This window comes from Thalassobacterium maritimum (assembly GCF_031127805.1).
Taxonomy (GTDB): domain Bacteria; phylum Verrucomicrobiota; class Verrucomicrobiia; order Opitutales; family Coraliomargaritaceae; genus Thalassobacterium; species Thalassobacterium maritimum.
In genome coordinates this window covers 1-44,523 of record NZ_JARXHW010000035.1, presented here as the reverse complement: position 1 = coordinate 44,523, position 44,523 = coordinate 1, and the positions used below count along the sequence as shown (strand labels likewise).

The 44,523-nt window shown below is 53.1% G+C and carries 40 protein-coding genes; 32 read left to right on the top strand and 8 right to left on the bottom strand.

All coding sequences use genetic code 11. From position 1 onward, the window contains the following. Positions 1-224: 224 nt before the first annotated feature. Complete coding sequence (locus QEH52_RS13995; RefSeq protein ID WP_308951262.1) at positions 225-1,241, top strand: transposase; 1,017 nt, start codon at positions 225-227, stop codon at positions 1,239-1,241. A 38-nt stretch (positions 1,242-1,279) separates the two neighbouring features. Here QEH52_RS13995 and QEH52_RS13990 read toward each other — a convergent pair whose 3' ends face one another. From QEH52_RS13990 to QEH52_RS13975, 4 genes are read right to left on the bottom strand one after another with little or no spacing between them, the layout of a single operon-like run. Further along, positions 1,280-2,677 carry a dihydrolipoyl dehydrogenase family protein gene (locus QEH52_RS13990; RefSeq protein WP_308951261.1) on the bottom strand — a complete coding sequence of 466 codons (1,398 nt, stop codon included), beginning with the start codon at positions 2,675-2,677 and terminating at the stop codon, positions 1,280-1,282. Beyond that, positions 2,674-4,131, bottom strand: coding sequence for an O-antigen ligase family protein (locus tag QEH52_RS13985; RefSeq protein WP_308951259.1), 1,458 nt, complete (start codon positions 4,129-4,131; stop codon positions 2,674-2,676). The genes QEH52_RS13990 and QEH52_RS13985 overlap by 4 nt, the downstream gene beginning before the upstream one ends. Positions 4,132-4,157: 26 nt before the next feature. Then, positions 4,158-4,709, bottom strand: a complete 552-nt coding sequence (locus QEH52_RS13980; RefSeq protein WP_308951258.1) for a DJ-1 family glyoxalase III — start codon at positions 4,707-4,709, stop codon at positions 4,158-4,160. Then, positions 4,706-5,524: an alpha/beta hydrolase gene (locus QEH52_RS13975; protein WP_308951257.1), complete on the bottom strand. Its 819-nt coding sequence runs from the start codon at positions 5,522-5,524 to the stop codon at positions 4,706-4,708. The genes QEH52_RS13980 and QEH52_RS13975 overlap by 4 nt, the downstream gene beginning before the upstream one ends. A 54-nt stretch (positions 5,525-5,578) precedes the next feature. Here QEH52_RS13975 and QEH52_RS13970 point away from each other — a divergent pair, with 54 nt between their 5' ends. Then, positions 5,579-6,859, top strand: a complete 1,281-nt coding sequence (locus QEH52_RS13970) for an aminotransferase-like domain-containing protein (protein ID WP_308951256.1) — start codon at positions 5,579-5,581, stop codon at positions 6,857-6,859. 47 nt (positions 6,860-6,906) lie between these two features. Here the strand turns inward: QEH52_RS13970 and pyrG are convergent, their stop codons facing one another. Further along, positions 6,907-8,502, bottom strand: coding sequence for a CTP synthase (gene pyrG / locus QEH52_RS13965; RefSeq protein WP_308951254.1), 1,596 nt, complete (start codon positions 8,500-8,502; stop codon positions 6,907-6,909). A 385-nt stretch (positions 8,503-8,887) separates the two neighbouring features. On the opposite strand from pyrG, the gene QEH52_RS13960 reads away from it, so the two are divergent. The 4 genes from QEH52_RS13960 (at position 8,888) to QEH52_RS13945 (ending at position 14,310) form a co-directional block, all read left to right on the top strand. Continuing rightward, positions 8,888-9,706, top strand: a complete 819-nt coding sequence (locus tag QEH52_RS13960) for a succinate dehydrogenase cytochrome b subunit (RefSeq protein ID WP_308951253.1) — start codon at positions 8,888-8,890, stop codon at positions 9,704-9,706. A gap of 12 nt (positions 9,707-9,718) precedes the next feature. Continuing rightward, complete coding sequence (locus QEH52_RS13955) at positions 9,719-11,662, top strand: fumarate reductase/succinate dehydrogenase flavoprotein subunit (protein WP_308951252.1); 1,944 nt, start codon at positions 9,719-9,721, stop codon at positions 11,660-11,662. Positions 11,663-11,692: 30 nt separating this feature from the next. Continuing rightward, positions 11,693-12,454, top strand: coding sequence for a succinate dehydrogenase/fumarate reductase iron-sulfur subunit (locus QEH52_RS13950; protein ID WP_308951251.1), 762 nt, complete (start codon positions 11,693-11,695; stop codon positions 12,452-12,454). A 239-nt stretch (positions 12,455-12,693) separates the two neighbouring features. Next, complete coding sequence (locus tag QEH52_RS13945) at positions 12,694-14,310, top strand: DUF7507 domain-containing protein (RefSeq protein ID WP_308951250.1); 1,617 nt, start codon at positions 12,694-12,696, stop codon at positions 14,308-14,310. Between the two features lie 293 nt (positions 14,311-14,603). Here QEH52_RS13945 and QEH52_RS13940 read toward each other — a convergent pair whose 3' ends face one another. Next, complete coding sequence (locus QEH52_RS13940) at positions 14,604-18,065, bottom strand: PPi-type phosphoenolpyruvate carboxykinase family protein (protein WP_308951248.1); 3,462 nt, start codon at positions 18,063-18,065, stop codon at positions 14,604-14,606. A gap of 826 nt (positions 18,066-18,891) precedes the next feature. Here QEH52_RS13940 and QEH52_RS13935 point away from each other — a divergent pair. The 8 genes from QEH52_RS13935 (at position 18,892) to QEH52_RS13900 (ending at position 26,003) form a co-directional block, all read left to right on the top strand. Continuing rightward, on the top strand, positions 18,892-19,365 hold the full coding sequence (locus QEH52_RS13935; protein ID WP_308951246.1) for a hypothetical protein: 474 nt from the start codon (positions 18,892-18,894) through the stop codon (positions 19,363-19,365). A 164-nt stretch (positions 19,366-19,529) separates the two neighbouring features. Beyond that, on the top strand, positions 19,530-19,907 hold the full coding sequence (locus QEH52_RS13930) for an RHS repeat domain-containing protein (protein WP_308951245.1): 378 nt from the start codon (positions 19,530-19,532) through the stop codon (positions 19,905-19,907). A gap of 153 nt (positions 19,908-20,060) precedes the next feature. Then, on the top strand, positions 20,061-20,789 hold the full coding sequence (locus QEH52_RS13925; RefSeq protein WP_308951244.1) for a hypothetical protein: 729 nt from the start codon (positions 20,061-20,063) through the stop codon (positions 20,787-20,789). 6 nt (positions 20,790-20,795) lie between these two features. Then, positions 20,796-21,320, top strand: a complete 525-nt coding sequence (locus tag QEH52_RS13920) for a hypothetical protein (protein ID WP_308951242.1) — start codon at positions 20,796-20,798, stop codon at positions 21,318-21,320. A gap of 93 nt (positions 21,321-21,413) precedes the next feature. After that, positions 21,414-22,253: a hypothetical protein gene (locus QEH52_RS13915; RefSeq protein WP_308951240.1), complete on the top strand. Its 840-nt coding sequence runs from the start codon at positions 21,414-21,416 to the stop codon at positions 22,251-22,253. Beyond that, positions 22,253-23,827, top strand: a complete 1,575-nt coding sequence (gene malQ / locus QEH52_RS13910; RefSeq protein WP_308951239.1) for a 4-alpha-glucanotransferase — start codon at positions 22,253-22,255, stop codon at positions 23,825-23,827. The genes QEH52_RS13915 and malQ overlap by 1 nt, the downstream gene beginning before the upstream one ends. A 27-nt stretch (positions 23,828-23,854) precedes the next feature. Next, positions 23,855-25,189, top strand: a complete 1,335-nt coding sequence (locus tag QEH52_RS13905) for an MFS transporter (protein ID WP_308951238.1) — start codon at positions 23,855-23,857, stop codon at positions 25,187-25,189. A gap of 61 nt (positions 25,190-25,250) precedes the next feature. Further along, entirely contained in the window at positions 25,251-26,003 is a 753-nt protein-coding gene (locus QEH52_RS13900; protein ID WP_308951237.1) for a GumC domain-containing protein, read from the top strand. Between the two features lie 26 nt (positions 26,004-26,029). On the opposite strand, the gene ubiE is transcribed toward QEH52_RS13900, so the two are convergent. Beyond that, the gene (gene ubiE / locus QEH52_RS13895) at positions 26,030-26,731 is read right to left on the bottom strand and encodes a bifunctional demethylmenaquinone methyltransferase/2-methoxy-6-polyprenyl-1,4-benzoquinol methylase UbiE (RefSeq protein ID WP_308951236.1); all 702 of its coding nucleotides are present in this window, start codon (positions 26,729-26,731) and stop codon (positions 26,030-26,032) included. 48 nt (positions 26,732-26,779) lie between these two features. Continuing rightward, complete coding sequence (locus QEH52_RS13890; RefSeq protein ID WP_308951235.1) at positions 26,780-28,384, bottom strand: AAA family ATPase; 1,605 nt, start codon at positions 28,382-28,384, stop codon at positions 26,780-26,782. A 96-nt stretch (positions 28,385-28,480) separates the two neighbouring features. Here QEH52_RS13890 and QEH52_RS13885 point away from each other — a divergent pair, with 96 nt between their 5' ends. From QEH52_RS13885 to QEH52_RS13800, 18 genes are all read left to right on the top strand, one after another. After that, positions 28,481-28,789, top strand: a complete 309-nt coding sequence (locus tag QEH52_RS13885; RefSeq protein ID WP_308951233.1) for an HU family DNA-binding protein — start codon at positions 28,481-28,483, stop codon at positions 28,787-28,789. Between the two features lie 105 nt (positions 28,790-28,894). Further along, positions 28,895-30,232 carry a histidine--tRNA ligase gene (gene hisS, locus QEH52_RS13880; RefSeq protein ID WP_308951232.1) on the top strand — a complete coding sequence of 446 codons (1,338 nt, stop codon included), beginning with the start codon at positions 28,895-28,897 and terminating at the stop codon, positions 30,230-30,232. Positions 30,233-30,376: 144 nt separating this feature from the next. Continuing rightward, positions 30,377-32,062 (top strand): fumarate hydratase, encoded by a 1,686-nt coding sequence (locus QEH52_RS13875; protein WP_308951231.1) that lies wholly within the window; start codon positions 30,377-30,379, stop codon positions 32,060-32,062. Positions 32,063-32,134: 72 nt separating this feature from the next. After that, positions 32,135-32,698 (top strand): anthranilate synthase component II, encoded by a 564-nt coding sequence (locus QEH52_RS13870; RefSeq protein ID WP_308951230.1) that lies wholly within the window; start codon positions 32,135-32,137, stop codon positions 32,696-32,698. Between the two features lie 113 nt (positions 32,699-32,811). After that, positions 32,812-33,276 (top strand): transcriptional regulator NrdR, encoded by a 465-nt coding sequence (gene nrdR, locus QEH52_RS13865; RefSeq protein WP_308951229.1) that lies wholly within the window; start codon positions 32,812-32,814, stop codon positions 33,274-33,276. Next, the gene (locus QEH52_RS13860; RefSeq protein ID WP_308951228.1) at positions 33,269-33,748 is read left to right on the top strand and encodes a hypothetical protein; all 480 of its coding nucleotides are present in this window, start codon (positions 33,269-33,271) and stop codon (positions 33,746-33,748) included. Before nrdR ends, QEH52_RS13860 begins: the two co-directional genes overlap by 8 nt. A gap of 86 nt (positions 33,749-33,834) precedes the next feature. Then, positions 33,835-34,311, top strand: a complete 477-nt coding sequence (locus tag QEH52_RS13855) for a hypothetical protein (RefSeq protein WP_308951227.1) — start codon at positions 33,835-33,837, stop codon at positions 34,309-34,311. 4 nt (positions 34,312-34,315) lie between these two features. Next, the gene (locus QEH52_RS13850; protein ID WP_308951226.1) at positions 34,316-34,654 is read left to right on the top strand and encodes a histidine triad nucleotide-binding protein; all 339 of its coding nucleotides are present in this window, start codon (positions 34,316-34,318) and stop codon (positions 34,652-34,654) included. A 293-nt stretch (positions 34,655-34,947) separates the two neighbouring features. Further along, positions 34,948-36,339: an ammonium transporter gene (locus QEH52_RS13845; protein ID WP_308951225.1), complete on the top strand. Its 1,392-nt coding sequence runs from the start codon at positions 34,948-34,950 to the stop codon at positions 36,337-36,339. A 47-nt stretch (positions 36,340-36,386) separates the two neighbouring features. After that, complete coding sequence (locus tag QEH52_RS13840) at positions 36,387-36,725, top strand: P-II family nitrogen regulator (protein WP_308951224.1); 339 nt, start codon at positions 36,387-36,389, stop codon at positions 36,723-36,725. A 118-nt stretch (positions 36,726-36,843) separates the two neighbouring features. Next, positions 36,844-37,821, top strand: a complete 978-nt coding sequence (locus tag QEH52_RS13835; protein ID WP_308951223.1) for a helix-turn-helix domain-containing protein — start codon at positions 36,844-36,846, stop codon at positions 37,819-37,821. A 51-nt stretch (positions 37,822-37,872) separates the two neighbouring features. Continuing rightward, on the top strand, positions 37,873-40,005 hold the full coding sequence (locus QEH52_RS13830) for a TonB-dependent receptor domain-containing protein (RefSeq protein ID WP_308951222.1): 2,133 nt from the start codon (positions 37,873-37,875) through the stop codon (positions 40,003-40,005). A 118-nt stretch (positions 40,006-40,123) separates the two neighbouring features. After that, positions 40,124-40,759: a thioredoxin domain-containing protein gene (locus tag QEH52_RS13825; RefSeq protein WP_308951221.1), complete on the top strand. Its 636-nt coding sequence runs from the start codon at positions 40,124-40,126 to the stop codon at positions 40,757-40,759. A gap of 184 nt (positions 40,760-40,943) precedes the next feature. Continuing rightward, on the top strand, positions 40,944-41,390 hold the full coding sequence (locus QEH52_RS13820; RefSeq protein ID WP_308951220.1) for a MauE/DoxX family redox-associated membrane protein: 447 nt from the start codon (positions 40,944-40,946) through the stop codon (positions 41,388-41,390). A gap of 4 nt (positions 41,391-41,394) precedes the next feature. Further along, positions 41,395-42,006: a PepSY-associated TM helix domain-containing protein gene (locus QEH52_RS13815; protein WP_308951219.1), complete on the top strand. Its 612-nt coding sequence runs from the start codon at positions 41,395-41,397 to the stop codon at positions 42,004-42,006. Between the two features lie 6 nt (positions 42,007-42,012). Beyond that, on the top strand, positions 42,013-42,552 hold the full coding sequence (locus tag QEH52_RS13810) for a DUF2271 domain-containing protein (RefSeq protein ID WP_308951218.1): 540 nt from the start codon (positions 42,013-42,015) through the stop codon (positions 42,550-42,552). Between the two features lie 5 nt (positions 42,553-42,557). Next, complete coding sequence (locus QEH52_RS13805; RefSeq protein ID WP_308951217.1) at positions 42,558-43,376, top strand: DUF4198 domain-containing protein; 819 nt, start codon at positions 42,558-42,560, stop codon at positions 43,374-43,376. Positions 43,377-43,403: 27 nt separating this feature from the next. After that, on the top strand, positions 43,404-44,438 hold the full coding sequence (locus QEH52_RS13800; protein WP_308951216.1) for an FAD:protein FMN transferase: 1,035 nt from the start codon (positions 43,404-43,406) through the stop codon (positions 44,436-44,438). Positions 44,439-44,523: the final 85 nt, after the last annotated feature.

Genomic DNA, 44,523 nt, shown 5'->3' with positions numbered 1-44,523 from the left:
GACGCTCTCAGCTGACACTGAAATTTATACGTTGGCTGCGACATCACCTCAGAGTCGGCAGCCTCATCAGCCAAGCCCTGCAGTCGCTCAGGCAAGTCTACGCTGCATTTTGATCCGGATTACTTGGACACCGTTCCCATATTATTAATTAACCAGGCTATAAGAAAATGGTTGACCAGAGTGTGTGGGAATGTAGGAGTGTAGGTAGAGTCGAGGAGAGTTGTATGAAAATTAGACGCACAAAGGTTCATGGTAGGGATGCGGTTTACCACTGTATGACGCGAGTGGTGAATGGTGAGAGGCTGTTCAAGGATCGGGATAAGGAAATGCTGCGTAAGATGATTTGGCAGATTGCGGATTTCTGTGGGGTGCAAGTTTTGACCTATTGCGTGATGTCGAATCACTTTCACGTGCTGCTGCGCGTCCCGGATCTGCAGAATGTGGATGATGCGGAACTGCTGCGCCGCTATCAGGTGCTCTATCCGAAGCCTACGAAGTATCAGTCGGCCTCCGCGAAGGTGCTGGCTTCTGAGTTTGCTAAAGATTCAGAGGATGCGGACGAGGTTCGTCGCAAATTGCTGGCGAGGATGGGGGATGTCTCTGAGTATATGAAGGCTGTAAAGCAGCGTTTCTCTGTCTGGTTTAATCGAAATCATCAGCGTTATGGCACGCTATGGGCGGATCGCTTTAAGTCAGTCCTGGTCGAGGGCCATGGGAACCCATTGCAAACGATGGCTGCCTATATCGACCTCAATCCTGTGCGTGCGGGTTTGGTGGAGGATCCGAAAGATTATCGTTTCTGTGGCTATGCGGAAGCGGTGGCCCATTCGGCGGGCTCAGGGGCGGCGGCGAGGGAGGGGTTGCTTCGTATCTGGGCGGCGTATGCCGACGGAGGCTTGCGTCATAACGTATCGAAGTCCGTGGCGCTACGGATGCACCGCGAATTGATCTTCGGTAAACGTGCATCGGAGGCGGGCATCTCTGAGATGTCGCGTGAGAAGGCTCTTAAGGTGTTGGAGCAGGGCGACGGCAAACTTTCTAAGGCTGCTGTGCTGCGCTGCCGGGTGCGTTATTTTACGGATGGGGCCATCCTGGGCTCGGAGGAGTTCGTCCGCGGGTTTGTCGGAGCTTGGCAGCGGGAGCGTGGGCGTAAGCGCCCACCGAAAGGGCATGCGTTGCAGGGAGCCGATTGGGGAGATCTCTCAGTGATCCAAGGTTTACGCAGTCAGATCTTTAGTTAGTTTGCCCGTATCCAGGCCTAAAGGACGGTGAGTGACATTTATTCCTGCAACTCGGCCATCTCGTCGGCGATATCTTCCAGCGGATAGCTCCAGATTTCAGAAAGGGTGGGGTGGTACCAGTGCACTTTGAGCAGGTCTTGCACGGTAGCTTTGAGCGTGACGGCGACGGCCATGGCATGGATGAGCTCGCCGCCGTCTTTGCTGACGCATTCGGCGCCCAAGACGACGCCGGTCTTTTTGTCGGCGAGCACTTTGACGTAGCCGTATTTGGCTTCCATCAGGATGGACTTGCCGTGATCGTCGAAGGGATAGTCGGCGCTGATATATTCGATCCCGCGCTCTTTGAGCTGGTTCTCGCTGAGCCCGACGCTGCCGATTTGCGGATCGGTAAAGACCACGGCGCAGAGGTTGTCGTAGTCGACGCGTTCGGCGGGGCGGCCAGTGGCATGTTTCGCGGCAACTTCGCCCTGCATGATGGCGACGTGCACGATTTCGTGCGGGCCGGCCACATCGCCGCAGGCGTAGACGCGCGAGTTACTGGTCTGCTGCATGGCGTTACAATTGATGTGTCCGCTATGCAGGGTGCTGATGCCTGCTTCGGTGAGCCCGAGCCCTTTAGTGGCGGGGCGACGACCGAGTGCATTTAGCAAGTGTGGTGCAGTGACGACGACCGCTTGACCTTGGTGCTCAAATTCGACTGTGAAGCTGCCGTTCTGCTGCTGCACAGAGCTGAGTGCCGTGTCTGTGTAAAGCTGAATGCCTTCATCGCGGAAGGCGCTTTCAATCACGCTGGCTGCTTCGGGTGACATCTCTTTTAGAATGTGAGGACTGCGTTGAATTTGTATGACTTCGCTGCCTATGCGGCGTAGGAATTGAGCCAGTTCACATGCGACGATGCCGCCACCGAGAACGATGACTTTTTCGGGCAGGAAGTCGAGTTCGAGCACTTCGTCGCTGGTCCAGTAGGGCACATCGCTTAGTCCGGGTATTGGCGGTTCGGATACGACGGACCCTGTGGCGATCATGAAGTGGTCCGCTGTGAGCTCTGTGCCGTCGCTGAGGCGGATGGTGCGCGAGTTGATAAACTTCGCGCGACTACGAAAAAGGGTGAAGCGCTCGCTCTCCAGTTGCTCTTGGCGGTATTCTGCGAATTCTTGGATAGTATCCAACTTACGTTGATGCAGTGCTGCCATGTCTGCTGCGGCAGTCGGAATCTTGAGGCCGAATTGCTCCGCTTTATGTGCCAAGTGTAATACTTCTGCGGAGTAGATCAAAGTTTTGGAGGGCATGCAGCCGCGCAGGATGCATAGGCCGCCGAGCGTTTCGGCGTTATCAATAATGGCGACGTGCTCGCAGCTTTCACGGGCGGTGCGCGCTGCGGCGTAGCCTCCGCTGCCGCCTCCGATGACGATGTAATCAAAGTGTGTTTGGCTCATTTTTCTTTCTCGTTGTATGGTTGATTATAGAAGGGGACGCGTCGTTGGCTCTCGGGGGTGACTAGTCGGGGGCGTGCGGCGTCTACTTCGTCGACTTGATTACGGCTTACTTCTGCCCAACGTAGGGAGCTGAAGAATATAACAAAGAAGCTAAACAGGACTGCGGGTGCCATAAAGGGTGAATCGCATAAAGCTAAAAGTAACACTGAACTGCAGCCAATTAGCAGGTGGTTAGTCAGGCGCACATTACGTGCATCGCGAAGATAGCGGACAATGAAAGCAGACAAAAAAAACAGTATTATGATGAAGCCGATTAGACCAAGCTCTGCGAGGAGTTGAAGCCAATCGGAGGCGGCGCGTTCAGATCTTTGCCCGAGTAGCATGTCGTTACTATAGAAGGGGAGTAATCTTTCATAGCTATCGATGCCCCATCCGAAGACTGGGCTGTCTTTGAACATGTCGATCGCGGCCATGCGAAGCGCACTCGCATTGTCGGTCACAGCTTGGTCTTGGAAAATACGAAAGATGCCGCCTGCAAAGCTGAGGCAGGCGGTCAGGCCGCTACAGGTGGCGATGGATCGGTGGTGTGGGTCTTTAGGGTTGGCGATGAATTCCACCGCGACGATGAGTAGCATCGCGGAGAGTGTGAGCAGCAAAACAGCAGCCGGAAGCGGGGCTTTAACTAAGAACCCAGTAGTTCCTAGTAAGGTGCCACCGGTTAGATACCAAGGGCCAGTGGAGTTGATGAAGCCGGGATTGTCTTCGTAGCGCGTTGTGAGCAGTGACATTGCGATACAGGCGCAGCACCAGAGTGAGGCAAAGGCCGCCCAATGTCCGTCATAGGGAAAGAAGGCAAAGAAATCATTCGCACCCGTGCCAGGCGTGAAGAGGGGCTTGGTGAGTCCGAGCCCCTTTTGTATGTAACCGAACACGCCCACTAGCACGGCTCCTATGCATAACCAAGGGAAGAGGCGTTCGAAAAAGGCGCGTGACTTGGGCACGATGTAGAGCGAGGTCGCCATCAGGTAGGTGCCGCAGTATGCGAAGGTAGTTAACCACGCGGTATTATCGACGGCGGAGATCGGGCGCCACAGGCTGATTGGGGCGAGTGTGTGGTATAGATTGTTATCTATCGTGACGCTGTTGAGTGGATTTTGGGTGAGTCCGAGCACAAATTGCAGTGCTAGTATCCAGGCGGGCGCGGAGCATAACCAGAACTTAGGCCAGAGTAAATCGACGAAGAAGGGGTGCGTGTGCTCGTGTGTTTTTAAGACTAAGGGTGTTAGACAGCCGATGATGAGTAAGCTGCCTAAGAGCCAGAGGGAGCGTGGATCACCCAGCCAATTGACAATGCTCGCCATGATTAAGATCACGCCGAAGAGTATTGCTTCGGCAGGCGTGAAGCTGTCGCGTAGTAGTTGGTCGCGAGGGCGAATGGGGGTGGATTCTTGCACAGTCAGAGGGGCGCTTGAGGCGTGAATTAAAAGCTATGTGGCCAGCAGATTGATTCAGCAATCTCTTGGGCGCAATTTTCGTCGCGGAGTGCTCGCACAATGCTCAGGGCAAATTCGGTCGCGGTGCCGGCACCGCGGGAGGTGATGACGGATCCGTCGCGCACGACGCTTTGCTGGCGGGCCTCGGGAAGTTCATTCAGAGTGCTGGGGTGTGCTGTATAGGCGATGTTTGGACTGATCTCTGCATCGAGTAGTAGCAGCGGCGCGGCGCAGATACAAGCGATGAGCTTGCCGCGTTGATGATTACGCTGGAGGCATTCGATGATCTGTGGGTTCTTGCGTAGCTGTAGTATGCCGGGACCTCCGGGGAGAATGACCGCGTCAAATTCGTCTGCGGCGACATCGGCGAGTCGATGCGTGGCCTGCATGGTGATGCCGTTTCGGCCTGTCACGAGTGTTGCATTGCTGGTGGAGGCTTGCACGACTTCGATCTCAGCGCGTGCTAGGAGGTCGATCGGTGCGACGGCTTCCATTTCTTCGAAGCCGGGGTGCAGGAGTATGAGTGCGCGTTTTTTCATAGTAGCTTTCCTTGAATAAATGGGAGGGTGATATTCCAATAGTCGGGGCCAGCGAAGTCAATCAGACCTCCGTGGCCCGCGCCTTCGACGAATAGTTTGTATTTGGGCCCTGTGATCGCGCGCCAGTTTTTGAGGGCGTGTTGAAAGGGGACGATGCGATCTTCGGTGCCGTGGATGATGAGGACGGGGCATTGTATCCGAGGGAGGCGCGCGTAATTGTCGAAGCGATCCCATGGGAGTAGCTTGATTTGAGTCATCACTCGAAATGTCGAGGTAAAAGCGCCGTCCAGTATGAGTCCTGCAACTTGAGTGCGTTCCGCCAACCAGGTGGATGGACCGCTGCCCAGGGAGCGACCATAGAGCGTGATTTGTTCGGGGCGATAGCCTAGGGTTTCGGTGACATATTTATAACTGGCATGAATGGCTGCGTAGCAGCCCGCTTCGCTGGGGCTGCCGAGACTGGTGCCGTAGCCGGGGTAATCGTAGGCAAATACGGAGATCCCTTTTTGCTGCAGGTCTTGTAGCCAAGGGCGAGCCATGCCGATGTCTTCGCCATTGCCATGGCTATAGATTAGAATGCGATCGCTGTTGGAGGCCTTTAAATAGTAGGCTGAGATGCTCATGCCTGCGCTGCTTTGTAGTTTCAGGATGCTCGCGTCGTCTTGATAGCTGCTGGGCGGGGCGGGGAAGATCAGCTTGCGCGAGTGCAGAGCGGCATAGGCATTGATTCCGGCGTAGAGGATACACAGGCTGGCAATCAGGAGGATGGAAACATTGGCAATCATTTGCTTGTGGGGCGTGCGGAGAGGCGGCACGCTTCCTTTTTACAATATCGGATCACTCGAGAGATCAAATGCAATTCCCTTATAATGGCTAATTCAGAGACACCCATATCTTTTTCACGGCAGGGGCGCGAAATCGCGACGCCAGTGATTGTTGATTTAATGGCGCGCGCGTTGGCAAATCCAGACCTGCTTTCCTTGGCAGCTGGCTTTACCGATAATGCTGTGCTGCCGCGCGAGCTGGTGGGGCGCTTTGCGGCTGAGTTGACACAGTCGGGAGTGCCCGAGGAGCCCCTGCAGTATGGGCAGAACCAAGGGCGGCAACGCTTGCGTGAGCTTTCTTGCGCCGCGATCGAGTCGCATCCCTGTGAGCGGGCAGGTGTATTTGATCCGGCGGCGATGTTTGTGACCAATGGCTCACAACAAGCGCTCTACCTAGCGGTGCAAGCGATTTGCGATCCAGGCGATATCGTCTTGGTGGAAGATCCGAGTTATTTCGTGTGCTTGGAAATGTTGAAAGGCCTCGGTTTGCGGCCGGTGGGGATTCCTTGCGATGCGGAGGGGGGTATTTTGCCGGATGGTTTAGAGGCACGCTTGCAGGAGTTGTATGCGGCGGGTGAGCGCTCCAAGGTTAAAGCGATTTATTTAGTCAGTTATTTTTGCAATCCGAGCAGTCGTTCCTTGGCACTGGGAGAGAAGCGGGCCGTGGCAGAGGTCTTGCTTCGGACGGGGTATACTATTCCCGTTATCGAGGATGCAGCCTATCGCGAGCTTTATTTCGATGCGCCGCACCCAGCGCCTTCGATTATTAGTATGCCTGAGTTTGAGCCCTTCCCTAAGCTCTATTTGGGTACCTACACTAAACCCTTCGCTACAGGGCTGAAGATCGGTTATGGCTATTGCACGCATGAGGTCTGGAAGGAGAAGATACTTTGTATTAAGGGGCATCAGGACTTTGGCTCGCCACATTTTGCGCAAGCGATCATTGAGCGCGTGCTCGACGCAGGGCTCTACCCCGAGCACCTTGCTCGCATTCAGGCGCACTATGCGCGCAAGGCGCAAATCCTTGACTCGGCATTGGCTGAGGGCGGCTTGCGTGAGTCTGGATGGGCATGGAAGGCCCCGCAGGGCGGGCTTATTTTCTGGTTGCGGGCTCCCGAGGGCATGGATTTGCGCATGCAGTCAGACTTTTGCCAAGGCTGCATCGAACAGGGCGTGCTTTATGTGCCGGGCGATCTATGTTTCGCAAGTGGGGCGCCTTGGAATTGTGCGCGCCTTTCCAGTGGCGCCTTGCCCGAAGCAAAATTACGCGAAGCGGCAGGGCGTTTTGTCGCGCAGGCAGCTCGTTCGGTTGAGTGCCTTGGATAATTTCCAAGGCCTCTGCCGAGCCTGAGGCGTCCGCTCTTCTGGCAGGACTACTTCTTGTATTTCAGCGCCGAGGCGATGAAATTGGCAAAAAGTGGATGCGCCGCATTGGGTTTAGACTTGAATTCCGGGTGGAATTGCACCGCAACAAACCAAGGATGATCGGGGATTTCTACGATTTCCACCAAGTCGCGCTCTGGATTGATACCGCCAATGCGGAGGCCTGCAGCGACTAACTGGTCGCGATATGCGTTATTAAATTCATAGCGGTGGCGGTGACGCTCATGTATGAGTTTTTTGCCGTAAGCGTGAAAGCTGAAGCTGTCATCTGCGAGTTCGCAAGGGCAAGCGCCGAGACGCATATTGCCGCCCTTAGTCGTGAGGTCCTTTTGGTCCTCCATGATGTCGATCACAGGGAATTCTGTTTTAGGATCAAATTCAGTGCTGTTGGCCGCTTCTAATTTGGCTACGTTACGGGCATATTCGATCACCGCGATCTGCATGCCGAGACAGAGTCCAAAGTAGGGAATGTTGTTTTCGCGGGCATATTGTGCGGCTGCGATTTTACCTTCTGTGCCGCGGTCGCCAAAGCCTCCCGGGATTAGAATGCCGTCGAGTGTCGAGAGATACTTCGCGGGATCGTTCTCGATGACTTCTGCATCCAAGCGCACAATGCGCACGTTGGTGTCGTTAGAGATGCCCGCGTGGAGAATGGACTCATAGACCGATTTATAGGCATCCTGCAACTCGATGTATTTGCCCACGACGCCGATCTCGACCTTGTGGCTGGGCGCCTTGAGGCGGCGTACGACATCGTGCCAGACCTTCATGTCGCTGTCGGGCGCATCGAGCTTTAAGTGCTCGATTACCAGATCGTCTATTTTTTCTGCTTTCAGCGCGAGTGGAAGTTCGTAGATGGAAGTTTCGACATCCATCTCTTCGATCACAGCTTTGGCGGGCACGTTACAGAACATCGAGAGCTTTTGGCGCATCTCATTCGTCATCGGCTCTTCGGTGCGGCAGACGAGGATGTCCGCTTGGATGCCGATTTCGCGCAGTTTGGCGACTGACTGTTGGCTGGGCTTAGTCTTGAGCTCACCCGCAGCTTTGAGGTAGGGGAGTAAGGTGCAGTGAATGAAAAGCACATCGTCACGTCCCACTTCAAGTGCAAATTGGCGCATTGCTTCTAGGAAGGGGAGTCCTTCGATATCGCCGATCGTGCCACCGAGCTCAGTGATGAGCACGTCCACATCATCGCCGCCACCTTGGTAGATGCGCTCTTTGATCACATTTGTGACGTGGGGGATGACTTGCACGGTTGCGCCGAGGTAATCGCCGCGGCGCTCCTTGGCCAGCACGGTCTCATAGACCTTGCCTGAAGTTAGATTGTTTAGGCGTGAGAGCTCTCCTGAGGTGAAGCGTTCGTAGTGCCCGAGGTCGAGATCAGTCTCGGCACCATCGTTGAGCACATAGACCTCGCCGTGTTGGAAGGGACTCATTGTGCCCGGGTCGACGTTGAGATAAGGGTCGAACTTTTGCAGACGCACTTTTAAGCCACGCTGTTCGAGTAGGGCGCCGAGTGCTGCGGAGGTGAGTCCTTTGCCTAGCGAGGAGACGACGCCGCCTGTTACGAAAATATATTTCATGTGTTCGAACTTTGCTGTTTGGGAATGATGTTGAAAAATGTAAATGAAGCACAGGGTGCAGTCGACCAAGTCTTTAATGTTGCATTCAATTCTTTGGCATTCACGCATGGCAAACATTTTCCATGCTTTATCGCAAGAAGTTGTTCGGATAAGTCTAGCTGCTACTGTGTCTCATTTAGGATAAGAATATTTAATTTTAAGGTGGACAGTATAGGGATGTGGGGCTTTAGAAGTGTATGTCCTTGGTTGAGGTGTGCTTTTTCCTTAGCTTAGCTAATTTTGTGCTCTATCTAGTCTAATAGATGGGTTGCAATTTGCTCCGTGTTTGAAAAAGCTGCCAAACTTAGTTGCAACATTACCTTTGTTAATAGCTCCCGACATTATTATGTGCTCATTATGTAGTTTCTTTAAATCCACCATCGGTCGTAAGATCTTGATGGCGTTAACTGGCCTTGTGCTTGTGCTCTTTGTTATGGGGCACATGCTGGGGAATTTACAGATCTTCCTCGGTGCCGAGGTGATCAATGCGTATGCATACAAGTTGCATCACTTGTTGCCTGCGGCTGCGCTCTGGGGGATTCGCATCTTCCTGCTCGCTAGCATCGCGGTCCACATTTGGGCAGCTGTTACCTTGACTTTGGATAATCGGAAGGCACGCCCTGAAGGTTATGACAGTGAAAAGGTTGTGCAGGCGAGCTACTCGTCACGCACCATGCGCATGAGTGGTATCATCCTGCTCGCTTTTATCGTGTTTCACATTGCGCATTTCACTGTCCGCAATGTGCCTAGCATGCAATACAATGAACCGGGCGTGATCGAGCCTTCGGAAGTGCCCCTCGTGAAGCACGGCGAAGTGGTCATGAAAAACGGCCATGCGGTGATGACTTTTAATGTCAACGACATGATGGTGGCCGGCTTTAAGGTCTGGTGGGTCTCTGCTTTCTACATCATTGCAACAGGTCTACTCTGCATGCACCTCACACACGGTGTTAGCAGCATGTTTCAGAGTGTCGGGCTTCGCAATTCACTGTGGCGCAAACGCTTGGATCGCGTCGCATTGGTCTATGGCTGGGTTGTTTTTCTCGGCTTTGCTATTATTCCAATCGCTACCATGGCTGGCCTACTCAAAAAGGATCCGACCGGTGGTTTGCCAGTCGCTTCTGCTTCCGCCGCAGCCGAGATCACTGAAACACTTCACAAATAGGAACGCCGAACAATGAATCTCGATTCCAAAATTCCCGAAGGCCCACTCGCACAGAAGTGGACGAGCCACAAGTTTAACATGAAATTGGTCAACCCGGCCAATCGACGTAAATATAACGTGATTGTGGTGGGTTCCGGCCTCGCTGGTGGCGCTGCTGCCGCAAGCCTCGCAGAGCAAGGTTACAATGTCTCTTGCTTCTGTTATCAGGACAGTCCACGTCGCGCGCACAGTATTGCGGCGCAGGGCGGTATTAATGCCTCTAAGAATTATCAAAACGACGGTGACAGTGTGCATCGCCTCTTCTACGACACCGTGAAGGGCGGCGATTACCGCGCTCGCGAGGCCAACGTGTATCGTCTGGCTGAAGTGTCCTCTGATATTATCGACCAATGTGTCGCCAATGGTGTGCCTTTTGCGCGTGAATATGGTGGCTTGTTGGCGAATCGCTCTTTCGGGGGCGCGCAGGTTTCTCGCACCTTTTATGCGCGTGGCCAAACGGGGCAGCAATTGTTGCTCGGTGCGTATTCGGCGCTCAGTAAGCAGATCGGTCTCGGTAAGGTGAAGATGTATAACCGCCACGAAATGCTGGATGTGGTTAAGGTCGACGGTCATGCCAAGGGGATTATTGTTCGCAATATGGTTACGGGCGAAGTGACTCGCCATGCCGGGGATGCGGTTGTGGTCGCTACTGGTGGTTATGGCAACGTCTTCTTCCTCTCCACCAATGCACAGGGCTGTAATGTCACTGCTGCACACCGTGCCTATCGTCGCGGTGCGGGCATGGCAAATCCTTGCTATACGCAAATTCACCCGACTTGTATTCCTGTTCATGGCGACCAGCAATCGAAGCTGACCCTGATGTCGGAATCGCTTCGTAATGATGGTCGTGTTTGGGCGCCAAAGGATCAAGAGACGGCTAAGAAAATTCGTGAAGGTAAGTTGAACCCGAACGATGTTGCTGAAGATGATCGCGATTATTACTTGGAACGTAAATACCCAAGCTTCGGTAACCTGGCACCACGTGACATCTCTTCGCGTGCTGCTAAAGAGGCCTGTGACGATGGTCGTGGCGTCGCGACTACCGGTCTCGGGGTCTTCCTCGACTTCCGCGATGCGATTAAGCGCGACGGCCAAAAGGCGATCGAAGAGCGCTATGGTAATCTGTTTGAAATGTATCAATGCATCACCGGCGACAATCCATACGAAACGCCGATGATGATCTTCCCCGCGGTGCACTACACCATGGGCGGTCTTTGGGTGGATTACAATTTGCAGTCCACGATCCCTGGCATGTTTGTCGGCGGAGAGGCCAATTTCTCCGACCACGGAGCCAATCGCCTCGGTGCTTCGGCGCTGATGCAAGGCCTCGCGGATGGTTATTTCGTCTTGCCTTACACGGTGGGCAACTACCTCGGTGAACAAGGCGTGGCGGCTGCGGGCAAGGTGACTACAGATCACCCTGCATTTGCCGAAGTCGAAGCCGATGTTCAGTCGCGTATCCAAAAGTTAATGTCAATCGGTGGCACCGAATCGCCACGTTCTTTCCATAAGCGTCTCGGTAACATTATGTGGGAGAAGTGCGGCATGTCCCGCACTAAGGAGAGCCTGACCGAAGCGATTGAAGAAATTCAAGCTTTGCGCAAGGAGTTCTGGTCCAACCTTAAGGTTGTGGGCGATGCGGACAGTCTCAATCCCGAGCTCGAGCGCGCCGGTCGCGTTGCCGACTTTATGGAGTTTGGCGAGATCCTTTGCCGCGACGCGCTCATGCGTGAAGAATCCTGCGGTGGTCACTTCCGCGCGGAGCACCAAACCGATGATGGTGAGGCGATGCGCGACGATGATAAATTCGCCTTCGTGGGTGTTTGGGAATATAAGGGCGACGACGTGCCCCCCGCATTGCACAAGGAACCGCTCGTTTACGAAAACATCAAGCTCGCTACTCGCAGCTACAAGTAATCCAACTCAATACGCACGATGGAAAAAACAATGAATCTCACAATCCGAGTTTGGCGTCAAAAGAACCGCCTAGACGTTGGTAAATTCGCCGAATACAAGCTCGCTGACATTTCTGAGGACTCATCCTTCCTCGAGATGCTCGACATCCTTTCGGAGCAACTTGTCGCTGATGGCCATGAGCCTGTCGCCTTTGACCATGACTGCCGCGAAGGTATTTGCGGTATGTGCTCGATGACGATTAACGGCATCCCACATGGCCCTGAAGGGGGCACGACGGCTTGTCAGCTGCACATGCGCCACTTCCACGATGGTCAGACGATCACAATTGAGCCTTGGCGTGCCAAGCCTTTCCCTGTGATTAAAGACCTCGTGGTCGATCGCACACCATTGGATAAGATTATCCAATCCGGCGGCTTCATTACTGCGCGTGCCGGCAGTGCCGTCGACGCGAATGCGATGCCGATCGCGAAGGGGATCGCCGACTACGCGATGGACGCCGCTGCATGTATTGGTTGTGGTGCCTGTGTGGCCGCATGTCCCAATGCATCTGCGATGCTCTTTACCAGTGCCAAGGTCGCTCACATGAACAGCTTGCCGCAAGGTAAGGCTGAGAAGGATCGCCGCACTTTGGCGATGGTCACGACTATGGACGGCGAAGGTTTCGGTGGTTGTACCAACATCGGAGAGTGCGAAGCTGCGTGTCCGAAGAGCATCCCGCTTGATATGATTGCGCATTTAAATCGCGATTATGCGACCGCTCAATTTAAGAACTTTTTCAAGCCTGTAGCTTAGTTGGTACATAATTGATTATTTATTAGCGTGCTTTCCATTGATGGGAAGCACGCTTTTTTATTATCTAGGAGGTAGCTGTTGCTTGTTCTTGGTTAAAACGGAGCTAATGTCGAAAATTTCATACATTTGACTCGATTTAGTACTAACCTGTGCTAGGGTATTTAGTTCATCTTCTTATTTAGATGTGCGGACGCCATCCGTTCGCTTCGAAAAATAAACTAACTACACAAACAGAACATATGAATATCATGAAAAAGTTCCTTGGAGCTTCTGCACTTGCAGGATTCATTGTCTTGGCCGCATCTCAGCTTTCAGCTCAGAGAATCGTGGACGAAGGCAAGAATTTCACAGTGTCAGACTCCCCTGAAACCACCGTTTTCAATCTGAAGACGCCCTCTGACAATCGTCACATTCACGAGTATAATAACCCTAAGCCAGCCAAGGCAGCCCCTGCACCCGCAGCGGCGCCTGCTTCTATGGATGACTGCGCTCCTGGTACAGTTACAGATTATGTAGATAAGCACCTCGTTCGTCTTGAGAAGTCCGCTCCCGATATGGTGGCGATCAACACTCCTTATAACTACGACTACACAGTTGTTGCTAAGGACAAGGTAAAGAAGGTAGTTGTTGAAGAGCAAATCCCAGCTGGCACAGTATATGTTTCCAGCACACCTGAAGCCGAAGTGAATGGCAGCAGCGTTACATGGACACTCTACAATGTTGAGAGTGGTTCTCGCACTCCTCTGCAGTTGACTGTAAAGCCAACTCAAGTTGCTGACCTTAGCAACTGTGCAACTATCGTTGCTTACCCAGAAGCTTGCACAACTACACAAGTTGGCGCTCCTGAGCTCGCAATTGTTAAGACCACACCAAACGAGCAAGTTCTTCTCGGTGCGGGTGTACCTTGGAACATCACAGTGACCAATGTTGGTAACTTCTGCGCTTACGATGTTGTGCTTACAGACACATTGCCTGCTGGCGTTTCTCATGACAGCGGTAACAGCACGCTCACAACAAACCTTGGCACATTGGCTCCAGGTGAAAGCCGTGACGTCACAGTGAACACAACTGCTACAGCAACTGGTGAGCACTGCAACACAGCGGTGGCTTCTTCCTCGAATGCTGGTTCTGTTGAAGACGACGCATGTGTCGTAGTCGTCGAAGCTGGTATCGACGTTGTTAAGGAAGGCACACCAATGCAATTCGTTGGTAAGAAGGCTTCTTACACAATCACAGCCACCAACACTGGTGACGTGCCTCTTACAGACGTAGTTGTTGTGGACACAGTTCCTGCACAAAACAAACTGCTTTCTGCTCCTGGTGCACAAATCAATGGCAACACAGCTACATGGACCACAAGCCTCGGTGCTGGTGAGTCTAAGAGCTTCGACGTTACAGTTCTCGGTCTACAAGAAGGCACTTACTGCAACCAAGTTAGCGCTGCATCGGCTGAATACGGCCTCAGCGGAAACGACGACGCTTGCACAGAATGGCGCGGCTACCCAGCCTTGCTGATCGAAGTGATCGACACCGAGGATCCGCTCCTCGTTGGTGAGCAAACTACATATGTGATTCAGATCACTAACCAAGGAACCGCACAAGACACTAACGTCGGCCTCGAAGTTCAACTTCCAAGCCAACTGAAGGTTCTCTCTGCTGCTGGTGACACTCAAGGTTCGATCTCTGGCAACAACGTCAGCTTCGCTCCTTACGGTGTATTGAAGGCTAAGCAAATCATCGAGTTCCGTGTTGTCGCTCAAGCAGTCGCCGAAGGTGACGCTCGCTTCCGCGCACAAATGAGCTCGGATCTTCTTAAGACTCCAGTTCCTGAAGAAGAAGCGACTCAAGTATATTAATACTTGATTCTTCCGAATCTTTCAGAGGCGTCCGCGAAAGCGGGCGCCTCTTTTTTTTGATGCCTACCTCGGTCCGTAGCCTCGGTTCTTCGAACCGGGGGAGCGGTCACCCTCCGTAGCCTCGGTTCTTCGAACCGGGGGAGCAGTCACCCTCCGCAGCCTCGGTTCTTCGAACCGGGGGAGCAGTCACCCTCCGCAGCCTCGGTTCTTCGAACCGGGGGAGCGGCTCAAAAAAAAAAGAGCTTGAGGCGGAAGCCCCAAGCTCTGGATTAAAACGATTTTGTTTTCCCGATTTACTTCTCGATCGGCTGGCGGCCCAGTGTGCCGACTAGTGTTTCGAGGTATTTCTTAGAACTGACTTTATCCAGCTCTTCCTTGGCAGCGGTCAGGCGCGACTCGATATTGAGGCGTTTGGCCACTCCGGAATGTGATTCACGCTGCAGGAAGTTTTGCAGATACTGCACATTGTTCTTCCACATCGCGATATCGTGTGATTGCTGGCTTTGTAGGCGCTCGGCATACCAATCGCTGGCAAGCATTGACTCGCGGGTGAAGAGCTCGCGCACCTTAGCAGAATCGAGGCCTTCGCCCTCGTAGTGGCCGTCCTTCATGATGTGGAGTAGGGCCTTCAGCGGTGGGCAGGCATCCTCAATAGAGCCGTCGGCGAAGTAGTTTTCGGCGGCTTGCTTGTGTGCCGCGATGATAGTCTCCATGCCTTCGACAAAGGTATCCATGTCTTGCAGCTCAGGTTTGAGCATTTGCTCGTCCAGCACCGAGGTCGGGTTGTTGAAGACACGACCGAAGAAAATACGCACGAATTTTGCAGTGATCCGGTAGCCGATGCGGCTTGCGAGCACTTTTTTACCATTGTGCTCGAAGTCTTCCACCTTCTCTAGGTAGCCGTGATCCAGCATCCATTTTGGATCGGTCTCTTGATCCTTCAGACGGCACCAGATTTCGGGCACCAGTAGGCTGATGTCGTGATCCACTCGGAAGTTAGGGCCGACATAGCCAGCGGCTGTGATGAAGACCGGCTGATCCGTCGCGAGGTAAGAAACCAGCGCGTTGTTCATGTCGTAGATCGGAGGCAAGGCGTTGAAGGGGCCCTTGGTGAGCGCGCCTTCGGAGCCGGCACCTGTAGTGGAGGGCGACTTGCCGGTAATACTTGCGATATACTCCATGAACAGCTCTGGCAGCTCCATGTGGTGGATGGGGCTGAATACGCAGAGTGGCTTCACGCCTGCGTCTGGCTCGGCTGGATTGTTGCGACGCCCAGGTAGGATCGAAGTGACCGGACGCAGGAGTGCGGACTGTGAATCCTGGCGGCGGAAGAGGCGTGAGCTCATGTCGGCCAGATAGACGGCACGTGGGTCTTTTAAGTCGGGACGGACTTGCAAGTAGCGCGGATTCTTAGTTGGGCTGCCATCGACGATGCGTGGGTAGGCATTGGTCGAGTAGTAGTCCGGTGAGTTGCCATGGCTGAAGTCGAGCACCATGTCGCGCATGGGCTCCGTGTATTGGCCGAAGCGGATGGCATCTTCTGTCTCGTTCTTGGCAAATTCGCGGTCCAGTGGCTCGTAGTTACTCAGGAAGCTGCCGAAGGAGCTCAGGTCTTGTTCCGCGCCCTTATCGTAGCCGCGAATGATGGCGTCGTCGGGGCGTTGGAAGAAGCGGTATTCGCAGTTATGTACGAATTTAGCTGAAGGCAGCGACCAACCCGGAGGTAGGCTGCTCAGTTGAGAGCTTGGCGCCACCACTGATGCGGTGATGTCGTCTTCCAGCGAGATCTTGGCTGCGGGAATGAAGTCCTTGCGCAAACCAAAGGTGCGCCAAGATCCGTTCTCGGTGTAGCCGATGCGCAGGTATTGCGTGAGCATTTGCTGTTCGCGATAGCGCAGAATGTTACCCGACTCTCCGTTGATTAGATCGACGCTGAAACGCTTGCGCCAATCGCTTCCCCAGTCTTCCTTGTAGAAGCGCTTGATGATGAGTACCAGCTCTTTGACCTGCTGTGGGATCGATTTGAGCCAAGTATTGAATTCTTCGGTATATTCAGATTTGGAAGGAGTCAGTAGCTTGATGACTGAACCGAGCGAGCGCTCATTACTAAGTAGTGGGCGTCCCTTTGTTTTGTTCTTGGATTCATCCAGGAAGCGCTGACCATATTCTTTGTTTATGATCTCTTCCGCGAGGTCGAAGTCACCTTCAAAGTCGCGCACAAACACCGGGCCGGAAATAATTGCGTCCGTGATGGGCTTGGAAATTTCGGATTTACCTCCACCGGATACGGTGCAGGGCTTGTGACATACGCGGCTCTCTGCGGTGTAGCCTACCAGACGCCAGCGGCGACCTTCGGCGGGCTTCATCATTTCGACCTTGTAGCCAGAAGGCAGCACGTAGGTGTTACCCGGCAGTAGTTTAATCTCTTGGGTCTCACCTTCTTTGGACCAGCTGATGCGCTGCGAGTTGAGCTCAATGCGGGCATCTTCGGGGATGTAGATGATATTTTTGAAGGTCTTATCGATCGCATAGCCTTGAGGCTTGATATCGATACGATCGCTGTAGCGTGCTGCCACACCATCGAAAGTTTGATCGACGACCGGATAGTATTGGCTGAGTTGGAAGTCTTCGCCCAGGTCGTAGCCTGTAAAGGCGAGTGTGCCCCCGGCGTGTTCTTCTTCCGCCAGACCGTTCAAGTTCGCGGAGTAACCAATCTGCGTTTTGACCTCCTTCTTGCAGTAACCGAAGTAGTTGTCGGCGATGGCCGTAACCACCACACCACGCTCGTCGCGGCAAGTGATCTTAAAGGCGCCGCCATCGTTATACAGTTCGTCTTCCTGCTCCCAGCACATGCCATCGCGAATTTGGCGTTCGGTGGCATCTTTGATGTTGGGCAGGCCCAGCTCCTTCTTGGTGGTGCCCATCAGATGTGGCGCGAGGATCACGCAACCGCTGTGGCCCGTCCAGTGTGCAGGGTCGAGGGCCGCGTCGTTGTCGGCGATGAATGGGTCGCCAGCATTGCCGAAGATCGATTCTACGAAATCCAGGTTGCAGACCAAGTTGCCCGGTGCGAAAAAGCGCACTTCCATAGTCTTTTCTTGGCTGAAGCCATCGACTTCAGGAACCACTACAGGACGTAGTAGTAAAGAGACCCACGCGCGCGCTTTCTCTTCTTGATTGGCGAGGAAGGGTAATGTCTGTAGTGATTCAGGCGCTCCTTTGAGTGCTTTGGCAAAGAGACGTGCGGCGGCTAGTTTAGGAACCGCTTTTTTATCGTTGGGAATTGGGAGTCCCCCTTCGGTGACATGGAACACCCCCTTCGTGGTGCGGCGATCGCTCTTGGGATTGTGTAGCACTCCTTGTTGGATGCGGTAAGAGTCGATGATCTCTGAAGAGAAGTGGTCGCCCTTCGCTGGGAGCGATAGCGTGCGAGCCACTCCATGACGGTCTAGGATCAAAGTGTTGTTAGGCAGATGTGGCATCTCGCTCAGGTCGAGATCGCTGAAGTATTCTGCCAGAAAACCTTGCACCCGCTGGTCGCAGGGAGGCAAGTAGTCGGCGAGTAGTCGGGATTTTTCTTGATAGCTAGCTAGCAGTGACTTGCTCAAGCTGCTGAAGCGAGAATCGCTAACGTCCTCGAAGGTCGGTTGACCGATCGAGGTTAGTTTTAAATTCACATATTCGAGGAGCGATTGCTCATCTTGGGCGTAAGCCGCTGTATTGGGGTCGAGTCCGAGCTGTGTGGTGAAGTCCATTGTATTGGTTTTTATTTTCAGTTGGAAGATTCGGGCTTTGTCTATGAGGCAACACTCGTGCCTATTCTTGTGTATTTATTTATTTTAAATAATGGCAAGTGCAACCGTCATGTTGCTTCCTTTCTTTAATGGTAGGATGGTTGTCGATAAGCTCGCCTAATGGGTTAATTGAGTTGCTATTAGCCTGTTTTCGGCGGTGTGTTGTGAGGTGGGCACTCGCTTTAAGCCAGCATTCTGTAGTTACGCTTCCCTTGTAAGTCTCACTTAACTTCGGCAGGCTTTTCCTTCCATTACCGCGTTTGCTGGCGGCCATCCACCTTAAGGTCGTTTTGTACCTTAAATAACCAGTAGAGCTTAGTTGAGATATATGGAGTATTTACTGTTTTCGAAAAGTGCTGGAATCGTTGAAGAAAAGAGTGTGACTTTCAAGTATTCATACGATCTTTCAGATTACACAATATTTGAGATGTGAATGTATGATTGGAACGAGGAAACAAAGAGGACCAAACGCAAAATATAAAGATCTGATTTCATGTCTAAGTTTCAGCTAAGCCGCACATCGCAATTGCTGTTATGAATAATTCAATGTTTGTCGGCGTTGGTTTCCGATTGGTTCGACTTCTGGTAGCGAGTGCTGCGATGGCCGTTCCAGTGGTTTCTGCTCAGATGCAGATTGGCAGTTTAGATGACGGCGGAGGCTTGGCTCGTGAGCTTAGTCTCGCTCGCACAGCTCTTGGTCCTATCGCGCTCTCGCATCGAACCGACCCGAAGAGGCGCGGCTTTGATAGCGTGGTTTCCGAATGGACTGTGCTTGCGCTTTTTACATTTGCGGGGCCTGAGGGTCTTTGGCGCGGATTGGGGCAAGGAGGTGCGTCGTTTGGCTCAAGCCTTGCCGGATCGGTGGATCGAACTTGTTGTTTTGCCACTGCTTGGGGATGCGCATCGCTTACCGCCTGAGTGGGGGCAAATGATACTGCAGAAACCGAGTGGCCGTGCACTGCTAGGATTACTGACCTCCGGTCGCTTGCGTCCGCCTGCCGAGCTTTCTGGCGCTGTGAGTCAAGTGATTTGGCTTCATCCAGACGCGACTGGAATCCCCCTCGCGAGTGTGCTGCCTGAATACCCCTCAAGTATGCTCTTATTCCCCATGATGGACGTTTCAGGTGGACAGGTGCCTTTGAAACGCGCCGCGCGTCAGTATGATTGGGAATTTGCTGCCAGTGGTGCGCTGACGGATGATGTGCGGCCCGTCTGGCCAGCTTGTATGCTTCAGCTTATCTCTAGATCGCTTGAAGACTGACGATCGGCATACATTGAATTACTTTGTTTTTCAGGGGCGGTAGCTTAGGTTTGGGTATTGTTTCTGCAATACCTTAAAATAGGTACTGGGGTATTGACTTGCTAACGATAGCTTAGGATTGATTAGTCGAATTAGGAAAATGTTAACGACCCATTGCTAATATCATGAACCTGAAGTCGAAGATCAAAATCGTCGCGCTGGGGAGCAGTTTCTTGCTTGCATTCAGTGTTGCTCAAGCCGCTCAAATGAAGCAGGCTTTCTCTTACGACGCCGCAGGGCGTTTGACTGCTGTCACCACCGATACGGGAGTCGCAACCGCCGCGCTCGACGAGCGTTATGTCTATGATGCTTCTGGCAACATCACCGAAAAGGTCGTGCATGGCCAAACGGTGCGCATGACTTACGATGCGGCCAACCAATTGATGTCGCGCAGCGATGCCGACGGCACCGTGCAATTTGATTATGATTCTGCCGGACGCTTAGTCGCTGAGCGTCAAGACGGCAAAGTGATCGCCCAATACGAATACGGTTTCCGCATATAATAAATTCGATGAGTTGTTGCGAGGCATTGCTTATCAATGGAACGATCAAGGACAATTAGTGGGGCGCACCATCCTGACTGAAGATCAAGCTGACGGCGAGACGGAGGACACGGCGGTAAATTGATGGGGCGGAGAGGAACTCGAAAAATAATTGTGAAAAAGAAAGGTAATCCACAGTTTCGAGCACTCGTGAAGACGATGGTGTTTTTTGTCCTCTTGATAGGTGGGTGCACATTTGCGTGGTTTTGGGTCTCCACCTCAGAGGATTCTGATTGGGCTCAAAAGATTCGCCGGACGATTGGTATCCCTGCGCCCCAGTCTAGCAAAGTCGCCGAGCTTGCTCCACAACCACGACCGGCTTCCTCGGTTGTGGTCGAGACGCCTCCAGAGCCCATGGTGATCGACGAGCCCGAAGCGCTGCCGGAAATCACCTTTGAGGAAATTGCGGCTCAGCGACATTTATGGCCGGACTCATTGAATCTAAAATCAACTGTCAAGGTGCCGATTCGTTATAACGGAAAAGACTACGGATTTATGGAATTCCCGGAAGGGCAGCCCATTCAGGTCGACGAGGTTATGCCGAGTGGGGAAATCTTCTGCTTGATCCAAGGAAATCACCTAAGTTTGTCGGTGAACGAAACCGATTTTTACGCTTGGTTTGATGAGAAGTATGGTGACCGCTACGATGCGCAATCGGTCGTAGTGGATTGGGGGACGCGAGCGACTTCCCGCTTCCGGCTGGGGACGCCGGAAGGAGATGCGGCCTTTTGGGCGGAGATGCGAATTTGGTGCAAACATAACTATGGCTCTGTATCCTTGGAAGTTGAAGAAGACACGCATGACTTCGCGTGGCTTGCGACATATTATGTCAAAGAGGTATAACTTTTTATGAAAAAAATAATTTTTAGTATATTGACGATTATATTTTTAAGTCTCTTTGGGTATTCGGAAATTGATCAAGAAGTTTTTTTTCAAAGACCATCTAGTTTACCAAGTGCGATCAATAATGCTTCAGTCCCAGTATCTTTAGAAAGAGCTATTGCTGAGTTTTACAATGGTATCGCTAAAAATGATCGGGAACTTGTTAATCATTATGTGTGGTCTGATCACGGTCATACATTGCCTGAGGACTTCATTTTTATGGGAGTTTTTGGATACCGTAATCTTAGTGCTGATGATGAGCATCTGAAGTTAAGAACGCATCGCGTTTGGATGAGTAAATATAAAGACAAGGATGTATATTCAATTTTAAGTACGAAAGTAGCAATTTCTGCGGGCGATTTCTATGGAGTTTCTAATCGGCGCAATATTTTGGTAGAGGATCGAGGCGCATTATTAGATCTCTGGTTTTTGGACTCAGACAATAAATGGAGATGGCTAAATATTCGTGAGCTATCTTTCCAAGACTTATAATGATGAGGAGAGTCTCATTTATTCAACTGTCAACTGTGGCCTGCTCTGTTGTCTGCTAGCTGCATGCTTACGGTGGAGTGAAATTATTTGTCTATGACTTTTCGCCCCCTTTCAGTTTCCTGCCTCAGATGTGCCTGCTGCTTGCTGTTTGCCTTGACGGCAGCCGTGCCCAGTCAGGCTCAGTCGTATATCGCGGCAGAGGATGAGGCTTATTATGAGGTCTATGCGGATGGTTGGCAGACAGGCGACTCGGGGGGGCGGGGTTTCAAGAGCTGGCAGCTATTGTCGCCTGAGTATGGGGCCGCGGGGGAGGCGCAATACGCGGGTTTCTTCATTGCACAGGCGGCTCAAGAGGCAGATCTGTCTGAGTCGGCGCGTGAGGGCTTTGCCTTTGGTATTTTTGCCAATGGCACTGGCTTCGAAGAGACGGCGGCCTTTCGCGCCTTGGAGCATCCTTTGATGGCGGGAGATGTGTTTTCTTTGCGCTTCGAGTTTGATGGCTTTGGCACCAAGTTTGAGCGAGATGCTGCAGGCATCTCCAGTGTCGGGTTCACATTGCGCTACTCCGAGACGGCAGCAGATTTGAGTGAGCTGAGCACTGGACGCGCGTTGGTGCTGGCTGTGATCGAGGGGCTGAGTACCTATCAGATTCTGGATGCCGCTGGTCGCTTCAACACTCGGGTATTTTTAGATGAAGCGGGCATCGAAGTTGGGGTGAGTGTGGGCGAGGCAGGGTACTATGACCTGCAAATCACAACTTTGAGTGATCGTGTCGTGCATACTTTTCCCCACAGGCGCATGAGCCCGCCTATAGCCGAAACAGGGGATGCCTCTGTGCAGATCCATAGTTTTGCCCTCTTCAATTTGAATGGTGGTGCGCATAACGCCTATTTCGGGGCTTTTCAAATCTCTCGTCAGGAAGGAAGTTTCTAATGTCTACTCGTCTCTTTAAGCAAGATTGCGGTCTACTCATGCATCCGAGCTCTTTGCCTAATCAGTTTGGAATCGGTGATTTCGGCCCCTGTGCGTTGCGCTGGGTCGAGCAATTGGCGGCGCATGGGCAAACCCTGTGGCAAATTCTACCGCTCAATCCGGCAGGTTACGGAGATTCGCCCTACCAGGGCTTGTCGGCCTTTGCGGCCAATCCTGTCTTTTTGAGTCCGGAAGATCTACATGCACGTGCTCTGTTGGACGATCAAGAACTGTTGGCGCTACGTATGCCCTTGCATTCGAGAGTGGATTTCGCGCAAGTTTACGCAAACAAGGCAGAACTGTCCTCGCGGGCCGCGCGCAAGTTCTTTGCTTTGCCAGCGGCGCATCCGCTCCGAAGTGAGTATGCGGACTTTCTCGCTACACAGGACGACTGGCTACAGGATTTTGCAATATTTAGCGCTTTGAAAGCTCATTTTAATCGTGTTGCTTGGACTGATTGGCCAGCTGAATTCCGCGACCGGAATCCCAAGGCCTTGCAAGAGATCGCCATCAAGTTAGACTCCGAGCTTCAGCGGGTGTGTTTTGAGCAATTTATTCTGCGTCTGCAGTGGTCGCGTGTGCAGCAGCGCGCGCAGGACTTGGGGGTTCGCTTGGTGGGGGATCTCCCCATCTTTGTGGCACACGACAGTGCCGATGTTTGGTGTCAGCCTGAGCTTTTTCGTCTCAACGCCGATGGAAGCCCGAGTGTGGTTGCAGGGGTGCCGCCCGATTATTTTTCTGCGACGGGGCAACTGTGGGGAAACCCGCTCTACGATTGGGAGGCACACCGTCGTGAGGATTTCGGCTGGTGGCGGCAGCGCTTGAGTCGTATTTTATCCTGGGTGGATGTGGTGCGTATCGATCACTTTCGCGGCTTTGATGCTTGCTGGGAAGTACCAGGTGGGGCGGAAACCGCCGCCGCGGGGCATTGGATTCCTGCGCCGGGCAGAGAGGTGTTTGATGCATTTGTCACTGATCATGGACTTCCCCTGCCTGTGATTGCGGAAGATTTGGGGGTGATTACCCCCGAAGTTGAAAAGCTCCGCGACGATTACAATTTACCAGGTTTGCGCATTGAGCAGTTTGCTTTTGGCACCGATCCGATGAGTTCGACTTTCTTGCCTGAAAATTACGCCCCAAACTGTGTGGCTTATACGGGCACGCATGATAATGATACCGTTGTCGGCTGGTTTTCTAGTCAGGCGGGGGAGGGCAGCACGCGCACCGCAAAGGAAATCGAGGCGGAGCGTGCCATGGCCTTAGGGTATTTTGCCAGCGACGGTTCCGAGATTCATTGGGATTTTATTCGCAGTCTCTATCGCTCGCGGGCGGGCGCTAGCATCGTGCCAGTGCAGGATATACTAGGCCTCGGATCCGAGGCACGTATGAATACGCCGGGTAAAGCCTCTGGCAGCTGGGCTTGGCGCCTGACGATGACGAAGAGACTCGACGAAGCGCTGCAACATTTGGAAACCCTCACTCGCGAAACCGCTCGCGGGCGCGCGGCCCACCGAGGGGCCGTTCCACTGCGATAGTCGCACCAACTCTACGACAGTTACACTATGAATAAACCAAAACTATCATTCTGGCAAATTTGGAACATGAGCTTCGGCTTCTTTGGTATCCAGTTTGGATGGGGGCTGCAGATGGCCAACATGAGCGCCATCTATCAATATCTGGGTGCCGACGAGAGCACGATTCCTTTTCTCTGGTTGGCGGCGCCGCTGACTGGATTGATCGTGCAGCCATTGGTCGGTTACTATAGTGATCGCACCTGGACGCGCTTGGGACGTCGTCGACCTTACTTTTTAGTGGGCGCCATTCTGGCGAGTCTTGCGCTGATTGCGATGCCCAACTCTAGTTCACTCTGGATGGCGGCTGGCTTGCTCTGGATTTTGGATGCCTCGGTTAATATTAGTATGGAGCCTTTCCGAGCCTTCGTCGGCGATAAGCTCAATAAGAAGCAGCGCAAGCTGGGCTTTGCGATGCAGAGTCTATTGATCGGACTGGGCGCGGTGCTATCTTCCTCTTTACCTTGGATGCTCTCCAACTGGTTTGGTGTCACCAATGCGGAAGGCGCCACCGGGGCGATTCCGCAAACCGTAAAAATTGCGTTTTACGTGGGCTCAGGTGTCTTTTTTGCCGCGGTTTTGTATACGATTTTGTCCACTAAAGAGTATCCGCCGGAGGATATGGAAGCGTTTGAGCAAATGAAACGTGAGTCCGCAGGGGTGGGCAATGCGTTTAAGGAAATTTTCGAGGGTATTGGCTCGATGCCCAAGGCAATGAAGCAACTCGCCGTGGTGCAGTTCTTTACCTGGTTTGGCCTCTTTTGTATGTGGATTTATTTCATTCCAGCGGTGGCGACGCACATCTTCGGAGGCACAGACCATGGCAGCGAGGCGTATCAGGCTGGGGCCGAATGGGGCGGCGTATGCTTCTCGGTGTATAATGGGGTGGCTTTCTTTTTTGCGTTCTTACTGTTGTTGATTGTGCGTAAGTTCAGCGCCAAGGGCATTCATACCACTTGTTTAGCGATCGGTGCGCTGGGCTTGCTGTCGGTGGCCTTCGTTGGCGATGCGAAATTGTTATTGGCTTCAATGGTTTGCGTGGGCATCGCATGGGCCAGCATCCTTTCGATGCCCTATGCCATGCTGGCCAATGTGATTCCTGGCAGTCGGATGGGCTTTTACATGGGGGTATTTAATTTCTTCATCGTCCTACCGCAGATTGCTGCCTCACTTGGTCTCGGTTATGTCATGACCCGTCTACTCGGTGGCAATACCATGAATGCGGTGCTGCTGGGCGGCGCTTCGATGTTGATCGCCGCCTTCTGCGTCCGCTTTGTCGATGACGACGAATCCGTCGACGGAGCGGCCGTCTCCTTGGAAGATTGATTGTAAACTCATTAAGATTGAATAATAACCTTCATAGGTTTAGTTATGAGGTATGAGATTAATGCTACGCAAAATTACGCAACTGATTGTAATTCTTGTTGTTTCAATCGAGTCTTCTGCTTCTGTAGCAGAGTCATCTGTTGAGACTGTTTCCGTTTGGGATGATTCGTCGCCCATATATAAAGCCACGGCGACCCTGCTGGTCACCGATAAATTTTTTCGTCAGGATTACTTGAACTCGGAGCAGAATGTGAATCCCACCAAGGCGGACTTTTCCTATCATGTCGCCGTTGCACAGTCGGATTCGGTTTTAAAAGGAGTGGATCAGCGTCTCCAAGATAAAAAACGTGATCGTCTGATGGCACCAATCCCTGTTGCTGGCAGAGGTGACTCAGCTCTGTCACTCTATGAAGTTTTGCGAAGAGGCGTAACGGTGGATGCGGACGTGGAGTTGCTGACGATACGTGTCAGTTATGAACATCCGGATCCCATCATGGCGGCAATTGTTGCTAACCTTTTTGCTGAAGAGGCGATCAATTATCAGTTAAAGCTGTCAGTCGATACCTTGATGAAGCGCGTGCAGGATTTAGACGCTCGAACAACAATTATTGGAGAGTATCTCGATGAGTGGTCGAAGAAGGATTTATCAAATGAAAGACTTAGCGTTGAGTATGCTTCAGCGAAGAAACTCTATGCGGATTTGGTCGAACAACTGAGGTATTCTGAGACTCAGGTTCATCTCGTGAATCCGAGTGCGCGGATATTGGACGATGCCATTCCCCCGTTCTATCCAGTGCGACTCGGTTCGATGTAGTGCGCCAGTGAATATCCCAAGGGGGCTTAGTCCGCCTTCCTTGCTTCGTGGATCGCCACGATGGAAAAAGTCAGTCCCTTCGCTGCGACAGTTTCGTAGCCAGCAAGTTTGAGCTGTTCAGAGAGTGCCTCCTTAGTGGGGAAATTTTCAATCGTGCCGGCGAGGTAGTCGTAGGCACTCTTGTCGCCTGTCGCGATGGCCGCCACCCAGGGTAAAATATATTTCAGGTAGAAATAATAGATCGGGCGAAACCAGCGGTCCGGCTGCGAAAATTCCAGCACGAACAGACGTCCACCAGGGCGTAGCACGCGCAGGATCTCCTTTAGCCCCCGCTGACGATCTTCGAAATTGCGCACTCCGAATGAAATGGTGACCGCATCGACGGAGGCGTCCTCCAGTGGCAACTGCATGCAGTCACCGAAGGCGAATTCGATGTCGGCATATGCAGGCTTGGCCGCGCGCTTGCTGCGGGCCTCGTCCAGCATCGGCTCGCAGAAGTCCAGCCCCGTCACGGGCACGCTGGTGCCCATGCGGTCGCGCAGCTTGAAGGCGACGTCGCCACTGCCTGTCGCGAGGTCCGCTATATCCTTGGGCGCACGCTGCTGCACCATGCGCGTGAGCACGCGCCTCCAGTAAAAATCGATCCCTCCGCTGAGGAGGTGATTGGCGACGTCGTAGCGCCCGGCGATTCCGGCGAACATTTGGCTGACTGCTTTTCCTTCTGGCATCTTATTGAATGGAGAGTAGGGAGTGGGAACTTTGGAGCGCGTTCAATCTCAATCTGAGCTTCCTTTGACGCTTTCGATGCTGCGAACCACCCATTTAGAAAGTTCCTTATCTGGGTTTTCGATCGCGAGCTTGCCCAGTTTGAAAACGGTCTGGCCTGTGTTGCGGTTGATAATGCTCAATCCGTGCTCAAAATCTTTAAACTTGTCACTGCAGAGTGACTGAATGCTTTGGTCACGTTGTTCGGCTTCTTGCAGTAAGGCTTCCACCGCCAGTGGTTTGAATTCCAGGGTGAAGCCGTGCTGCTTCTCGAAGGCCGTGGCATAGCGTTTAATGTCATTTTCCCAGACGGCAGCTTGTAAGTGGGCGTTCTCTGCTTTGAGGGCCTGTAGGCTGGCTGCGGGGTCGGCGATCATTTCGGGCGTAACTTCAAAGTGCTTGATCGCGGTTGAGGGCAGTTCGAATTTATAATCGCGGAAGAGGCGTTCCATGACGGTCATAATGCCGCGGGCACCGGTGCCTTCCTGGCTGGCAGCCTCGGCGATGGCCATGATGGCTTCGGGGCCGATGTCGAAGTCGATTCCGTAGCCACGGAAGTCGTCGCGATACTGGTGGAGCACGCTGCCTTCTGAGGTTGTTAAGATGTGCGCCAAGTCGTTGGAGCTCAGTGCGGAGCAGGCGCAGCGCACAGGTACGCGGCCAATGAATTCGGGCTCGAATCCGTATTTGATAAAGTCGCTGGTCTCCGCGTGCTGCAGGTAAGCGGAGAGGTCTTCTTCCTCGTCGCTCACACTGGCTCCGAAGCCCATCTCGTTTTGGGAGAGTCGTTTTTTGATCGATTCGGCCAATTTATCGAAAGCGCCGCTCACTATAAAGAGAATGTTTTTGGTATTAATCGATTTTCGCTTCGGCTTACCGCCGCGCTGGATTTCCATCGCGGCCTGCATCTGAGCCATCATGTCGGTCGGGCTGAAGAGGCTGACCTCTGTCTCCTCCATTAGTTTGAGCAGGTTGATTTGCACGCCGCGGCCGGACACATCGCGTCCTCCCGCGCCGGCTTCGGCGGCGATTTTATCGATTTCATCGACAAAGATGATGCCTTTTTCGGCGAGTTCGATGTCGCCATCGGCCGCTTTGACTAGATCGCGCACCAGATCTTCCACATCGGAGCCGACGTAGCCAGTTTCTGAAAACTTGGTTGCATCGGCCTTGACGAAGGGGACGCCGATCAGGCGCGCCACATTTTTCATCAGGTAGGTCTTGCCGACTCCAGTCGGGCCGAGAAAGAGTAGATTTTGCTTACTATACTCGGTGGCTTCCGTGCTTTCGCCGGAAAGTGTGCTGCGGATATGGTTGTAGTGATCGCAAATCGCCACAGATAGAACTTTTTTGGCCTCATCTTGACGGATGACAAAGCGATTTAAATAGTCGCGTATCTCCTTTGGTTTGAGGTGGAAGTTGCGAATATTGTCCAGCGTTTGAGCGCTCTTATTGGGTTCGCTCGGTTTTTCCGGTTCGGACTCCTCGGGCTCGTCGGCAAAAGGATCGCTTTCGGTGAAACCATGGGTTGACACTTTTACATTCGAGTCCTTGAACAAATCTTTTAATTGACGTTGAATTTCCTCGAAAGGATTTGGTGGTTCTTTATCACTCATATTTTTTCTAGTTTGACAGTGTTTTCGCGATCCGAAGTATCGCAGCAACAGTAACTTTTGATTTTTCATTTTCGCAAGCCACCTAGCATACCCAGGATGTCCAATAACCTTACAAAACGCGATATCGTTCTAGATATCTACGATAAAACTGATTTTCCGCAAAAAGAAGTGCGAGAAACTGTGCAACTGACTCTCGACGCGATCGCCAGAGCGCTGAGCGAGGGACGTAATGTTGAGCTGCGCAACTTCGGTGTATTCGAAGTGCAGATTCGCAAATCTCGCATCGGTCGCAACCCGAATAAGCCGGAGACTGACGTCGTCATTCCTAAGCGTGCCGTGATCAAGTTCAAGGCTGGCAAGGAGTTGAAGGCTCAGCTTCAGGACTTGGACGTGGATGCTCTGTAATTAGAGCTTATCTGCGACTCGGAAGATTTGATTTTTTTAATAATTCAAATCTTTGGACGGATCGTGAGGTCCAGTCGTTTAGCATCTTTCTAAGGGAGATTCATTATGCAGTTTGAAACGCTACCCGGATTCCGGGAATTTTATCCGGAGGCCTGTGCGCGTCGGAATCATGTTTTTGGTCGCTGGCGTCAGGTCGCGCGTGCCTTTAACTTTTTGGAATACGATGCCCCGGTGCTGGAGCCACTGGAGCTGTATATCGAAAAATCGGGCGAAGAAATCGTCAGCCAACTGTTTAATTTTGAAGATCGCGGCGGCCGTGCGGTGGCTCTGCGCCCGGAGATGACGCCTTCGTTGGCGCGCTTGATCGGTGCTAAGGCTAATAGCCTGAAGCGTCCCGTTAAGTGGTTCAATATTGGTGAACACTATCGCTACGAACGGCCGCAGAAGGGGCGCTTACGTGCTTTTTATCAGTTCAATGTCGACATTTTCGGCGAGCAAGGCCCGACCGCCGACGCCGAACTGATCGCGCTGCTCTGTCAGGCGTTGCAAGCCTTTGGTCTCAGTGCGGGTGACTTTAAAGTGCGCCTCAGTGACCGTGACCTATGGCTGTTGATGTTGGCAGCCGAGGGGCTCGACGAGGCGGGCAGTGCCACCGTGTTGGGAATTATCGACAAGCTTGAGCGCACCGATCGCAGCAAGACCATTGAGAAGCTGGCACCCGTGCTCGGTGAGCAAGCGGAAGCCTTCCTGGGCCGCATCGAGGAGGCGATCGCGATTCGCGACTTCGACCGTTTGCGTGCGTATATTGAAAATTTACCACTCGAAGGGGATCTCGCAGCTCAAGCTAAGGCGCGCATGGAAGACTGGGCGCAGCTACTGCGTAATCTCAAGGCAGCCGGCGCAGGTGATTTTATTCAAATCGATCTCGGGATCGTGCGTGGGCTCGCATACTATACAGGCTTTGTTTTTGAAGCCTTTGAGGCCAGTGGCGCCGGGCGTGCCTTGGCCGGGGGCGGGCGCTATGACGCGCTGGTTAAGAAACTAGGCGGGCCCGATATGCCGGCGGTCGGTTTTGGGATGGGCGATGTCACATTGGTGGACCTGCTCGAAAGCAAATCGTTGATGCCTGAGTATATGCAGCGTCCTGAGTTTATCGCGATCATCGGAGGCGAGGACGAGCGTGATGCCGCGCTGGCCGACGCCGGCCAGTTGCGAGCACTGGGTTACCAGGTTGAGTATCCGCTCAAGAATCAAGGTTTCGGCAAGCAATTCAAGGCCGCCAACCAATCCGGTGCCCGCTTCGCGCTCATTTACGGCAGCGAAGAGTTGGAGCGCGGCGTCGTTAAAGTGCGCGACTTGACTGCTGGCACCGAGGCCGAAATTGCACGCGATCAATTGCTGCAACAAGTGCCCGCATTGCTCGAGAGCGGTCTCGAGTCTTAAGTTGTAGGGGCGTGACTGTCACGCCCGCTTTGTGCGGGCTGCTGTGGCCCCGCGGGCTTGAAAAATTTGAATCGCTACGGTCTTGCAATTCTTTTTGAGTAGCGCTACTAATTCTAAAGTTGAACTAAATTAGAAAGTATAACTATGGCTAAGCCCGCACCTGAGTTTCATTACCAAAAGCAATTTCCACTTGGAAAAGATAAGACGCAGTATCGTCTACTGACCAACGAGTTTGTCGAAACGGTCGATTTCGCTGGGGAATCAATGCTGAAGGTCGATCCCAAGGCGCTGACTTACATCGCAGAAGCTGCGATGAAGGATATCTCCTTCAAGTTGCGCACGGAGCACTTGGAGAAGGTGGCGGCCATTCTCGATGACCCAGAAGCCACAGAAAACGACCGCACCATCGCGCTCACCATGTTGCGTAACGCCGAGGTGTCTGCGCACGGCGTGCTACCTTTCTGTCAGGATACCGGTACCGCCATCATTTTGGGGAAGAAGGGCCAGCGCGTTTGGACCGGCGGCGGTGACGAAGCAGCGCTTTCGCAGGGCGTCTATAATACCTACACCCAGGAGAACCTGCGCTATTCGCAGATGGCGCCGCTTTCCATGTATGAGGAAAAGAATACGGGCTGTAATTTGCCGGCTCAGATCGACCTGCTGGCAACGGATGGCGACAGTTACGACTTTCTTTTTGTCGCCAAGGGTGGAGGCTCCGCCAACAAGACCTTTTTCTATCAGGAAACCAAGGCGCTGCTCAATCCTGCCAATTTGGAAAAATTCTGCATTGAGAAAATGGGCACCTTGGGCACCTCTGCCTGCCCGCCGTATCACATCGCATTTGTGATTGGAGGCACTTCGGCTGAGACCTGCCTGAAGACGGTAAAGCTGGCGTCGACCAAGTATTACGATGAACTGCCCACTGAGGGCAACGAATACGGCCAAGCCTTCCGCGATACAGAACTCGAAGCCAAGCTGCTGGAATACACTCGCAAGATGGGCTACGGCGCACAGTTTGGTGGTAAATACTTTGCCCTGGACGTGCGAGTGATTCGTCTGCCACGCCACGGTGCTTCCTGTCCGGTTGCCTTGGGCGTTTCTTGCTCGGCCGACCGAAATGCCAAGGCGCGCATCGATAAAGATGGCCTGTGGCTGGAGCAATTGGAAGAAAATCCCGGTCGTTTCATTCCTGCCGACGGCGAGATCGCGAAGCCCAAAGACCCGGTCGCCATCGACCTGAATCGTCCGATGAAAGACATTTTAGCGGAGCTCACCAAGTATCCGGTCGCCACGCCGCTCTCGCTGAGTGGCACCATCATCGTGGGCCGCGACATCGCGCACGCCAAGATTCAGGAGCGCTTGGATAAGGGCGAGGGCATGCCCGAGTATTTGAAGAACCACCCCGTTTATTATGCGGGGCCCGCCAAGACGCCCGCTGGCAAGCCTTCCGGCTCTTTCGGTCCTACGACCGCAGGTCGGATGGATAGCTACGTGTATCCCTTCCAAAAGGAGGGCGGCTCCATGATCATGCTGGCCAAGGGCAATCGCTCGCAGCAGGTCACGGATGCGTGTAAAGAGTTTGGCGGTTTCTACCTCGGCTCCATCGGTGGGCCCGCTGCCTTGCTGGCGGAGCACAATATTAAGAATGTCGAAGTGTTGGAATATCCAGAACTCGGCATGGAAGCCATTTGGAAGATCGAAGTGGAGGACTTTCCGGCCTACATTCTCGTCGATGACAAGGGCAACGACTTCTTCGCCGACGTTCGCACCGCCTGCTCGCAGTGCGCGCTGAGTGCCTATGAAAACGCTCGTGCGGAAATGACCAAGTAGCTGCGAAATTGCTTCGATTTCAATTTGCTTGTGAGCTTGCAGTTCGGGGCGAACACGCTTCTGATTTTCGGCATGCTTCTCGTAATCGATAATTTTGACTCTTTTACCTATAATCTGGTGCAATATTTTGGCCAGCTGGGTGAGGAGCAGCAGGTTTTTCGCAACAATGCGATCACGGTGGAGGAGGCGCTCGCGCTGAATCCCGACCGTGTCATGATCTCGCCCGGTCCCTGTTCGCCCAACGAGGCAGGCGTCAGCTTGGCGATGATTGAGGCATTTGCGGGCAAGAAGCCTTTGCTCGGGGTTTGCCTGGGGCATCAGAGTATCGGCCAGCACTTCGGTGGCAAGGTGGTGCGCGCGGAGCGCTTGATGCATGGTAAGACCAGTCCCGTCACGCACCGCGATACGGATATTTTCCAGGGGTTGCCCAATCCGATGGTGGCCACCCGTTACCATTCGTTGCTGGTCGAGCGTGAAAGCTTGCCCGATTGCTTGGAGGTGACGGCTGAAACAGAGGCGGGCGAAATCATGGGCTTGGCTCACAAAGATCTTCCCATCTGGGGGGTCCAGTTTCACCCCGAGTCGCTGGCCACGGAGCAGGGGATGAAGATGCTCGAGAACTTTCTTAAGCTGTAGCCTGGCTACTAAATATAGGGATTGCAAATGTAGTGGGCTATATATAGTAGTCTGCTGCAAATTATTGTTAGTAGACCTTCTCTCTGCTGATTGTTGAATTCATATTGCTAATCATGCGTTGCCCAAAATGCGCCTCTATTGAGACTAAAGTGCTCGATACTCGAACCGGTAAAAACGAGACTTCGATTCGTCGACGTCGTGAATGTCTGGCATGTGGGTATCGTTTTACGACGATTGAAGAGGTGCTGCGTGCCGATTTGCAGGTGGTCAAGCGTGATGGGCGCCGCGAGGACTTTGACCGCGTTAAGGTACTGGGTGGACTCAAGAAGGCAGTTGAAAAGCGGCCCATTGATGTGATGCAGATCGAGATGTTGATTGCGGATGTGTTGGCGTCTTTGGAGAAAGAATTTGATCATGAAATCCCGGCCCACGCCATCGGTGAGCAGATTATGCTGCGTTTGAAGCATTTGGATCAAATCGCTTACGTCCGTTATGCGTCCGTTTATAAAGATTTTCGGGATTTGGCCGAGTTGGCGCAGGAAATCAATGAGCTGAAAGCTTCGACAGATAATGCCTAAAGCCAAGCTGATTGCAGTCGAGCAGCTTCGGACGCTCAACGAATTGCTCGGGCGTGTGTCCGACCCTGAGCGGGCGGAGCATGCGCGTCGTGCCCTAGAGTTTGCCTATAAGGAGCACCCTGAGGATCTCGAACGTGTGCCGCTGGGAGATTATGTTGATAAATTAGCGAAACTTCATTTCGGGGTCTCCGGGCACCGGGCCGATTTTGCTTTTGCTCATTGGCATGTGCCGCGTTTGGAGGATTTTAGCCCGCTGTGGATACGGCAGGCGATCGTGGTTGAAATGAAGAAGTTAGCAGGTCGCCGCGAATGTTTGCTGCTCGTTACTGGCTTGCGTGAGGCGGTGTGCCCAGCTGGTAAATACTGGACGAGGCAGCGAGAGGCTCAATATCAACGCGTGCGCGATTGGATCAATGAATTGGTCTGCGCCTGGGCCACGCGTGGTTCGCGCTTGCAAGTTGTGGTGCTATAGTCGCTCGGGCGGTCTCTAGGAACTTTGTTGTGAGAGTATTGTCTGATGCTTTACAACAAACTTTGTGTCGTTTAGTTATTTGTGTTATGCGCTACTTACTCTGCTTACTCCCCCTTCTCGTTGGCTTGCAGTTACAATTGCAAGCGGTTGAAAACGCCACTCACCTGCGAGGAATCAACTTTCTCTATATGAACATCGATAGTTCATTTGCGACCGAAGTTACGGCGACAGAACGTCTGGACTTGAGTGACATCATGGAGCTCTCTTTGCGGCGCGGTGAGATTGAATTGCGTAATTTCATTGCGAATAAGCCAGAGCTCAATGTGCCACTCATTGTGCTCTCGATCGATACCTCTAATCGCGTGTCGACGGGGCAGTTTGATTTGATTCTCCAGATTCGTGATCATGTCACCATCGACCGTAATAAAGATAAGACGGTCGCGACGACTTTTGAGCTGCGCCGCACCGCGCGTTCCGATGTGAACGAGGTGGATACTATCAAGGCGACCCTGCGTGAGCTGATGGCTGAGTTCGTGGCGATTTACACTAAAGAGAATCCTTAATCCAATGAAGACCTTATTTGAACGAATTATCGATCGCGAGATTCCTGCGAAGATTGAACACGAAGATGATTTGTGCATCGTCCTGCATGATATCGACCCTCAGGCACCGACGCATTTTCTCGTCGTTCCCAAGCAGGTGATCCCCTGTATCGCACAGGCTCAGGCGGAGCACCAGACGCTTTTAGGTCATCTGATGCTGACGGCGGCTTCCGTAGCTCAAAAGTTGAAGCTGGAGGGTGGCTATCGTGTCGTCATTAATAATGGTAAGGACGGTGGAGAGACTGTGCCACATTTACATTTACACGTACTGGGTGGCCGTCAAATGGCTTGGCCTCCCGGATGATCGTTATTTAGCTCATTTATTTTTAAAAAGGACGCATTTTATGCGTCCTTTTTTATTTTTTAGAGAATATTTATCAATCCTTGTAAGTGTCTGATCGTTAGTTGTATGTGTTGCAAATAGGTGAGAATTTGTAGTTTTATTATGAATTAATAGGGGGTTATGCCAACTTGGCATGCTGAGTGCTAAATGTGTATTGTTCGCGTTTCCGCGATCTACTCGGGATGCCCCCCATTGAGGGTATCTCGATTTCAATTCCTGAACAAAGCAATCAACCTGACTAAATAATACATATAATGAAGATTAAGAAATACCTTCTCGCTCTGTTGCTCGGCAGCTCGGCGTTTCTGATGGCCGGCTCGCTCGGCGCACAGGACATGCCGGTTGCAGAAGCAGCTGAAGCTGTCGAAGCTGTCGCTGACGCGATTCCATTTGACGAGGCCTATGCGGCCTTCATGGAAACTCCCGGTGCCGCCTTCTTTACGATCAGTAACCTTTGGCTGCTGATCTCTGCCGCTCTGGTGTTTATCATGCACCTTGGCTTCGCTACGGTTGAGTCGGGACTCGGCCAATCCAAGAACACCGTCAACATTCTCTTTAAGAATGTCTTCATCATCAGCATGGGGCTTATTTCTTATGCACTCTGGGGCTTCAATGCGATGTATCCTGGGTTCGCAGAAGGCTCCGCGGGTGTGTTTGCCATGGGTTCATGGTTCGACGTCACTGCTTCGGTTGATCTAATGACTTCCGAGTATGCAGACTACACTTGGTATACTGACTTCATCTTCCAAGCTATGTTCGCTGCAACCGCGGCGACTATCGTTTCGGGTGCAGTTGCTGAGCGCGTTAAGCTTTCTTCTTTCATGATCTTCGCAACACTGCTTGTGACTTTCGCTTACCCCATCACTGGCTCATGGCAGTGGGGTGGAGGTTGGTTGTCTGCTCGTGGTTTCTACGACTTTGCAGGTTCCTCCCTCGTTCACGGTTTCGGTGGCTTCGCCGCTCTCGCTTGTGCACTGATCCTCGGGCCACGTGCTGGTAAATATGTCGACGGTCGCATCAAGCCGATCCTTGGTCACAGCATGCCGCTCGCTACGATCGGTGTTTTCCTTCTCTTCCTCGGTTGGTTCGGATTCAACGGTGGTTCGGTTCTCAATGCCGACCCTTACTTGGTATCGCTTGTATTCTGCACAACTGCGCTTGCAGCAGCTGGTGGTGGCCTCGGCGCGATCTTCACTTCATGGGTATTCCTCAAGAAGCCTGACCTTTCCATGGGTCTCAATGGTATCCTAGCTGGCCTTGTTGGTATCACAGCGGGTGCGGACTCCATCATGCCATTCTGGGCCATCATCACAGGTCTCATCGCTGGTATCCTGGTTGTCTTCTCGATCATCTTCTTCGACAAGATCAAGATCGACGATCCTGTCGGTGCCATCTCCGTTCACGGTGTATGTGGTATCTTCGGCACACTTGCAGTGGCTCTCTTCAGTGACGCTGCCGGTTTCGGAATCCAATTGATCGGCACACTCTCCGTTGGCGCATTCGCCTTCATCTTCTCGATGATCGTCTTCGGTCTCCTGAAGGTCACTATCGGTGTCCGTGTATCACCTGAAGAAGAGGCCGAAGGTCTTGACATCGGTGAGCATGGTCAAGAAGCCTATCCTGACTTCGCAAACAGCTCACGCTAAGTTTCGCCTAGCCAATTAACAAAAATAACCACAGATTACATAATACTATGAAATTGGTAAAAGCAGTCATCAAGCCCTTCAAACTTGAAGAGGTCAAAGAAGCTCTCGCAGACATCGGCATCGAAGGTATGACCGTCACGGAAGTCAAAGGTTTCGGTCGCCAGAAAGGCCACACCGAAATCTACCGTGGCAGTGAATACACAGTTGATTTCTTGCCCAAGGTAATGATCGAAATCGTTGTTGACGATGCCGACGCGGAAAAGACGACCGAAGCGATCGTCAAAGCCGCAAAAACTGGCAAGATCGGCGATGGTAAGGTCTTCATCATTCCCGTCGAAAGCGCGACACGTATCCGCACCGACGAGACTGGTCCAGAGGCTCTCTAAGCTCGATCTGAACTGATCTAAAGCGAAGGCTTTAAAATTCAGCGGCCACCCGATTCGGGTGGCCGCTTTTTTTTTAGAGTTTACTTGTCGCTAGTGAGACTCAATCTTATTTGAGGATATGGCATTTACGAATCTACAGTATCAAGAGGCGGTTGAGGCGGGGCAGGTTCCGATCCTTGGTCACGACGATTTGTCGTATTGCAAGATCTGGGAGTTTGAGGGGCACTCGATCCCGGAGTCGACGCGGCAACCGCATCGGCATCAGGTGATGGAGTTACTTTATTTGCATCAGGGCAGTGCTCACTTTTTTAGTGAGACGGGGGAGTGGGCTGTTGCGGCGAATTCCTTGGTGCTGGTGCAGCAAGGGCAGGTGCACGCTTGGGAATTTTCAGCAGATGCGCGTGGCTATGTGGTCGTATTTGATTATGAATTGATCATACGTGCCGGTTATTCCAGCGACAGTTTAACAGAGTTGTTGTTTGTGAATACGATGCTGCATTCGCCTGTGGTGTCATTGAGTGCGGCTGTGGCGGAAGAGGCGAATTGGCAATGTCGCTGGCTGTTGCGCGAATTTGCCTCGGATGAGGCCTATCGGGAGAAAACGATGTGTGCCCGGCTTAAGCTTTTGTTGGTGCATTATAATCGCCATTTTGATGGCTTAGCTGCACCGCAGGAGGGGGAGGCGGTGCGGGTGGCCTCGCGGTTTGTGTCGTTGCTGGATCAGCATTATCACGCGCAGCATAGCTCGCGCTTCTATGCGGAGCAGCTGGGGATTTCGACTTATTTACTGGAGAAGCACGTGCATGCCAGCACGGCGCAATCTCCGATGCAGTGGATTCGGAAGCGCTTGCTCTTGGAAGCACAGATCAGGCTTCAGCGTCCAGAACTGAGTATTGCGGAGATTGCGTATCAGTTGGGCTTTAAGACGCCCTCTAACTTTGGGCGCTTTTATAAGAAAATGATGGGGCACTCGCCCGGCGATGCACGTCGGGTCGGCAAGCGCGTGACGCGTCGTGAGCAATTGCAAGGTCTGTGTGTGTGCCTAGGCGAATTTACCCGCTCTTTGGGGATTTTGGACATTCCTTTGGGTTTTTGAATATAAATGTGGCTGGACTTAACCTTAGAGACTGAGTCTCAATAGCGTCTTATGCAAGCTAAGCAGATCAACGATTCAAAAATAAATGTAGCCAGAGTGTTGGCGCTGGGGGGCATCTTTGCCTCTGGCACAGCATTCTCTGAGGAGGTCCCGGCGATGGATCCTGTCCAGTTCGAGGAGGTGGTGATTTCCGCTTCTGGATTTGAGCAGGACATCACCCATGCTCCCGCCAGTATTTCTGTGGTTTCCAGGCAGGACTTGGAAGAAAAGCGAGTCAACTCGTTGGCAGAAGCTTTGTCTGAGGTTGAGGGGGTCGACGTGAGTTCTTCGGCTGGAAAGACGGGTGGTCGCGAGATCAGTATTCGCGGCATGCCTAGCGACTACACTTTGATTCTAGTGGATGGGCGTCGTCAAAACGTCGCAGGTAATGTGACGCCTAATGGTTTTGGCTCGACCTCGACGAGCTTTCTGCCGCCGGTATCCTCGATCGAACGGATTGAGGTGATCCGCGGCCCAATGTCTACACTCTATGGTTCCGACGCGATGGGCGGTGTGGTCAATATCATCACTCGCAAGGTCAACTCGGAGTGGGGTGGCAGTTTGACTACGGGCGGCACCATCCAAGGCGATAGCGATTTTGGAAATACGTCCACCAGTAACTTCTATTTCAGCGGTCCTTTGATCGAAGAAACCCTGGGCCTGACTTTGCGCGGAAGCTATTATAAGCGTTTTGAGTCGGATCTGGAATATACAGATGATGCGGGGAATCCGGTAGAAGTGAGTAAGCGTGGCCCTAGTCCTGTGGAAGCCGACATTTATACTTTGGGCGGTCGTTTGACTTATATGTTAAACGAAGATCACGACCTATGGTTCGATGCGGACATCGCTCGTCAGAGCTACGACAATAGTGAGGCTCAATTGGGAACTTTGGGCGTTCGTGGCTACGAGGATGAGCTTCAATTCAACCGTGAGCAATATACGTTGGCGCACACTTGGCGCTATGATCAAGGTCAGCTGGACTCCAGCTTGATGCACAATGCGACAGAAACCATCGGTCGCGTCCTGCCTGCGGGCACGGCTAATGTCGGTGGTCCACGTGAGTTGGAGAATACTAATATCGTCTTTGATACCAAGGCCGTTTATAACCTAGGATCGCATCGTGCGACACTGGGTGGTCAATGGTGGGATGCCGAGATGATCGACGGGGTCGCGGATGCGCCTTACGAACACACGCAATGGGCTTTGTTCCTTGAAGATGAGTGGCACATTCTGCCGGATTTGGCTCTGACCTTTGGCGCGCGCTATGATGATCACAATGTTTTCGGCTCACAAGTCAGTCCACGTGCCTATGCTGTGTGGTCTGTCACCGATCAGTGGACGGTGAAGGGGGGCATCAGCTATGGCTACAAGGCGCCACGTCTCGATCAACTTGCGGACGGTATTACTGGCTATAGTGGACAGGGCACGATTCCCCTGATCGGTACGCCGACTTTGACGCCGGAAACCAGTGTCACACATGAAGTGGGCGTGGTTTATGACAACCTCGATTGGGTGCGCGTGAGTGCGACAGTCTTCCACAATCAGTTTGATGACAAAATCGCCAATGGCCCCGGCTTGCTGAATTGTAGCTGGGCGGGGGATCCGAATCGCCCCGGTTGCGTAGATTACGGCAATTGGCCCAATGTGGACGAATTCAGACAGACTGTGAATGTCGATGAAGCGATGTCACAAGGTTTGGAGCTTTCCACTACGATTCAGTTTGCTGAAGACTGGACCTTGACCGCCAATTACACTTACACCGATAGTGAGCAGCAGAGTGGTGATTCCAAGGGAGACCCACTCTACGACACACCCGAGCATATGGTGAATGCCCGCTTGCGCTGGAATACCACCGATAAGCTCTCGCTCTGGTTGAGCGGTGAATACCGTGGAGAACGTTTCCGCAGCGAGGGTGCTGCGAAAGATGCTCTGGGCGACTATAAAGCCTATGTACTCTTCCATCTCGGCGGTGTGTATCAGCTCTCTGAGAATGTGACATTGAACGCGACCATCAACAATTTGTTGGATAAGGACTTTGTCGACTATCAGGCCTACGATGACGGTGGCAGCACCAGCTACTCGAACGTCTATAGCAATAACGAAGAACCGCGCCGCCTCTGGCTCTCCGCGACTTATACTTTCTAAATCTATATCCATACGTCCAATCAGACAGCTCCCGCGGGTCGCAACGACTCGCGGGGGCTTCTTTGCATTAAACCTTCAACTCACTCCTAAACTGACGCACATGAAATTGTTCACGCTTATGATAGCCTTTGCCGCGGCTGCGCTGATGTTGCCTCTCTCGACTGTTGCAGATACAGTGGACCCATTGTTGGGCGCCCCGTTTGCCTTACGCGAGCGGCCTTCTTTCGGCGAAACGAATGCACCGGTGGTCGTGATCGAGGCGCGAAGTTTTCGTTGTCAGCATTGTCGTCAATTTCAGAAGAGCATTTTTCCCACTCTCAAGGCGGAGTACATCGATACTGGCAAGTTGCGCTGGGTGATGCTGGATTTGCCGGAAGATCCCGAAAAGGACGAGAGCCGTTTCACCGCTTACGCGCGCGCCGGCTTGCGCAGCGGGCAATATGCGGCTGTGGAGGAAATTCTAGTGGAAAATGGCCGCAAGCCGGCCTATCGTTTGGATAGTTTGCTGCGGAGTCGTGATTCAGTGGACTTTCCCGCTCTCGAGGCGGCCTTGGATTCCGCTGCACTGCAAGCCGAGCTCGCAGCCGACCTAGCTGAGGGGCAGCAATTGGGCCTGAAGACTTTGCCAACTTTTATTTTGCGCAAGCGCCAGCCCGACGGGACTTTCTTGGAAGCACGCATCGACGGGGTGGGTGACTTGGCCTATTTCCGGCATGTGCTGGATGCCGCCTTAAAGACGGAGGGCGCGCAATGACTTGTCTGCGCCGCTTTCGGACACGGCTGATGCAACTGCGGCCTGCACGTTTGCTTATGCTCTGTGCGCTGGCACTGTTGGCTGGGCTGGCGACGGACTGGTTCAGTGAGCAGCGGATATTTTTCCCAAGAAATGACTTTCCGGTCTTTCAAACATTACCAGCGGCTGGGGGCGCGCTAGAGCAATGATGCATGGGGGCACAGGGCACCGCTGGAGCGTGCGCATCCTCCGCATACTGCTTGGTGCCGTCTTTGCTTGGTCCGCGGTGGCGAAGCTGCAGGATCTGTCCGGATTTCATGCGGCGCTGCTTGCGTATGAACTGCCCATCCCAGACCGAGGGCTGCGTTTGATTACTTTATTCGTGCCTTACTTGGAGGGAATCTTGGGGCTGGCATTGATTGCAAACTTTTGGCCGGAAACTGTCAGGCCGGCGGTTTGGGGGCTCTGCTCATTATTTGTTGTGATCTTGTTGTTGAGTGCGGCACGGGGCCTGGACATCCATTGTGGTTGTTTTGGAGGTCGCGGTGCGCCGTTGGCAGTGGCTTTGGGACGGGCGGGGCTGCTGTGTGTATTGGCTTTCTGGCTTGTCTTGCAGCCGTCGCGCTTACATGCGTCGCCAAAGAAGAATTAAGTATATGAAAGCTAAGAAACGTCGTTGGAAAGCACAGTTGACTAAACAGCTGTATCTTTGGCATTGGGTCAGTAGTGCGATCGCACTGGTGGGCATGCTGCTCTTTGCCTTTACCGGCATTACACTCAATCATGCCGGCAGCATCGGCTCGGAGCCGGAGGTGTATGCGCAGGATGCGCAGCTGCCTGATGAATTGCAGGCAGACTTAGCGGCCGCCACAGATAGTTTGCCCTACAGCGTGGTGCGTTGGATTGAGGAGGAGTTTGACCTGTCGGTGGCCCATCAGTCCAGTGAATGGTCGGAGTATGAGATTTATGTGAGTCTGCCGCGCCCCGGCGGGGATGCTTGGTTGCTGATCGACCGCGAGAGTGGGGAGGTGATGTATGAGCGCAGCACGCGTGGGATGATTGCTTATTTAAATGACCTGCATAAGGGGCGAAATACCGGTTTTGCCTGGTTCGTTTTTCTCGATGTATTTTCCGTGGCGACGATCATTTTTTGTATGACAGGCTTCTTCCTCTTACTGGTGCATGCCAAACGACGCCCGAGCACCTGGCCGTTGATTATCTCGGGATTTCTGCTCCCCTTCATTCTCATCATCTTTTTTGTGCACTAAATCATTATGAAAACCAAAACACAGAGCGCGCTCAAAGCGGCGCTACTTTCCACGGGTTGTTTGCAATCGACGGCAGCCCTGCAACTTGAAACCACGATCGAGATTCCCCGTCTGTCGGTGGCGGAATACCATCGGCCCTATGTGGCGGTCTGGATCGAAGATTCCGGCCGTAAGGCGGTGGAGAATTTGTCAGTGCTCTATGATGTAAAAATGAGCAATGAAGAGGGGGAAACCTGGCTCAAGGACCTGCGTCAATGGTGGCGTAAAAGCGGTCGCTCACAGGATATGCCGATTGATGGCGTCAGTGGTCCAACACGTCCCCCCGGCATCCACCGCATCGTCTATCGGCAAGGCGAGAGCGGCTTCTTTAATCTGCCCGCAGGCAATTACGCCTTCGTGGTGGAGGCCTCACGTGAAGTGGGCGGCCGCGAAATGATCCGCATCCCCTTTGAGTGGGATGGCCAAAACTTGCCTGAGCTCAGTGCCCAAGGATCGCGTGAACTCGGCACTGTCACTTTTAAACTACAAACCAATCCAGAAAGTTAGTTATTATGAATAAACGATATCAAAACGCTCTCAGTTGTTTCCTCGGCCTGGCGCTGGCTGCTTCCACTGCCAGTGCGCACCGCCTATGGTTGCTGCCTTCTTCTCATGTGCTCTCGGGCACGGACCATTGGGTCACCGTGGATGCGGCGGTGTCAAATGATCTCTTCTTCCCTAACCATGTGGCACTCTCGCCGGAGTCGATTCAGATCATCGAGCCCGATGGCGAATTCGGCACGATTGAAAATGCCATGAAGGGGCACATCCGTGGCACTTTTGATTTCCATGTAAGCAAAGAAGGCACTTACCGAGTCTTGAACCAGCGCGAGGGCTACTTTGCACGCTGGACAGAAGACGGCGAAGGCAAGCGTATGCGCGGCGATTTGGCCGAGCTGAAAGAAGCCGGTGTGTTTGCGAAAGAAGGTGTCGCTGTGATGAAGAGCCTCAGTCGCTTGGAAACTGCGGTCACGGTGAACAACCCCACCGTCGATGTTTTCGCTAGCACTGGCGAAGGCATTGAATTTGTGCCAGTGACCCACCCGAACGATCTCTTTGCCAATGAGACCGTCACCTTTGGATTCTTGCTCAATGGCGAGCCTGCGGAAGGTCTGGAAGTCGAAGTCGTGCGTGGCGATGATCGCTACCGCGATGAGCCCGGCCTACAAACCTTGGTGACGGATGCCGAGGGGCAAATCGAAATCAGTTTTGCTCAACCAGGGCGTTACTGGTTGGACACTAGCAGCAGTCAGGATGCGGGCACGCTCGAAGGCGCTCCCTTGTCCTTGCGCTATGGGCTAACGATGACTTTTGAAGTCTTGCCTGAGTAATCGCGACAGTGCGCTGCAGAATCGCCGATGACTTCATCTGCTAAATCGGAGCGCACTGTGCTCATTCCCCCCGAGCTCGATCCGGACGCGCTGGCATGGCCCGCGGCGGATGCCGGAGTTTGGGTGCTCGGGGGGAATACGATGGGCACGGTGTGGCAACTGCGCGTGCCAGAGGTGGCGCATACCTCGCCCACGGAATTACAGCGGCGGGTGGAAGCAGTCTTTCAGCGAGTGATTCAAACGATGAGCCCTTGGGAGCCCGCATCGGATCTTGCGCGTTTGAATGCGGCATCAGCGGGTGAGCGCGTGAGCGTGGATGCTTGGACCGGGCGGGTCCTGCGCCGTTCACTCGCCTACGCGGCCCAAACCGATGGCGCCTTTGATCCGACTGTGGCCCCGCTGGTGAATAGCCTCGGCTTCGGTCCGCAGATCGTGGACGCCTCGTCCGCAGAGTGTCGCAGGGAGGCCCAGCGTCAGCTGAGACGACCCTCGTGGCAAACGATTCAAGTGGAAACAGACACTCAGGTGCTGTGCCCGGGCGGCCTGCACTTGGACTTATGTGCGATCGCCAAAGGCTTTGCCATTGATCAAGCAGTCGAGGTGTTGCATACGATCGGATTAAATAGTTATTTATTAGAAGTCGGGGGGGAGGCCTTTGCCCGCGGCTGCAAGCCAGATCGCCAGCCATGGTGGCTGCTGTTAGAGACGCCCAGCCAAGAGGAGACGGGGGCGACCGTTCCCGAAACCGTGCTCGCATTGTGTGGCGAAGCGGTGGCCACTTCCGGAAACTCTCAACGTCAACGCAGCGATGCCAGCGGCAGCGTCGGACACATTGTAGATCCACAACAAGTCGATCTACGCGATGGCGAATTACTCAATGTAACCGTCGTGCACACGCACTGTATGGATGCCGATGCGCTGGCCACCGCACTCTTTGTGAAGGGCCGCAAGCAGGGGCTCGAGCACGCCAATGCGCATGGGATCCGAGCGCGTTTTCTCTCACGAGTCGCCAGCGGGCGCTTGGAAGTGAGTTATTCGCAAGCGCTGGCGGCATATTTGTAAACTGTAGCCGAGTCCTTTAGGCTCGGTTCCGTTGCTCGCTTGTGCGGACCGTGTGGAAACTGGGGCTGAAGCACCCAGCTACTCT

Bases quoted from the DNA above. Each gene is read 5' to 3' on its own strand.
- QEH52_RS13990 (WP_308951261.1), bottom strand. From the start codon at position 2,677: ATGAGCCAAACACACTTTGATTACATCGTCATCGGAGGCGGCAGCGGA.
- QEH52_RS13955 (WP_308951252.1), top strand. From the start codon at position 9,719: ATGAATCTCGATTCCAAAATTCCCGAAGGCCCACTCGCACAGAAGTGG.
- QEH52_RS13905 (WP_308951238.1), top strand. From the start codon at position 23,855: ATGAATAAACCAAAACTATCATTCTGGCAAATTTGGAACATGAGCTTC.
- hisS (WP_308951232.1), top strand. From the start codon at position 28,895: ATGCAGTTTGAAACGCTACCCGGATTCCGGGAATTTTATCCGGAGGCC.
- QEH52_RS13900 (WP_308951237.1), top strand. From the start codon at position 25,251: ATGCTACGCAAAATTACGCAACTGATTGTAATTCTTGTTGTTTCAATC.
- QEH52_RS13820 (WP_308951220.1), top strand. From the start codon at position 40,944: ATGATGCATGGGGGCACAGGGCACCGCTGGAGCGTGCGCATCCTCCGC.
- QEH52_RS13815 (WP_308951219.1), top strand. From the start codon at position 41,395: ATGAAAGCTAAGAAACGTCGTTGGAAAGCACAGTTGACTAAACAGCTG.
- QEH52_RS13835 (WP_308951223.1), top strand. From the start codon at position 36,844: ATGGCATTTACGAATCTACAGTATCAAGAGGCGGTTGAGGCGGGGCAG.
- QEH52_RS13805 (WP_308951217.1), top strand. From the start codon at position 42,558: ATGAATAAACGATATCAAAACGCTCTCAGTTGTTTCCTCGGCCTGGCG.
- QEH52_RS13930 (WP_308951245.1), top strand. From the start codon at position 19,530: ATGAACCTGAAGTCGAAGATCAAAATCGTCGCGCTGGGGAGCAGTTTC.
- QEH52_RS13840 (WP_308951224.1), top strand. From the start codon at position 36,387: ATGAAATTGGTAAAAGCAGTCATCAAGCCCTTCAAACTTGAAGAGGTC.
- QEH52_RS13800 (WP_308951216.1), top strand. From the start codon at position 43,404: ATGACTTCATCTGCTAAATCGGAGCGCACTGTGCTCATTCCCCCCGAG.
- QEH52_RS13830 (WP_308951222.1), top strand. From the start codon at position 37,873: ATGCAAGCTAAGCAGATCAACGATTCAAAAATAAATGTAGCCAGAGTG.
- ubiE (WP_308951236.1), bottom strand. From the start codon at position 26,731: ATGCCAGAAGGAAAAGCAGTCAGCCAAATGTTCGCCGGAATCGCCGGG.
- QEH52_RS13860 (WP_308951228.1), top strand. From the start codon at position 33,269: ATGCCTAAAGCCAAGCTGATTGCAGTCGAGCAGCTTCGGACGCTCAAC.
- QEH52_RS13810 (WP_308951218.1), top strand. From the start codon at position 42,013: ATGAAAACCAAAACACAGAGCGCGCTCAAAGCGGCGCTACTTTCCACG.
- QEH52_RS13850 (WP_308951226.1), top strand. From the start codon at position 34,316: ATGAAGACCTTATTTGAACGAATTATCGATCGCGAGATTCCTGCGAAG.
- QEH52_RS13855 (WP_308951227.1), top strand. From the start codon at position 33,835: ATGCGCTACTTACTCTGCTTACTCCCCCTTCTCGTTGGCTTGCAGTTA.
- malQ (WP_308951239.1), top strand. From the start codon at position 22,253: ATGTCTACTCGTCTCTTTAAGCAAGATTGCGGTCTACTCATGCATCCG.
- QEH52_RS13875 (WP_308951231.1), top strand. From the start codon at position 30,377: ATGGCTAAGCCCGCACCTGAGTTTCATTACCAAAAGCAATTTCCACTT.
- QEH52_RS13945 (WP_308951250.1), top strand. From the start codon at position 12,694: ATGAATATCATGAAAAAGTTCCTTGGAGCTTCTGCACTTGCAGGATTC.
- QEH52_RS13995 (WP_308951262.1), top strand. From the start codon at position 225: ATGAAAATTAGACGCACAAAGGTTCATGGTAGGGATGCGGTTTACCAC.
- QEH52_RS13845 (WP_308951225.1), top strand. From the start codon at position 34,948: ATGAAGATTAAGAAATACCTTCTCGCTCTGTTGCTCGGCAGCTCGGCG.
- QEH52_RS13970 (WP_308951256.1), top strand. From the start codon at position 5,579: ATGGCTAATTCAGAGACACCCATATCTTTTTCACGGCAGGGGCGCGAA.
- QEH52_RS13825 (WP_308951221.1), top strand. From the start codon at position 40,124: ATGATAGCCTTTGCCGCGGCTGCGCTGATGTTGCCTCTCTCGACTGTT.
- QEH52_RS13885 (WP_308951233.1), top strand. From the start codon at position 28,481: ATGTCCAATAACCTTACAAAACGCGATATCGTTCTAGATATCTACGAT.
- QEH52_RS13940 (WP_308951248.1), bottom strand. From the start codon at position 18,065: ATGGACTTCACCACACAGCTCGGACTCGACCCCAATACAGCGGCTTAC.
- QEH52_RS13960 (WP_308951253.1), top strand. From the start codon at position 8,888: ATGTGCTCATTATGTAGTTTCTTTAAATCCACCATCGGTCGTAAGATC.
- nrdR (WP_308951229.1), top strand. From the start codon at position 32,812: ATGCGTTGCCCAAAATGCGCCTCTATTGAGACTAAAGTGCTCGATACT.
- QEH52_RS13920 (WP_308951242.1), top strand. From the start codon at position 20,796: ATGAAAAAAATAATTTTTAGTATATTGACGATTATATTTTTAAGTCTC.
- QEH52_RS13915 (WP_308951240.1), top strand. From the start codon at position 21,414: ATGACTTTTCGCCCCCTTTCAGTTTCCTGCCTCAGATGTGCCTGCTGC.
- pyrG (WP_308951254.1), bottom strand. From the start codon at position 8,502: ATGAAATATATTTTCGTAACAGGCGGCGTCGTCTCCTCGCTAGGCAAA.
- QEH52_RS13980 (WP_308951258.1), bottom strand. From the start codon at position 4,709: ATGAAAAAACGCGCACTCATACTCCTGCACCCCGGCTTCGAAGAAATG.
- QEH52_RS13950 (WP_308951251.1), top strand. From the start codon at position 11,693: ATGAATCTCACAATCCGAGTTTGGCGTCAAAAGAACCGCCTAGACGTT.
- QEH52_RS13870 (WP_308951230.1), top strand. From the start codon at position 32,135: ATGCTTCTCGTAATCGATAATTTTGACTCTTTTACCTATAATCTGGTG.
- QEH52_RS13890 (WP_308951235.1), bottom strand. From the start codon at position 28,384: ATGAGTGATAAAGAACCACCAAATCCTTTCGAGGAAATTCAACGTCAA.